At 60.8% G+C, this 57,671-nt stretch carries 50 protein-coding genes and 3 tRNA genes (1 of these 53 running past the window's edge); 22 read left to right on the top strand and 31 right to left on the bottom strand.

What is annotated here, in order from left to right; genetic code table 11:
- The 4 genes from bamC to GOQ28_RS12335 all read right to left on the bottom strand — a co-directional run.
- Nucleotides 1-1,051: the 5' portion of an outer membrane protein assembly factor BamC gene (gene bamC / locus GOQ28_RS12350; RefSeq protein WP_236844326.1), read on the bottom strand. 80 nt of this gene lie to the left of the window's left edge; 1,051 of the gene's 1,131 nt are visible here — the first part of the coding sequence; it begins with the start codon at nt 1,049-1,051; its stop codon lies beyond the left edge, outside the window.
- A 12-nt stretch (nt 1,052-1,063) separates the two neighbouring features.
- A complete protein-coding gene (dapA, locus tag GOQ28_RS12345; protein ID WP_160356663.1) occupies nt 1,064-1,966 on the bottom strand; it encodes a 4-hydroxy-tetrahydrodipicolinate synthase in 903 nt (300 codons plus the stop codon).
- Between the two features lie 84 nt (nt 1,967-2,050).
- A complete protein-coding gene (locus GOQ28_RS12340) occupies nt 2,051-2,698 on the bottom strand; it encodes a site-2 protease family protein (RefSeq protein ID WP_160350052.1) in 648 nt (215 codons plus the stop codon).
- 28 nt (nt 2,699-2,726) lie between these two features.
- The gene (locus GOQ28_RS12335) at nt 2,727-3,353 is read right to left on the bottom strand and encodes an L-threonylcarbamoyladenylate synthase (RefSeq protein WP_160356662.1); all 627 of its coding nucleotides are present in this window, start codon (nt 3,351-3,353) and stop codon (nt 2,727-2,729) included.
- A gap of 44 nt (nt 3,354-3,397) precedes the next feature.
- On the opposite strand from GOQ28_RS12335, the gene ypfJ reads away from it, so the two are divergent.
- The 3 genes from ypfJ (at nt 3,398) to GOQ28_RS12320 (ending at nt 5,670) form a co-directional block, all read left to right on the top strand.
- Nucleotides 3,398-4,267 carry a KPN_02809 family neutral zinc metallopeptidase gene (ypfJ, locus tag GOQ28_RS12330; RefSeq protein WP_160356661.1) on the top strand — a complete coding sequence of 290 codons (870 nt, stop codon included), beginning with the start codon at nt 3,398-3,400 and terminating at the stop codon, nt 4,265-4,267.
- 100 nt (nt 4,268-4,367) lie between these two features.
- Entirely contained in the window at nt 4,368-4,904 is a 537-nt protein-coding gene (locus GOQ28_RS12325; RefSeq protein ID WP_160356660.1) for a hypothetical protein, read from the top strand.
- A 1-nt stretch (nt 4,905) separates the two neighbouring features.
- Complete coding sequence (locus GOQ28_RS12320; RefSeq protein ID WP_160350056.1) at nt 4,906-5,670, top strand: DUF1828 domain-containing protein; 765 nt, start codon at nt 4,906-4,908, stop codon at nt 5,668-5,670.
- Nucleotides 5,671-5,674: 4 nt separating this feature from the next.
- Here the strand turns inward: GOQ28_RS12320 and GOQ28_RS12315 are convergent, their stop codons facing one another.
- Nucleotides 5,675-5,947 (bottom strand): hypothetical protein, encoded by a 273-nt coding sequence (locus tag GOQ28_RS12315; protein ID WP_160356659.1) that lies wholly within the window; start codon nt 5,945-5,947, stop codon nt 5,675-5,677.
- A gap of 209 nt (nt 5,948-6,156) precedes the next feature.
- On the opposite strand from GOQ28_RS12315, the gene GOQ28_RS12310 reads away from it, so the two are divergent.
- Nucleotides 6,157-6,232, top strand: a tRNA-His gene (locus GOQ28_RS12310).
- Nucleotides 6,233-6,357: 125 nt separating this feature from the next.
- On the opposite strand, the gene GOQ28_RS12305 is transcribed toward GOQ28_RS12310, so the two are convergent.
- Nucleotides 6,358-6,891 carry a lipocalin family protein gene (locus GOQ28_RS12305; protein WP_160356658.1) on the bottom strand — a complete coding sequence of 178 codons (534 nt, stop codon included), beginning with the start codon at nt 6,889-6,891 and terminating at the stop codon, nt 6,358-6,360.
- A 185-nt stretch (nt 6,892-7,076) separates the two neighbouring features.
- Between GOQ28_RS12305 and cls the strand changes: the two genes are divergently transcribed.
- On the top strand, nt 7,077-8,534 hold the full coding sequence (gene cls / locus GOQ28_RS12300; RefSeq protein WP_160350059.1) for a cardiolipin synthase: 1,458 nt from the start codon (nt 7,077-7,079) through the stop codon (nt 8,532-8,534).
- A 40-nt stretch (nt 8,535-8,574) separates the two neighbouring features.
- Here the strand turns inward: cls and GOQ28_RS12295 are convergent.
- Nucleotides 8,575-8,651 (bottom strand) — tRNA-Arg (locus GOQ28_RS12295).
- A gap of 198 nt (nt 8,652-8,849) precedes the next feature.
- Between GOQ28_RS12295 and GOQ28_RS12290 the strand changes: the two genes are divergently transcribed.
- On the top strand, nt 8,850-10,142 hold the full coding sequence (locus GOQ28_RS12290) for a phospholipase A (RefSeq protein ID WP_160350060.1): 1,293 nt from the start codon (nt 8,850-8,852) through the stop codon (nt 10,140-10,142).
- A gap of 117 nt (nt 10,143-10,259) precedes the next feature.
- Nucleotides 10,260-11,522, top strand: a complete 1,263-nt coding sequence (locus GOQ28_RS12285) for an MFS transporter (protein WP_236844325.1) — start codon at nt 10,260-10,262, stop codon at nt 11,520-11,522.
- 34 nt (nt 11,523-11,556) lie between these two features.
- Here GOQ28_RS12285 and prpR read toward each other — a convergent pair whose 3' ends face one another.
- Entirely contained in the window at nt 11,557-13,485 is a 1,929-nt protein-coding gene (gene prpR, locus GOQ28_RS12280) for a propionate catabolism operon regulatory protein PrpR (RefSeq protein ID WP_160356656.1), read from the bottom strand.
- A 170-nt stretch (nt 13,486-13,655) separates the two neighbouring features.
- Between prpR and GOQ28_RS12275 the strand changes: the two genes are divergently transcribed.
- Genes GOQ28_RS12275 through GOQ28_RS12265 form a run of 3 tightly spaced genes read left to right on the top strand, consistent with a single transcriptional unit; the run spans nt 13,656 to nt 16,819 of the window.
- Nucleotides 13,656-14,852 (top strand): CaiB/BaiF CoA transferase family protein, encoded by a 1,197-nt coding sequence (locus GOQ28_RS12275; protein ID WP_160356655.1) that lies wholly within the window; start codon nt 13,656-13,658, stop codon nt 14,850-14,852.
- Between the two features lie 10 nt (nt 14,853-14,862).
- Nucleotides 14,863-15,774 (top strand): hydroxymethylglutaryl-CoA lyase, encoded by a 912-nt coding sequence (locus tag GOQ28_RS12270; RefSeq protein ID WP_160350063.1) that lies wholly within the window; start codon nt 14,863-14,865, stop codon nt 15,772-15,774.
- A gap of 37 nt (nt 15,775-15,811) precedes the next feature.
- Nucleotides 15,812-16,819, top strand: coding sequence for a Bug family tripartite tricarboxylate transporter substrate binding protein (locus GOQ28_RS12265; protein WP_160350064.1), 1,008 nt, complete (start codon nt 15,812-15,814; stop codon nt 16,817-16,819).
- Between the two features lie 96 nt (nt 16,820-16,915).
- On the opposite strand, the gene lpdA is transcribed toward GOQ28_RS12265, so the two are convergent.
- From lpdA to GOQ28_RS12245, 4 genes are read right to left on the bottom strand one after another with little or no spacing between them, the layout of a single operon-like run.
- The gene (gene lpdA, locus GOQ28_RS12260; RefSeq protein ID WP_160356654.1) at nt 16,916-18,313 is read right to left on the bottom strand and encodes a dihydrolipoyl dehydrogenase; all 1,398 of its coding nucleotides are present in this window, start codon (nt 18,311-18,313) and stop codon (nt 16,916-16,918) included.
- Between the two features lie 3 nt (nt 18,314-18,316).
- A complete protein-coding gene (locus tag GOQ28_RS12255; RefSeq protein ID WP_160356653.1) occupies nt 18,317-19,654 on the bottom strand; it encodes a dihydrolipoamide acetyltransferase family protein in 1,338 nt (445 codons plus the stop codon).
- A gap of 1 nt (nt 19,655) precedes the next feature.
- Nucleotides 19,656-20,699, bottom strand: a complete 1,044-nt coding sequence (locus GOQ28_RS12250; RefSeq protein WP_236844323.1) for an alpha-ketoacid dehydrogenase subunit beta — start codon at nt 20,697-20,699, stop codon at nt 19,656-19,658.
- 2 nt (nt 20,700-20,701) lie between these two features.
- Nucleotides 20,702-21,934 (bottom strand): 3-methyl-2-oxobutanoate dehydrogenase (2-methylpropanoyl-transferring) subunit alpha, encoded by a 1,233-nt coding sequence (locus GOQ28_RS12245; RefSeq protein ID WP_160350067.1) that lies wholly within the window; start codon nt 21,932-21,934, stop codon nt 20,702-20,704.
- A 293-nt stretch (nt 21,935-22,227) separates the two neighbouring features.
- Between GOQ28_RS12245 and GOQ28_RS12240 the strand changes: the two genes are divergently transcribed.
- Nucleotides 22,228-23,733, top strand: coding sequence for a DASS family sodium-coupled anion symporter (locus GOQ28_RS12240; RefSeq protein ID WP_160356652.1), 1,506 nt, complete (start codon nt 22,228-22,230; stop codon nt 23,731-23,733).
- 93 nt (nt 23,734-23,826) lie between these two features.
- Here GOQ28_RS12240 and GOQ28_RS12235 read toward each other — a convergent pair whose 3' ends face one another.
- Complete coding sequence (locus GOQ28_RS12235) at nt 23,827-24,804, bottom strand: Bug family tripartite tricarboxylate transporter substrate binding protein (protein ID WP_160356651.1); 978 nt, start codon at nt 24,802-24,804, stop codon at nt 23,827-23,829.
- Nucleotides 24,805-24,878: 74 nt separating this feature from the next.
- Nucleotides 24,879-26,861: a bifunctional 5-dehydro-2-deoxygluconokinase/5-dehydro-2-deoxyphosphogluconate aldolase gene (locus GOQ28_RS12230; RefSeq protein ID WP_160356650.1), complete on the bottom strand. Its 1,983-nt coding sequence runs from the start codon at nt 26,859-26,861 to the stop codon at nt 24,879-24,881.
- A gap of 79 nt (nt 26,862-26,940) precedes the next feature.
- On the opposite strand from GOQ28_RS12230, the gene GOQ28_RS12225 reads away from it, so the two are divergent.
- Both GOQ28_RS12225 and GOQ28_RS12220 read left to right on the top strand, forming a co-directional pair.
- Nucleotides 26,941-27,837, top strand: a complete 897-nt coding sequence (locus GOQ28_RS12225; RefSeq protein ID WP_160356649.1) for an SIS domain-containing protein — start codon at nt 26,941-26,943, stop codon at nt 27,835-27,837.
- A gap of 180 nt (nt 27,838-28,017) precedes the next feature.
- On the top strand, nt 28,018-28,773 hold the full coding sequence (locus GOQ28_RS12220; protein ID WP_160350072.1) for an acid phosphatase: 756 nt from the start codon (nt 28,018-28,020) through the stop codon (nt 28,771-28,773).
- A 365-nt stretch (nt 28,774-29,138) separates the two neighbouring features.
- Here the strand turns inward: GOQ28_RS12220 and GOQ28_RS12215 are convergent.
- Nucleotides 29,139-29,215 (bottom strand) — tRNA-Pro (locus tag GOQ28_RS12215).
- A 120-nt stretch (nt 29,216-29,335) separates the two neighbouring features.
- Nucleotides 29,336-29,719 (bottom strand): RNA-binding S4 domain-containing protein, encoded by a 384-nt coding sequence (locus tag GOQ28_RS12210; protein ID WP_160350073.1) that lies wholly within the window; start codon nt 29,717-29,719, stop codon nt 29,336-29,338.
- A gap of 108 nt (nt 29,720-29,827) precedes the next feature.
- Between GOQ28_RS12210 and GOQ28_RS12205 the strand changes: the two genes are divergently transcribed.
- Nucleotides 29,828-30,427 (top strand): nitroreductase family protein, encoded by a 600-nt coding sequence (locus GOQ28_RS12205; protein WP_160356648.1) that lies wholly within the window; start codon nt 29,828-29,830, stop codon nt 30,425-30,427.
- Here the strand turns inward: GOQ28_RS12205 and GOQ28_RS12200 are convergent.
- A complete protein-coding gene (locus GOQ28_RS12200) occupies nt 30,424-31,335 on the bottom strand; it encodes a helix-turn-helix transcriptional regulator (protein WP_236844322.1) in 912 nt (303 codons plus the stop codon). The genes GOQ28_RS12205 and GOQ28_RS12200 overlap by 4 nt on opposite strands.
- 280 nt (nt 31,336-31,615) lie before the next feature.
- On the opposite strand from GOQ28_RS12200, the gene GOQ28_RS12195 reads away from it, so the two are divergent.
- Nucleotides 31,616-33,856 carry a TonB-dependent siderophore receptor gene (locus tag GOQ28_RS12195; RefSeq protein WP_160356646.1) on the top strand — a complete coding sequence of 747 codons (2,241 nt, stop codon included), beginning with the start codon at nt 31,616-31,618 and terminating at the stop codon, nt 33,854-33,856.
- Nucleotides 33,857-33,956: 100 nt separating this feature from the next.
- On the opposite strand, the gene pstB is transcribed toward GOQ28_RS12195, so the two are convergent.
- The 5 genes from pstB to ppk1 all read right to left on the bottom strand — a co-directional run bounded on the left by pstB (nt 33,957) and on the right by ppk1 (nt 39,897).
- A complete protein-coding gene (gene pstB / locus GOQ28_RS12190) occupies nt 33,957-34,757 on the bottom strand; it encodes a phosphate ABC transporter ATP-binding protein PstB (protein WP_160356645.1) in 801 nt (266 codons plus the stop codon).
- A 45-nt stretch (nt 34,758-34,802) separates the two neighbouring features.
- Complete coding sequence (gene pstA / locus GOQ28_RS12185) at nt 34,803-35,657, bottom strand: phosphate ABC transporter permease PstA (protein WP_160356644.1); 855 nt, start codon at nt 35,655-35,657, stop codon at nt 34,803-34,805.
- A gap of 18 nt (nt 35,658-35,675) precedes the next feature.
- Nucleotides 35,676-36,614, bottom strand: coding sequence for a phosphate ABC transporter permease subunit PstC (gene pstC / locus GOQ28_RS12180; protein WP_160356643.1), 939 nt, complete (start codon nt 36,612-36,614; stop codon nt 35,676-35,678).
- Nucleotides 36,615-36,656: 42 nt separating this feature from the next.
- Complete coding sequence (pstS, locus tag GOQ28_RS12175) at nt 36,657-37,697, bottom strand: phosphate ABC transporter substrate-binding protein PstS (protein ID WP_160356642.1); 1,041 nt, start codon at nt 37,695-37,697, stop codon at nt 36,657-36,659.
- 130 nt (nt 37,698-37,827) lie between these two features.
- The gene (gene ppk1 / locus GOQ28_RS12170) at nt 37,828-39,897 is read right to left on the bottom strand and encodes a polyphosphate kinase 1 (protein ID WP_160356641.1); all 2,070 of its coding nucleotides are present in this window, start codon (nt 39,895-39,897) and stop codon (nt 37,828-37,830) included.
- A 180-nt stretch (nt 39,898-40,077) separates the two neighbouring features.
- Here ppk1 and ppx point away from each other — a divergent pair, with 180 nt between their 5' ends.
- Nucleotides 40,078-41,565, top strand: coding sequence for an exopolyphosphatase (gene ppx, locus GOQ28_RS12165; protein ID WP_160356640.1), 1,488 nt, complete (start codon nt 40,078-40,080; stop codon nt 41,563-41,565).
- Between the two features lie 79 nt (nt 41,566-41,644).
- Here ppx and GOQ28_RS12160 read toward each other — a convergent pair whose 3' ends face one another.
- From GOQ28_RS12160 to GOQ28_RS12140, 5 genes are all read right to left on the bottom strand, one after another.
- On the bottom strand, nt 41,645-42,427 hold the full coding sequence (locus GOQ28_RS12160) for a GNAT family N-acetyltransferase (RefSeq protein ID WP_160350083.1): 783 nt from the start codon (nt 42,425-42,427) through the stop codon (nt 41,645-41,647).
- Nucleotides 42,428-42,628: 201 nt separating this feature from the next.
- Nucleotides 42,629-43,972, bottom strand: coding sequence for a phosphoglucosamine mutase (gene glmM, locus GOQ28_RS12155; protein ID WP_160350084.1), 1,344 nt, complete (start codon nt 43,970-43,972; stop codon nt 42,629-42,631).
- Nucleotides 43,969-44,811, bottom strand: coding sequence for a dihydropteroate synthase (gene folP / locus GOQ28_RS12150; protein WP_160350085.1), 843 nt, complete (start codon nt 44,809-44,811; stop codon nt 43,969-43,971). The genes glmM and folP overlap by 4 nt, the downstream gene beginning before the upstream one ends.
- A 24-nt stretch (nt 44,812-44,835) precedes the next feature.
- On the bottom strand, nt 44,836-46,728 hold the full coding sequence (ftsH, locus tag GOQ28_RS12145) for an ATP-dependent zinc metalloprotease FtsH (RefSeq protein WP_160350086.1): 1,893 nt from the start codon (nt 46,726-46,728) through the stop codon (nt 44,836-44,838).
- A 147-nt stretch (nt 46,729-46,875) separates the two neighbouring features.
- Complete coding sequence (locus GOQ28_RS12140; RefSeq protein WP_160350087.1) at nt 46,876-47,511, bottom strand: RlmE family RNA methyltransferase; 636 nt, start codon at nt 47,509-47,511, stop codon at nt 46,876-46,878.
- Nucleotides 47,512-47,529: 18 nt separating this feature from the next.
- Between GOQ28_RS12140 and GOQ28_RS12135 the strand changes: the two genes are divergently transcribed.
- Nucleotides 47,530-48,126 carry a YhbY family RNA-binding protein gene (locus GOQ28_RS12135; protein ID WP_160350088.1) on the top strand — a complete coding sequence of 199 codons (597 nt, stop codon included), beginning with the start codon at nt 47,530-47,532 and terminating at the stop codon, nt 48,124-48,126.
- Nucleotides 48,127-48,216: 90 nt separating this feature from the next.
- Here GOQ28_RS12135 and greA read toward each other — a convergent pair whose 3' ends face one another.
- Nucleotides 48,217-48,693 carry a transcription elongation factor GreA gene (gene greA, locus GOQ28_RS12130; RefSeq protein WP_160350089.1) on the bottom strand — a complete coding sequence of 159 codons (477 nt, stop codon included), beginning with the start codon at nt 48,691-48,693 and terminating at the stop codon, nt 48,217-48,219.
- A 344-nt stretch (nt 48,694-49,037) separates the two neighbouring features.
- A complete protein-coding gene (locus GOQ28_RS12125; RefSeq protein ID WP_160356639.1) occupies nt 49,038-50,360 on the bottom strand; it encodes a solute carrier family 23 protein in 1,323 nt (440 codons plus the stop codon).
- Nucleotides 50,361-50,557: 197 nt separating this feature from the next.
- Between GOQ28_RS12125 and GOQ28_RS12120 the strand changes: the two genes are divergently transcribed.
- The 5 genes from GOQ28_RS12120 (at nt 50,558) to GOQ28_RS12100 (ending at nt 56,415) form a co-directional block, all read left to right on the top strand.
- Entirely contained in the window at nt 50,558-51,880 is a 1,323-nt protein-coding gene (locus GOQ28_RS12120) for an ABC transporter substrate-binding protein (RefSeq protein WP_160350091.1), read from the top strand.
- 182 nt (nt 51,881-52,062) lie between these two features.
- On the top strand, nt 52,063-53,772 hold the full coding sequence (locus tag GOQ28_RS12115) for an ABC transporter permease (RefSeq protein WP_160356638.1): 1,710 nt from the start codon (nt 52,063-52,065) through the stop codon (nt 53,770-53,772).
- A complete protein-coding gene (locus tag GOQ28_RS12110) occupies nt 53,769-54,854 on the top strand; it encodes an ABC transporter ATP-binding protein (RefSeq protein WP_160356637.1) in 1,086 nt (361 codons plus the stop codon). Before GOQ28_RS12115 ends, GOQ28_RS12110 begins: the two co-directional genes overlap by 4 nt.
- Before the next feature lie 8 nt (nt 54,855-54,862).
- Entirely contained in the window at nt 54,863-55,780 is a 918-nt protein-coding gene (locus GOQ28_RS12105) for a LysR family transcriptional regulator (protein ID WP_160356636.1), read from the top strand.
- Complete coding sequence (locus tag GOQ28_RS12100; RefSeq protein WP_160356635.1) at nt 55,777-56,415, top strand: histidine phosphatase family protein; 639 nt, start codon at nt 55,777-55,779, stop codon at nt 56,413-56,415. The genes GOQ28_RS12105 and GOQ28_RS12100 overlap by 4 nt, the downstream gene beginning before the upstream one ends.
- A gap of 89 nt (nt 56,416-56,504) precedes the next feature.
- Here the strand turns inward: GOQ28_RS12100 and GOQ28_RS12095 are convergent, their stop codons facing one another.
- Both GOQ28_RS12095 and GOQ28_RS12090 read right to left on the bottom strand, forming a co-directional pair.
- The gene (locus tag GOQ28_RS12095) at nt 56,505-56,714 is read right to left on the bottom strand and encodes a type II toxin-antitoxin system VapB family antitoxin (protein ID WP_160356634.1); all 210 of its coding nucleotides are present in this window, start codon (nt 56,712-56,714) and stop codon (nt 56,505-56,507) included.
- Nucleotides 56,715-56,976: 262 nt separating this feature from the next.
- Nucleotides 56,977-57,671 (bottom strand): SDR family oxidoreductase (locus GOQ28_RS12090; RefSeq protein ID WP_160356633.1); only part of this gene is annotated, 695 nt, incomplete at its 5' end.

Here is a 57,671-nt window from a genome sequence, read left to right as displayed (position 1 = left end):
TCGTGACTTGCGTCTGACCACCGACTTCGGTCAGATGGACACGGTATTGAGCGGCCTGAGCGCGCTTGTCACCACCAAACAGACGGCTGAAGAAGCCCGGCTGATCTTGCTTGGCACCCGTGTCGGTATCCACATAGCGCACGAAATAATCGCCAGCAGAGCGATCGCGATCGTCGACGGTGAAGCCGCCCGAATCCAAAGCCACCCCGACGCGACGCCAGGCGCGGTCAAAGGATTCGTCCACGACCAGCATGGCACCGTCGGCACGCACATCCTGTTGGACGGTCGGCGACTGCGGTGCGGCCTCGGCCTGTGCAACCAGCCTGCGGGCGTTGTCGGTATCGGTGCCCAGATACACCATCAGGCGGGCCAGCATCGCGGCATTCAGACCCGGATCTTCTTTACCGTGCTCCCACGCAACCTGGCCTTCGTCCGTGCCAATGCGCTTTTCCAGCATTTGCTGGTGCGAGATATAGACCTCGGTGCGGCCGCCCACGCGTTCGACGCGGGTGCGGAATTTTTCGCGCTCGCCGCTATCCCAGGCGGAATCGAGAATCTTGCCCAAGGCCTGACGCAGCCAGCTCTCGGGGATTTTCGCGCGGTTTTCCGCCCAATTGGTTTCGATCAGCCCCGCTTGAGGATTGTTGACCGCCACGGTGAAACCCGTTTCTGTCCAGAAATCGACGATCTTCGGGAAGACCTGTTCCGGCGGCAGGTTGATCACCAGCCAGCGCAAATCGCCGTCACGCTCCACGCGCATATCGTCACGCTGTGGCAGCACATTGCTGGTCTGGACCGAAGTCGTCGCGACTTGGCGACCCTGCTCCTGGTATTCCGAGAACGTGGTGCTACCCGAGGTCGGCGCGCGATAACGTGGGTCACTGGACGCCTGGGTCAAATCAGGCGGAATGCTCAGTGGCTCGCCGCGCTTGGTGCTTTTGTAGTCGACCGACTCCTCGTTGCCGAGAAATTCATTAATTTCGCTGCAACCAGACAGCAAAGTCAGCACCATCAATGCCGACGCAGCGGCATGACGTTGATTCATACGCATCCTCACTTATGTTTAAAGCAGACCCGTTTCCTGGAGTGCGCGACGGACGGTCTCGTGATGCTGAGCGCCGAGCTCTACCAAGGGTAAGCGATAGCCCAGTGCCGTACGGCCCATCTGAGCCAGCGCCCATTTCACAGGAATGGGATTGGCCTCGATGAAGAGAGCCTTGTTAAGACGGGCCAGATACGCGTTTAGTTCACGTACCTTGGGCACATCACCTGCCAACGCGGCTGCACACAGCTCGCGCATGAGTCGGGGAGCGACATTGGCCGTCACCGAAATATTGCCGCGCGCGCCCAAGAGCATGAGCGCGGCGGCGGTCGGATCGTCACCGCTGAACACCTGGAAGCTTTCGGGGGCTTCGCGCAGCAGCAGCGCGCCACGGCCGATATCGCCCGTCGCGTCCTTGATACCGATAATACCCGGCACCTGGGCCAGGCGCAGCACGGTCTCGTTGCTCATATCGGCAACGGTGCGACCCGGCACGTTGTACAGAATGGTGGGCAGATCCACCGCTTCGGCGACCGTGCGGAAGTGCTGATAGAGGCCCTCCTGAGAAGGCTTGTTGTAGTAGGGCACCACCGAGAGACCGGCCTGCGCGCCCACGTTTTTGGCGTGGCGCGTCAGGTGGATGGCTTCGTCGGTCGAGTTCGCGCCAACCCCGGCGATCACCGGGATACGGCCAGCGGCGTGTTCGACCGCCACGCGGATCAACTCGGCGTGTTCCTCCATGGACACCGTCGGCGATTCGCCAGTCGTGCCCACCACCACCAGGGCGTCGGTGCCCTCGGCAATGTGCCAGTCGATCAGGGACCGATAGCTTGCGTAATCCAGGCTGCCATCCGGCTGCATGGGGGTCACCAAGGCCACCATGCTGCCTTGGAAAGTAATCATTGAGGAATCCGGGGATGCCATGAAAATGGGCTCCGAACCCGGAACAGGATGCCCCGGGCGAGAAACAAGTCAGTCGAACCGTTGAGTTTACCGGAATATTGAGATTTACAAGAACCAAGTCACGATGGCCGCGCCCACGTCCATGACCGGGCGCATCAGCGTCCACAGGACATCGGTCGCCAGCAACACGATCACGATCAACAGACCATAGGGCTCGATACGCGAATATTGCCAAGCCAGTCGGTGCGGCAGCAGGCTAAACAGCACGCGGCCGCCATCCAGCGGCAAAATCGGCAGCAGGTTCAGCGCCATCAACACGAGGTTCACATTGATGCCAGCCATGCCGACTTCGTACCAGTAGCCTTCCTCCACGCCTGTGGCCAAAAGCAGACGCATGGAAAGCACCCACAATATGGCCATCAGCAGATTCGCCGCCGGCCCGGCCAGGGCGACCCACAGCATGTCCTGCTTGGGCCGGCGCAGCCTGCCAAAGTCCACGGGCACGGGTTTGGCCCAGCCAAACAGCATGGCCGGCCCCCCGAGCAGTTTGGACATAAGCAAAATCGCGACAGGCACCGCAATGGTGCCCACCGGATCGATATGCCGTATCGGGTTTAGCGTGATGCGTCCCGCCTGTTCGGCGGTCCGATCACCGAACAAGCGTGCAACGTAACCGTGGGCGGCCTCGTGCAGTGTGATCGCGAAAATAACGGGAATCGCGTAGATCGCGATGGACTGAATAAGGTCGGACATGAGGCGCCGGAAGGTTTAGCGGGGGAGTTCAGGCCAGCCCGAGCGTGGCAGGGTCGCCCCGCCCGTGGCGCATGACGGCCGGCTCATCGCCGGTCAAATCGATGACGGTAGTAGGAAGTTGTGGGCACGCCCCCGCGTCGATCACGGCGGCGAGCTGATGCGCATAGCGCTCTTGAATGATTTCGGCGTCGTTAAGCGCTTCTTCTTCACCCTGAGGGATCAGCGTGGTCGATAACAGGGGAGCCCCGACCGCATCGAGCAAGCCGAGTGTCACCAGATGATCGGGCACGCGTATGCCTATCGTTTTGCGCGAAGGATGCGAGACCCGGCGCGGCACCTCGCGCGTGGCCTCGAGAATAAAGGTCCAAGGCCCCGGCGTGGCGGCTTTCAATAAGCGATATTGTTTATTGTCGACGCGCGCAAAATGGCCAATTTCCGCCAGGTCGCGACATATCAACGTCAAATGGTGGCGATCATCCAGCCCGCGTAGACGCCGCAATCCGTCGGCCGCAGCCTTGTCGTCCAAACGCGCAACCACCGCATAACTCGAGTCGGTCGGCACAGCGACCAAACCGCCATCATTGAGCCACTGCGCGGCCTGTTTAAGCAAACGCAGTTGCGGATTGTCGGGGTGAATAGAGAAAAAGATTGCCATACGTTTTATCCTAGCATCATTAGCGCCTGCTCAGGAGAATCAACATGCGCATGGGTAAGTCACGGGAAAGCCGCAACATCGAGGATCGTCGTTCTAGCGGACCATCATTTGGAGGCGGTGGGTTTGGCGGCCGTCGCGGGCCAATGGGAATCGGCGCCATCGTACTGGCACTAGTGGCAATTTATTTTGGTGTAGACCCCTCCGTGGTTCTACAAATGGCGGATGGAAATGCCCCAGTACAACAACAGACGTCGACGCAGCCTCCCGCCAATGATCCCCAAACCAAGTTCGTCGCGCAAGTGTTAGGCGAAACCGAAGACATCTGGAACGATATTTTTCGGCAAAATCTTAATCGGCAATATATCGCGCCCAAGATGGTGCTGTTTCGAGGCGCGACGCCCACCGCTTGCGGTACCGGCCAGTCGGCCATGGGGCCGTTTTACTGTCCCGGCGATAACAAGGTCTATATCGACCTGAGCTTCTTCGATGAAATGGAGCGCAAATTGAATGCGCCCGGCGATTTCGCGCAGGCCTATGTGATTGCGCATGAGGTCGGGCACCACGTACAGCATTTATTGGGCATTTCGGATCAGGTCGATCAACTACGTCGCCGACAGCCGTCCCAGGCCAATGCATTATCGGTGCGCATGGAGCTGCAGGCCGATTGCTTTGCCGGACTATGGGCGCGCCGCGCCGATCAGGCGCGCGATATTCTCGAAAGCGGCGATGTGGAGGAAGGCTTGAACGCTGCCGCCGCCATCGGCGACGACACCTTGCAAAAGAAAAGTCAGGGCTATGTCGTACCCGATGCGTTCACGCATGGCTCCTCGGCGCAGCGGGTCAAATGGTTCAAGCGCGGCCTCGATAGTGGCGACCTGCGCCAGTGCGATACGTTCTCGGCGGAAACACTTTAAGGCCGTATTGCCTGCCTGCCACGCGCCGATCTTGTAATATTACGGCCCTTTCGGGCACCCTTTTCGGGTGCCCGCTGAACTACAGCCCCCGTAACGGCGCATGGCCACTAAGCAAGCCCCCCTCATTACCCCGGCAGAAGTCCGCGAAATCCTGGCAGAGCCCAAGGAAACCGCCAAAGCGGTGACCTGGGTGCATCGCCCTGCCCCCGGCCAGATGCAATGGATGGAGTTCGTGTCCTCGTGCCGATTGCGCGGCGAGACACGCGACGACATTATTTTTCGCGCCATTTACCGACCGGCGCGCACGGCGGTATATGGACAGGCGGCCATCACGCTGCCGGCGGCCTGTTCGGCCAGTCTGTTTATCGGCCCGCATCGCGTGCTGGGCATCGATACCAACGATGCCTATCACACGAATGTCTCGGGTTCGGATTTGCCGCTGTATCGCAAGGTGCTGGAGCAACGGACTCATTTGCATATCTGGCATCATGAAGGCGAAGGGTATGCCGAGCCGATCGAGCCGGCGCTGAACGACATCGCGACCTTGATCCCTTATTTTCTGCAGCGCGCCAACCTCACCCTGCCGGGTGGCTTTGCCCATCCGCTCAAAGGCCGCCAGATTGAATTGCTCATCTGATATGACCGCATTTCTGCCCCCCGCCGGCTGGACCGTTGTCCCCGCCGGAGAACGCGCCGTACGCGCGATCACGCCCGTTGCCATGGGCTTGGACGGCCAGCATGCCAGTTTCTACATCGCGCGTCCGGACGACGAGACGTTTTTCCTGACCGATGCGGGCGAAGCCGCCATGCATGCCGCGACCTATGGCGTCGAACTGCATGCCAAGCGCCTGGAACAACTGAACCAGATTCCTGGCTTGAGCCTCGCGCGCTTTGATCACAACGGCGCGATCACCGCGTCTGGTCCTCAATCGCAGCTGCAAGACGCCTTGTGGGATGCGATCAAGCTGACGACGGCACTGACCTTTCAATGCAGTCAATGGATGCCTAAATTCAGCCGCCTGCGTTTTCGTGCGGAGGTTGGCCGCACGCTTGCCGAGGCGGTGGGGATGGACCGTCTGGTGCATGGTGCGCGCGCACGCGGCAGCAGCGGCCATACCGCCGAGTTCGCCTATGCCGTGCGCAGCGCCTCTGGTGAATCGCTCACGTTTATCGAACCCATCGCGCTCAAGGCAGGCAAGAAGATCGATTGGACGCAGGTCTATCAGACGCACGGCAAAATGTCGGATGTGAAAATGGCCGATGCGGACAACGGGCGCCTGGTGATCCTCGAAGACGGCGCCACGGCCGAGGAATTCAACAAGGCGGTTTCTATCCTGGAGCAGTCCGCCATTGTCCGACCGCTGGGCAAAGCGCGCAGCTGGTCAGAGATTTTCGCGCATTGATGCGCTATCCCGCGACGCCGGTCAGTGCATCAACGATGGCGCAGCCGTGGCTGATCGCCACATGCACGGCCTCGCGGGGGCTATAGACCACCTGCCCTTCGGCAAAGCCCGGAACGGCATATTCATCGCCTGTGTCTTGCACCGCCCCGGCAGGCACGATGACCACGGACGCGGTGAATACCGGTGACCCGGAGGCCGGCGCGTTATCGCCAGGTGCGCCGCGGCTGACTTTGGCCGTCAGGCGGTATCCCTTGTAAATCAGATTATTCTGGTGCACTCGTATGCCCTCTCTAGTGAGGCAGCATACCCGGCATTTCGTGACATGTCGGATAAGTTTTGTAACCAGCTTGCAGATTCGGCCGTCTATGCCTGTCGCATAGACGGCCCTCCCGAGACGTGCCTAGGCTCGGTCAAGCTAAAAATTCCACCCTCATTTGCCTACTTCAAATTTTTCATGCTAATATTCGGCCTCTTTGCAGTGCAGCGGTGGCTGTAGCTCAGTTGGTAGAGTCCCGGATTGTGATTCCGGTTGTCGTGGGTTCGAGCCCCATCAGCCACCCCAGTTTTTATTCCTCGCGAATGCCATGCCATTCGTTCGAGGATGCAAATAACCCGCCCAGTGAAAACTGCAGGCGGGTTTATTTTTTCTGCTGGCGCCGTAGCGCCAGCGCGCGGCCGGCGCTCTAGTTACTGGCGCACCATCTTATCCACGGCGAACCCTTGGGTGCGCGCATAGTCCAGCAGCTCATCCACGCGCGCCTGGTCGGCGTCTTTCTCCCGAGTCAGCACCCACAGGTATTCGCGATCTGGCGTACCCACCAGGGAATATTCATAGTCGCCGGCCAGCTTGATAATCCAATAATCCCCCCAGACCCAAGGCAGCCACGATGTCCACGCAGGCGCGAATCGCACTTGAAGCTTGGCGGGATCGGGCGGTTGTACAGAGGGGTTCAGCCGGCCTTGGGCCGTGGCAACCTTGGTTTCGCCGTTCGCTTTCTTGCACTGATTGGTCACGCCCAGCGTACCGTCTTCCCGCAGCACATAATCGGCCTGCACATCCGACGCACAGTCATCCTGGAACCGGTTGGGCAATCGCGCCTGTTCGTACCAGGTTCCGGCGTATTTACTTAGGTCCACGCTGCTCTGCGTGGGCAAGTCCGTTCGGGTGGTCGCGCAACCGGCAAGCGCCGCGACGAGTGATACCGCAATAATCGATCGCATTTCTACACCTCCGTAATGTTTGAAGTCAGGGTACCCGGAATTGGCCAAGCAGGTGATTCGAGGTGTCGTAAAGCGCAATCTGCTTTCAACATCTGTGTCAGGAATTGTCCGGACTTGGTATCCTCACGGCCTAATCGAGCCGGCATCGCGCTCGGCCGTACAGAGAGAATCATTCCGTGTTTCCTATGGATCGTATTGTCGAACTACTACAGGCGTACTGGCCGCATCTGGTTTTCGTGGTCAGCTTGCTGGCCGGAACGGGGGCTGCCGTGCATGCCGCCATGACCAAACAGGATGTGCGCGCCGCGATTGGCTGGGTGGCGGTCACGCTGTTCTCGCCGCTGTTTGGCGCGCTGCTGTATTTCGTGGCGGGCGTCAACCGTATCCGTCATACGCGCGTGTCGCAACAACGCGACGAAACGCCGCATAGCTATGCCACCTACCCTCAAGTGCCCATCAAAGACGTGGTGCCTGCATCGGACAGGCAGTTCGCCTCGTTAAGAATCCTGGGCGATACGATCAGCAATTTCCCCGTCGTGGGCGACAACAGCATCACGCCACTGGCCGGCGGCGACGAGGCTTATCCCGCCATGATGCAGGCGATCCGTGAGGCCCGGCACTGCATCGCGATGCAAAGCTATATCTTCGATAACGATCAGATCGGGCGGGAAATGGCGCAAGCCTTGATCGAAGCCCATGAGCGCGGTGTCAAGGTGCGCGTACTGATCGATGCCATCGGCAGCAAATATTCGCGCCCTCCGATCGTCCGATTGCTGCATCGCGCCGGCGTGCGCACGGCGCTGTTCATGACGAATCCGCTGGGCGTCTTGCGCATGCCCTACGCCAATCTACGCAGTCACCGCAAGATCATGGTGATCGATGGCACCATCGGCTTTACGGGCGGCATGAATGTGCGTGCTGCTTTCGTGACCGCGATCGCAGGCGATCAGACGAACCGCGATGTGCATTTCCGCATGGAAGGCCCGGTGGTGGCTCAACTGATGTCGGTCTTCGCCCATGACTGGAATTTCACCACTCATGAGCCACTGATCGGCGAACCCTGGTTCGTGCCGCCAGCGGCCACCGCGGCCGGCACGGTGCCGCTGCGCTGCGTGCCCTCGGGGCCCGACCGGGCGATGGTGAGCACGCGAAATATGCTGTTGGGCGCGCTGGCGGTAGCGCAACACCACATCCGCATTCAGTCGCCTTATTTCCTGCCTGATCAGCCGCTTATCCTCGCACTGGCCACGGCCGCGCGGCGCGGCGTGCGGGTCGATGTGGTGATTCCCGGCCGCAATAATCTGCGTTTAGTGAACTACGCCATGACGGCGCAACTGGATCAAATCATCCGCACCGGCTGCCGCGTATGGCGTTCGTCCGGGCCGTTCGATCATTCGAAGTTGCTGACGGTAGACGGCGCGTGGTCGTATGTAGGTTCGTCGAACCTCGATCCCCGTAGTCTGCGCCTGAACTTCGAGCTGGATACCGAGGTTTACGACCACGAGATCGCGCAATGGATTGCCAACCGCATTGATGCGCAAATCGCCAAGGCTCGCCAAGTGACGCTCAAGAGTCTCTATGACGAGCCTTTTATCAAGCGTTTGCGCAACAAGGTGATCTGGCTGGCGTCGCCCTATCTGTAGAGGGGCGAGCGGCCTGCTGATGAGCCAGCGAGAGGCATGCTGGCCCGCCCTACACGATTCGAACGTGTGACCGCTCGCTTAGAAGGCGAGTGCTCTATCCAACTGAGCTAAGGGCGGGGAGGCCGCGCGTATGATAACGCGCGGCAATTGTACCGTGGCGCGAGGCACCGCGCGAAATCGCTAAATAGCGTAAGAAAACCCACGCCACGTCCGCTTCTTGCCCCAATGATGCAATATTGCCGCACGCTTACAAGCGGTTGCCGACAAGAAGGTAGAGGATGTTACATTGCCTCGTCGCTATATCACCCTATGTGTATGTCTTCGGCCTCTCTTTATTCTATTGGCGCGGTGCGCCCCTTGCTGCTGGCGGCGATATTCGTCGCGGCCGCGCCGGCGGCAGCCGGAATTTCATATCAGCTTGAACGCCCCACCGCGGCGGCGGGCGAAACCGTGCAGATTCAGGCAGTGCTGTTCAACGATGGCACAGCGATGACCAACTGGCGTGCGCCCGAGAATCTGGTCGTTCAGTGGCGCAGCGCCGACGGGCGCGTGGTGCGCAGCCTCGCCAAGCTGGCCACCGCCAACACGCAATTCGATATCCCGGTCAATAATTTCGCCCGTATGACCTGGAGCACGGTCGTGCCTGCCACAGCTGACGGTCTGCAAGCCGTATCGATTGAGGGCCAGCCGGCGTTGATGGCATTGGAAGTGACGAACCGAGATAACGGCACGCTGGTCAGCACGCCTGCCACCGTGCCGGTGGTGGACCCGCATACCGGGCAACCTGTGCCACCCGCTGTCGTCGCCGCCGCTGGCGCGCATCCGGACGCGGGCCCTGCGCCGGCAGACACCGTGCAGGCAGATTGGCCGGCTCCAACCTCGGGATTCGACGCCTTTCGCAGCGCCTTGTCGGCGTATGAACCGATTTACTTCGATATCGGAACTCGCGGGGGCACGACGGCGCGTTTCCAGATCAGCGCGAAGTATCGACTGTTCCACCCCGCCGATGGGCGAGCGCCCACGTTTGGCGAGAACTTCTACCTTGGCTATACCCAACAGTCGCTCTGGGATCTGCAGGGTGACTCGATGCCGTTTATCGACACCAGCTTCAATCCCAGTATCTTCTGGCTCAACGAAAAAGTCTGGACCTCGGCGAGTGAGCGCTGGCGGCTGGGTCTGAACACGGGTGTGGAGCATCTTTCCAATGGCAAGGACGGGGACGATTCGCGCTCGCTGAACGACGTGTACATTCAGCCGGCCATCAACTATCGGTTTGACAGCGGTAGCACGCTGACGTTTTCCCCGCGAATCAAGGCTTATTTCGCCGTCGAGGACGACAACAAGGATTATTCCGATTATGCTGGTCATGTGGACTGGAAAGTCCGCTGGGCGCAAGACAACGGCGCGGTGGTGTCGGCGCTCTATCGGCAAGGTGCGAGCCGGCATCGCACGACGCAGCTCGATTTCGCATGGCCGCTCAAGCGCACCTGGCTCAATATGAACGGCTACGTGCATCTGCAGTATTTCAATGGCTATGGCGAGACATTGTTGGGATACAACCAGCGTGACCGCTCGCAATTCCGTATAGGGTTATCGCTGGTGCCCTGAGCACGCTGTCGCGCACCGTATAAAAAACGGGCGGCCCCCGATGCGCCGCCCCATAAAATCGTCGACAATATGGCCCGGGCGCAGGACGACAGAGCTTGCGTAAACAGGGAGACGGCGTTGACTAGCGGGTATCGCGGCAGTTGGTATTTTGGTTGGAACATCGTGGCAGCGGCCACGGTGCTGACGTTGTTGACGGTGGGCATGCGCATGGGCGTAGGCCCATTTTTTCTGCCCATGGCGCAAGACCTGGGGTTAAGCCGTAGCTTGCTATCGGGAATTATCGCGATAGGCATGTTGTGCTATGGCCTGGCAATGCCGATAGCCGGCATGCTGGTGGCGCGATGCAGCACGCGGTTTGTGCTGTTGCTCGGCACAGCAATCGTGGTCTTATCGTCAATCTGGGCCGTCAACGCTGAAACGACGTTCGGCTTTTTCATGTCGTTTGGCGTGTTGCTTTCGGTGGGATTGGGCTTTACCAGCCCGGTCGCGTTGACGCCGGTGCTGACGCGCTGGTTCACGCGGCGACGTGGCATGGCGCTCTTCTTTTTATCGACCGGTTCGATGGCTGGCATCGCAGTGATGACGCCAGTGCTGACCTTTGCCATCGAGGCAACGAACTGGCAGACCGCGCTCATGGGTTTCGCGGGAATCTTCACGGTCATCACCGTGCCGGTGGCCTGTTTTGTCATTCGCGATCAGGCACCAGAAAACGCCGATCTGACGGCTGAACAGATTGCGCGCAAGCCGGCTACGACTCGCACAGCCAATGCGCCGAGCCTGACTTTTCGCCAAGCCACCCGCAGCGCCCCCTTCTGGCAGATCACCGCGGGATTATTTGCCTGCGGGTTCAGCATGAATCTGCTGGGTACGCACGGCATTCCGATGCTGATGGACCATGGCTTCGATGCCAAGACGAGCTCGCTTGGCATCGGGCTCATCGGGCTGGTCGCGATCTTCAGCACGCTGGTGCTTGGGCGGATATCGGACACTTTGCCACGCCGCAAAATTCTCGCGGCAATTTATTTGATCCGGGGGCTGGGCTTTTTTGCGCTGTTGATTGTGGGCGCCCACTGGGAGCTTTACCTGACCGCCGCGATTGGAGGGATCGTGTGGGCCGGCAGCATCGCCATGTCTTCGGCGATTCTGGCCGATATTTATGGCGTGCGGCTTGTCGGCGTGCTGTATGGCTGTGCGTACCTGGGCCATCAGGTTGGCGCGATGATCAGTTCCTGGCTTGGCGGGTGGGGTTTTGAAGCGTTTGGGACGCACTGGGTGGCATTTGGCAGCGCGGGTGCGATTCTGTTGATTGCCGCCGCTGTCTCCATGCGTTTGCCCGCGCAAAACGCAATGCTGATGCCTGCGCCGAAGCCTGCATTGTGAGGAATCACGGTCTGTCGCCGAGACCTCGGGCGAATCATTGATCTGAATTCAGCCAACGCCACAACGTCGAACGGCTGATTCCCAGCCGCTGCGCCGCGCGCTGGCGGCTGCCTCCCGCAGCTTGTAGCGACTGCAGCGCGCGCTCGCGCAAACCCAGTCCGGGTTGCTCTGTTGGTTCGTCAGGGCGATCCGCATACAGCTCGGGGCAATCGTACCGGAGCGCCTCGTGATCGATGGGTTCGCCTTGCCCGTATTGGGACAGGAATACCGCGATGCGTTCGCTCATGTTTTCCAGTTCCCGCACGTTTCCAGGCCAAGCGTAGCGGCGCAGGCGCGGCAGCCACGGCGCGAGCCGCGCATCGATATCGTCGGGCACCGTGTCGCCCAGGCGGACTACGCAGCGCGTGACAAGAGCATGGAGCAGCGCACCGATATCGTCCGGCCGGTCGCGTAACGCCGGTACGGCCACACGCAGCGTATTAATGCGGTAGTACAGGTCTTGACGGAAACGGCGCTGGGCGATCAGCTCCTGCAGCGGTTGATGAGTGGCCGCGATAATGCGCACATCGACAGGGATGGCGGCTGTAGCGCCTACGCGCGTGATTTCACGTTCTTGCAGCACGCGCAGTAGACGGCTTTGCAATGGCAGAGGCATGTCGCCGATTTCGTCGAGAAACAGCGTGCCGGTGTGGGCGGCCTCAAACAATCCGCGCTTTCCGCCGCGGCGCGCCCCCGTAAAGGCACCCTCTTCGTGACCGAAGAGTTCGCTCTCGAGCAACGACTCGGCAAACGATGCGCAGTTGACCGCGATAAACGGTCGATCCGCGCGTCGGCTCTCGTTATGAATGGCTTGCGCGAACAGTTCTTTGCCTACGCCGCTCTCGCCGGCGATCAACACGGTCAGGTCAGTGCGTGCATAACGCCTCGCGGTTTGCACGGCACGCTGAAAAGTCGGGCTCTGCCCGATGAGCGCATCGAATCGGTATTTGGCTGTGTGTTGCCTGCGCCGTTGCTGCACGCGCAGACTGGTGTCGGCCTCGTGGATGCGGCCAGCGTCATACAGCGTCAACGCCGCCCCCACGATGGCGCCACGTTCGCGGATGGGCGTGCGATTGACGATCCAATCGCGCCCACCGAAGCGCTGCAGACCGGCGCTTTCCTGTTGGCCGGTCTCCAGTGTGGCGCGCAGCGTCAGTTCGGGGCGCAGCTGATCCAGCGGGCGGCCGGTGACATCCGCACCTCCCGGGGCCAGCAGGCGTTGCATGGGCGGATTGATGGCGATGACGCGATGATGGCGGTCCACGGCCAGCACGGCATCCTGCAAGCTGTGCAGCACCCCGTTCAATTGCTCTACCCGGCCGGCCTCCAGTCGGGCCACGCGCGCGAGCTCCAGAGCATCCTCGAATCCCTTGCGTATGCTGGTCAACGAATATGCCAGCAGTCCGTGCAGACCAGCCTGCTCGGCCAGCTCCACGACCAGACTCGAACCTACGATGACCTGGAATCGCTCACGCCGCAGTTGTTCGAATCGCTGCCTGGCATCATCCGGTGTTTGATACGCATGTTGAACAATCTCGATATTGAGCAGTTCCTTGACGGCGTCCAGCTCCGGAATCGTTTGCCCATACATCACCACGCCCACGCGATCCGCAATTCTGCGCGCTTGAATCAAGGCTTGTAAAAGGTCGAAGCCACTCAGTTGAATCGTGGCCACAGGCGCCTGCAGCCCGGCGCGCAGAATGCTCGCGTTCGACCCCGCACTGACAAATGCGTCAACCACGCCGCGATCAAGCCGGTCGCGCGCCATTGCCAGTGCCCCACCAAACGTGCCGTCCACGACTTCGATGTGAGCGCGTTTGGAGTACTCGGCCACGACGGGCATCGCGAACTCGCGGATCTGCCTATAGCTCATGAAACAGATCCTCGGCAGATCGGCCGGCCTGGAAAAATTGGGATAGCTCATCCTGATTCGTCGCGACATTAATGGCGTTTCAATTATGTCTCATGAGACGTTCGCGTGACGCCGAATTTTTCCAATTCTTTATTTATCAACGCCTTACGATCGCTGAAAAACTGGCATAAGGTTTGCGGTACCCACAGCACTCACAGTAACTGCTGCATTGGAGGTGCACTTTGGCGCTCGAACACATCACCGTCTTGGATCTGACTCATATGCTATCGGGCCCATATGGAACCATGCTGCTGGCGGACCTGGGCGCACGCACGATCAAGGTGGAGCCACCGGGCACTGGCGAGGGCACCCGGCGCTTGCTCGAACACGACCCGGATTATTCGCGCGACGGGATGGGGGCGTATTTCCTGACGCTCAACCGCAACAAGCAAAGCGTGTGCATCGATCTGAAGAGCGAAGCCGGCTTGGCGGTCTTCATGGACCTGGTGCGCCATGCAGATGTGGTTTTCGACAACTTTAGCGTGGGTGTGACCAAGCGTCTGGGCATCGACTACGAAGCACTATCGGCCGTCAATCCGCGCATTATCACTTGCTCGGTGACTGGCTTTGGCAGCACGGGTCCGGCAACACAGCGTCCGGCATTCGACCAAGTGGTCCAGGCGATGGGCGGCGGCATGTCGATCACCGGGACACCCGAGACAGGGCCGACCCGCAGTGGCATTCCTATCGGCGATCTGGGTGGCGGGGTATTCGGCGCGATGGGTGTACTCGCCGCTATCGCGCAACGCGAACGCACCGGCCGCGGACAGCATGTCGATGTGTCCATGCTCGATGCACAGATTTCGCTGCTGAACTACATGGCGACTATGCATCTGATGTCGGGCATTGTGCCCGAGGGAATCGGGAACGGCCATTTCGTACACGTGCCGTATAACAGTTACCCCACGGCGGATGGTCACATCATCGTCGCATGCATCGGCGACGCATTCTGGAAGCGCTTTCTCGAGTGCATCGATCTGCCCGCGCTACGCAGACCGGAATACGATCAGCAGCCCGGGCGGTTCGCCGCCAAGTCGGAGATCGACGCCATTGTCAGCAAAGAGTTCCGCACGCAACCGACGGCGCATTGGTTGGAAAAGCTGTCTGCGGCGCGCATACCTTGCGGGCCGGTCAACAATTTCCGTCAAGCGCTCAACGATACGCAGGTACGCGCGCGCGACATGGTGGTGGATGTGCCGCTCAAAACCGGCGAGACCATTCAGATGCCGGGCAATCCGATTAAGTTATCCGCGGACCCCGCGCGTGCCTACGGTAGTCCGCCCACTTTGGGCGAACATACCGAGGACGTCTTGCGCAGCTTGCCCGGCTACGACGAAGAGCGCCTGAGCGCGCTGCGGACTCAAAACGTCATTGCTTGAGGGGCCCGCCATGTCGCAAGATCGCTTGATCATTACCGATGTCGCGCCACGCGATGGACTACAGAATCAACAGGTGCCCTTTCCCACAGACGCGAAGGTGCAGCTAATCAAGCTGTTGCATGACGCTGGCGTCAGCAGTGTCGAAGCAACAAGCTTTGTTTCGCCTAAAGCCGTGCCGCAAATGGCCGACGCGGCGGAGGTGATCGCGCGGGTGCAGCGCGAGCTGCCCGAGCTGCGCGCATCAGCATTAATTCCAAACCAGAAAGGGTTGGAGCGCGCCCATGCCTCGGGTGCACGTGAAGTCGCGGTCGTGTTGTCGGCGACACAGACAATGAATCAGAAGAACATCAATATGGACCTCGGTACCGCCACGCGGGTGTCCGAGTCTGCCCTGCTGGCTGCGCGCGAGTTAGGGCTGCGACGCCGCGCGTATGTGGCCGTGGCGTTCGACTGTCCGTTCGAGGGGCCCACCAACCTCGATACCGTCGTGGCGTTGGCAATCCGGATGCACGAGGCCGGCGCAGAGGAGATCATCATTGCGGACACGATCGGCTCGGCGGCTCCCGGCATGGTCAAACATCATTTTGAGACGCTGGCGCAAGCGCTACCCGTAGAGAAGCTGGCCGCGCATTTTCATGACACGCGCGGCATGGCGACCGCAAACGCCTGGGCTGCGATTGAAGCGGGTGTGCGCCGTTTTGATGCGAGCGTAGGCGGTATCGGCGGCTGCCCTTTTGCTCCGGGTGCTGCGGGCAACGCCGCGACAGAAGACCTGGTGCTGATGGCCGAACGCAGTGGTCTGACGACCGGCATATCGTTGCCGGGGCTGCTGCACGCGATCGACTTTGCTGAATCACAACTCGGTAGAGCACTAGGAGGACGCAGCATCGCGTGGCTGCGACGACAGTATCCCCCGCAGTAACCACACAACAACAAACGCATAACTCTAGGAGACAACTATGAAAATCGATCGCGTCGTTTCACCCCGTCGCCGTTTCGTTGTGGCCGCGCTCGGCGCCACGCTCGCGTTGGGTACGGTACCCACGCTGGCAGCAGAGTCGGCGGACCAGTATCCTTCGCGGCCCATACGGTTGATCGTGCCGTTCGCGCCCGGCGGGGTATCCGACACTGGTGCTCGGTTGGTCGCAGAAAAGATGGGGCAACGTCTGGGCCAACAGGTGATCGTCGACAATAAGCCGGGCGCCTCGGGCAATATCGGCACACAAATGGCGGCACAGGCTGACCCGGATGGTTATACGCTGGTGCTGGGCTTTGACGGCACGCTGGTGATCAATCCGCATGTCCATAAAGACATTCCTTTTGACACACTGAAGGACTTCGCCCCGGTCAGCAAGATCGGCGATGCGGCGCTGATCATCGTGGCCAATCCCAAGGTGCCGGCCTCCAACTTGCAAGAGTTGATCGCGTATTCGAAAACCCAGCCACAAGGCATTTCTTACGGTAGCGCGGGCGTGGGCAGCACACCGCACTTAGCCGGTGAGTTGCTGCGTCAACGCACGGGCATTGCGCTTGAACACATTCCGTATAAAGGCGGTGGACAAGCCATGGCCGACGTGGTGGGCGGCACGCTGCCCTTGCTCTATACAGCGGTAGCGGGCGCTTATCCCTATGTCGATCGCAAACAACTCAAGGCGATTGCCGTCAGCACCGACGAACGGCTGGCATCGCTGCCCGACGTGCCCACGATCAAAGAGTCGGGTGTGAAGGACTTTGTGGTGAATTCCTGGATCGGCATACTCGCGCCGGCTAAGACGCCACCTGCCATCGTCGCCAAGCTGCAGAAAGCCGTAAACGATGTCGTGCACGATCCGGACACCAAGGCGCGGCTCGCCGGGCTGGGCATTACGGCCTCGGGCAATACGCCCGAGGAATTCCGCAAACAAATCGCGGAAGATCTGAAGACCTACGAAACGGTAGTCAAGAGCGCGAATATTCAGGCGAATTAAGCGCCTTCAAAGCAGCCCGCCGTGAATCAATTTAAGGCCGCAGATCTGTGGGGAAGCGTCAGTGCGCTTCCCCATTGACCCCCAGCACTTCGCCGTTCAAAGATGCAGGGCATGTCCCAGCGCGCGCAATGCGGCTTCCTGTATCGCTTCGCCCAAAGTCGGGTGCGCGTGGATCGTGCCCGCCACATCCTCCAGCCTCGCCCCCATCTCGAGCGACTGCGAAAATGCCGCGCTCAATTCCGACACGCCACGCCCGACGGCCTGCCAACCGACAATCAGATGGTTGTCGCGACGCGCCACGACACGCACAAACCCTTCGTTCGACTCCAAGGTCATCGCACGACCATTGGCGGAAAACGGAAACTGGCTGACGATGCAGTCTAGTCCCGCCTCTTTGGCGTGCGATGGCCCAAGCCCCGCAGTGACAATCTCTGGGTCAGTAAAACACACGGCAGGAATCGCCGCAGGCGTGAAACGGCGTTTGCGTCCTGCGACCAACTCGGCCACCATCTCTCCCTGCGCCATCGCGCGGTGTGCCAGCATCGGCTCGCCCGTGATATCACCAATCGCCCAGACATTGCGCATCGAGGTCCGGCACTGTTCGTCGATACGCAACGCATTACCGGAGCGACTCAGCTGCAGCGATTCGAGACCCCACCCCTGCGTGCGTGGACGTCGTCCGATGGCAAGCAGCACTTGATCCGCGGGCAGTAGCGTCTCCGTGCCAGTCTCACCCTGCACGCGCACCGCATCGCCCGCCGCATTCAGACCCAGGACCTTACTCTTCAGGTGCAGCGTAATGCCCATCCTGCCAAGCGCTTTACTGACCGGCTGCGTCAGGTCCGCATCATAGGTGGGCAGAATCCTGTCCTGCGCTTCAACGACGGAGACCTCTGCACCGAGTTTGCGATAGACCGTGCCGAGCTCCAGGCCAATGTAGCCGCCGCCCACCACCACCAGACGCTTTGGAATCTGGCGCGGGGATAAGGCTTCTGTTGAGGAAATCACACGATCGCCGAAAGGCATGGACGGCAAGGGCATCGGCTCCGAACCCGCTGCGAGTAGCAGATGTTCGCATTGAATGCGTTGTGCGCCCTCATCCGTTTTCACCTCCACCGTCTTGCCATCCAGCACGCGCGCCCAACCGCGAACCAACCGTACCCCGGCTTTCTTCAGCAGCGCTTCCACGCCTGCCGTTAGCCGGCTGACGATGCCGTCTTTCCACGCCAGGGTTTGTGCGATATCGATAGACGGGTGCTGCACCGAAATGCCGAGCGTCGAACCGTGAGCTTGCTGACACGCGCGCTCGTATTCGCCAGCCGCGTGGATCCAGGCTTTGGAGGGGATGCAGCCGATATTCAGGCACGTGCCGCCGGGTTGCGAGCCCTCGACTATTATCGTGGGCACGCCTAATTGACCGGCGCGGATCGCCGCAACGTAGCCGCCGGGGCCCCCACCGATGATGAGCAGCGTCGTAGAAAGAATCTCGCGCATCGTCTACGCCTCCACGAACAGCAGTGCTGGTTGCTCCAGCAACGATCGCACCGCCTGGATAAACTGCGCGGCGTCCATGCCGTCAACGACGCGGTGATCGAATGACGACGACAGGTTCATCAGCTGACGCGCCACCACAGTGCCGTGCTGAAACACGGGTCGCTCAACGATACGGTTAACCCCGACGATACCTACTTCGGGATAATTGATGACTGGCGTGCTGACGATGCCTCCGAGCGGTCCGAGGCTGCTCAACGTAATGGTCGAACCGCTTAACACGTCACGCGCGGCCTTGCCCACGCGTACATCTTGAGCCAGCTGCGCGATTTCCCGCGCGATACCCCACACATCGCGCGCTTCGGCGTGACGCACCACGGGCACGACTAAACCACTATCGGTCTGTGTCGCCACGCCCAGATGCACAGCGCCATAACGCGTGACCACACCGGCCTCGTCATCGTAGCGAGCATTGATCTGCGGAAAGTCTCTCAACGCCAGCACCATCGCCCGCGCTATGAAGGGCAACAAGGTGAGTTTGCCGCGCGAGGCGCTGAACTTGGTGTTGAGCTGCGCACGCAGTTGTTCGATCGCGGTAACGTCGATTTCTTCGACATAGCTGAAATGCGGGATGCGGCGCTTGGACTCCTGCATCTTCTGTGCGATCTTGCGGCGCAGGCCGACGACGGGGATCGCTTCTTCTTCGTGTCGCTCGCGATAACCGCCGGGTGCCACGGGCGCCGTGGCGCTCTGGCCTTGGAGATACGCGTCCAGGTCTTCGTGCTGAATGCGCCCAGCGGGACCCGATCCGGCGACGTAGCGCAGCTCGATCCCGAGATCCCACGCACGCTTGCGCACAGCGGGCGAGGCTAACGGACGTTCTCCCGCTTGGCGCGGCGCGGGGCGCGACACCGGCTCAGGCCTGGAGGGGAGAGACGGCTCGTCGGCGGACATCGTGCGGGGGACATCCGCGGCCGCTTCGGGCCGACGCGCGGGCTCGTCACCCTCTTTCTTCCGTTCAGCGCCGGCGCCATTTGCGCGCTGAACTTCTGACACCGTATCCGGTTTCGCCGTATCGGCCTCGGCCTTCACATTCCCCGCGCCCTCGACTTCCAGCCGGATCAGCTCCGCGCCCACCGCCATGGTGTCACCGACCTGACCGCCTAATGCGATCACCTTGCCCACTACGGGCGACGGAATTTCTACCGTGGCCTTATCGGTCATCACCTCGGCCAGCGCCTGATCTTCCGTGACGCTATCACCCACCTTTACCTGCCAGCCGACGAGCTCTACCTCTGCAATGCCTTCGCCGATGTCAGGCATCTTGATGATATGCACACCCATGTCATGCCTCCATCACACGTTGCATCGCCGCACCCACGCGGGCGGGGCCAGGGAAATACGCCCATTCCTGTGCATGGGGATAGGGAGTGTCCCAACCCGTCACACGTTCAACAGGTGACTCCAGGTGGTGAAAGCAATGCTCTTGCACGAGCGATACCAGTTCGGCGCCAAACCCGCAGGTGCGGGTGGCCTCATGCACGACAACGCATCGGCCGGTTTTGCGTACCGAGTCCACAATGGTGTCCAGATCCAGCGGCCAAAGCGATCGCAGGTCGATGATTTCCGCATCGAGACCGGTTTCTTCTGCAGCGGCCAGAGCCACGTGTACCGTGGTTCCGTAGGTCAATACGGTTAACGCTTCACCGGGACGAACGATCGCGGCGGACTCCAGCGGCACGGTGTAATACCCGGTCGGCACCTGGCTGGCGGGGTGCTTGCTCCAGGGCGTGACCGGGCGATCATGATGACCATCGAACGGGCCGTTATACAGGCGCTTTGGCTCTAAAAAAATGACGGGATCATTGCTCTCGATGGCAGCGATCAACAGGCCTTTCGCGTCATAGGGATTCGACGGCAATACGGTACGCAGCCCGCAAACCTGGGTGAACATGGCCTCCGGGCTCTGACTATGCGTCTGCCCACCATAAATCCCCCCGCCGCACGGCATGCGTATGGTCAGGGGCGCGATGAATTCACCGGCCGAGCGGTAGCGCAGCCGAGCCGCCTCCGACACGATCTGGTCAGAAGCGGGATAGAAATAGTCCGCGAATTGAATCTCGCACACCGGGCGCAAACCGTATGCGCCCATGCCGACCGCGACGCCGACGATGCCACCCTCGGAAATGGGCGTATCGAACACCCGCGAAGTGCCATACTTGGCTTGCAGCCCTTCGGTGCAGCGGAACACGCCGCCGAAATACCCTACGTCCTGGCCGAACACCACCACGTTCTCATCGCGCGCCAGCATCACGTCCATTGCGGAACGCAATGCCTGGACCATGGTCATCGACATGGTGGTCGGACCGCCATTCTTTTCGTGCGTCATGATCACACTCCCAGCGACTGGCGTTGCTGCCGCAGATGCGCCGGCATCTGCTCGTACACGTCCTCGAACATGCTGGCCGCGCTCGGCACATGGCCATCGAGCAGCGTGCCGTATTGTTCGGCCTCTTTCTGGGCGGCCATGATTTCGCTTTCGAGCTCTGCCCGGGCTTGCTCGTACTCAGGCTCGGACCAGATACCGCGCTGGATAAGGTGCTGTTTAAAGCGCGTGATGGGATCGCCCAACGGGAAATGGCTCCAGTCGTCACCAGGACGGTATTTAGAGGGATCGTCGGAAGTGGAATGCGGCCCCGCGCGATAGGTGACCCATTCGATCAGCGTCGGGCCGAGGTTGCGACGCGCGCGCTCGGCTGCCCACTGCGTTGCGGCATACACCGCCAGAAAGTCGTTGCCATCCACCCGCAAAGACGCGATGCCGCAGCCTACCCCTCGCCCGGCGAAGGTCGCGCCTTCGCCGCCAGCGATGGCCTGAAAGGTGGAGATCGCCCATTGATTGTTGACCACGTTCAAAATGACCGGCGCGCGATACACGTGCGCGAAAGTCAGCGCCGTATGAAAGTCTGCCTCGGCAGTGGCCCCGTCGCCGATCCAGGCGGAAGCAATGCGCGTATCCCCCTTGATCGCCGAGGCCATCGCCCAGCCCACGCCCTGAATAAACTGCGTGGCCAAGTTGCCCGAAATGGAAAAAAATCCGGCATCGCGTTTGGAATACATGACCGGCAGCTGACGCCCATGCAGCGGATCGCGTTCGTTGGACATCAGCTGACACATCATCTCCACCAAGGAGACATCGCGCGCCAGCAGAATGCTTTGCTGCCGATAGCTTGGAAAGCACATATCCGCGCGATCCAGCGCCAGGGCATGCGCCACGCCGATGGCTTCCTCGCCCAGGCTTTGCATATAGAAAGAGATCTTCTTCTGACGCTGGGCATTGAGCATGCGCGCATCGAAGAGCCGCGTCTTCATCATGACGCGCATGCCGTTTAGCAGCGTCTGGTCATCCAACTGCGGTGCCCAGGGGCCTTGCGCCACGCCGTCATCATCGATCACTCGCACCAACCGATACGCCAGATCCACCGTATCTTCGGCGGCGACATCGATCGGAGGTTTGGGAATTTCGCCCGCCGCAGACAGGCGCAGATAGGAAAAATCGGTGCGGCAACCCGGACGCCCGGTGGGCTCGGGGACATGCAGTCGTAGTGGGCCGTTTTGGCTCATGAAATGTCTCCACGCTTTGATTGTGTCACGCGCTCTTTTTCTGCCGTAGCCCGCCGCGCGGGGGTAACCGCACGCAAGGCCGTCGCTGGCGGCGTTACGGGGTGGTGTAACGCAACCTGCCATTGCAGATTAGCATAATGCATCTCGGCGGCGAAGAGGCGCTGATCGATGGGTCCGATATATGCTGTCCGCCCGCAGATGCGTTGTCAGTCGCGCGCAGGCTCGCTCATAATGCTGCGGCTGCTATGCCATCGGCGCGTCGCGCCACCCATTTCGCGTCACAAGGACCCTGCATGATTCGTCGATTGCAAGTCGCGCTGGCTGATATACAAAAACGAGTGTCCTTCCGGCTCATTCCCGCGCTTGTCTGCGCCGTGTTTCTGGCGGCCATGTTGCTGGCCCCCACGCCTGGCGGACTGACCGACAAGGCGTGGACGCTGCTGGCGCTGTTTCTCGCGACTATCCTGGCGATCATTCTGAAGGTGATGCCCATCGGCGTGCTGGCGATGATGGCGATCACCGCGGTAGCTGTCACGCAGGTCACCTCGACATCGTCCAAAGGCGCCATTTCGGACGCACTCTCCAGCCTGTCGAACCCCTTGATCTGGCTTATCGTGGTCGCCGTACTCGTGTCGCGCGGGTTGAAGAAAACCGGTCTGGGAAAGCGCATCGGCTTGCTGTTTATCTCGGCACTAGGGCGACGCACGCTAGGCATCGGGTATGGTCTGGCTGTCTGCGAGTTGGTGCTTGCCCCATTCACGCCCAGCAACACGGCACGCGGCGGCGGCATTGTGCATCCCATCATGCGCTCGATCGCGACGGCGTTCGACTCCGATCCGGGGAAAGGCACGGAACGCAAGATGGGTACGTATTTGTCGCTGGTCAATATGCACGCCAATACGATCACCTCGGGCATGTTCGTCACCGCGACCGCACCGAATCCGCTCGTCGTGGACTATGTAGCGCGCGTGACCGATCAGAGTTTCAAGCTTTCGTGGACGACTTGGGCGCTATGCATGTTGCTGCCCGGACTCGTATGCCTGATGCTGATGCCCTTGCTGATGATGTGGCTGTCCCCACCACAGGTCAAGGCCACCCCCGACGCCATCGGCTATGCAAAGACAGAACTCAAAAACATGGGGCCTATATCCGCCGGCGAGAAAGTCATGCTGGGGACCTTTGCCACACTGCTGATATTGTGGGCCGATGTGCCGGCCGCTATTTTTGGACCGGCCTTTACGCTGGACCCGACAGTGGTGGCGTTCATAGGGCTGTCCATTCTGATCATCACCGGCACCATCAATTGGGATGATGTGCTGTCCGAGAAAAGCGCCTGGGATACGCTGATCTGGTTTGGCGCGCTCGTGATGATGGCCGAGCAGTTGAACCGGGCCGGTGTGATTCAATGGTTCTCCACGGGCCTGCAAAACGGCATCGTGTCCTCCGGCATGGAGTGGTACTGGGCAGCGACGTTGCTGGTGCTGCTATTCGTGTTTTCCCACTATTTCTTTGCCAGTACGACGGCGCATATCAGTGCGATGATGCTGGCGTTCCTGGGCGTGGGCGCCGCGCTGGTCCCGCCCGAGTATCTGGTGCCGTTTCTGCTGATGATGGTGGCGGGCTCCACGATCATGATGACGCTCACACACTACGCCACCGGCACATCGCCCATTATCTTCGGCAGCGGCTACGTCCCGCTAGGCACATGGTGGCGTGTCGGCTTCACCATGTGCGTGATTGAACTCGTTATTTACGCAACCGTGGGTATGTTGTGGTGGCGGCTACTTGGTTTTTGGTAGGCCTGCACCGAAACCGCGGGTCATGGGGCTCAGCGCAAGTATCTTCGGCGGCGGGAACTACGACTTTCAGCGCGTATCCCCGCTTCGTCACTATCAGGCCTTGATACCGAGCTTGTCGACCAGCGCCTTGAACACGGCATTGTCGCGTTCGATCACGGCCTGAAAATCGGCCTGGTCGAGATAGCCTTCACCCATGTTGAGTTCGGCCATCGTTTTGCGCAGCGCGGGGGCTTGCAGAGTCGTCGCCATGGCTTCGCGCAGTTTCTGTACCACGGCGTCTGGCGTGCCACGCGGGACGGCCAGACCCCGCCAGCCGCCGATCAGCAGATCGATCCCGCGCTCTTGCAGCGTGGGGACATTTTCCCAGCCCGCGCCGATCCGTTTATCGGCCATGATGGCCAACGGACGAATCTTGCCCGCGGCCACGTAGTTGGCCACCTCCACAGGGGTCACTGCGACGGCTTGAATGTGCCCGCCCAACAAATCCAGCACGGCAGGATTGGCGCCACGGTAAGGAGCATGGTTGAACTGAACACCTGCTTTGTCTTGCAGCGCGGCGGCCGCCAGATGGCCTAGCGATCCGGGACCCGCGTTGCCAACAGTGATCGCGTCCGGTTCCTTGCGGGCGGCCTCGATCAAGTCTTCAATTGTCTGGAACGGCGAATCCGCGCGCACGGCAATCGTGGCCGGGTCGGCGTTCAAACGCGCCACCGGGATCACCGCATCCGAGTTGATCTTGGTCATGCCCATATGCGGAATCATGGTCAACTCGACGGTGATAATGCCGACCTTATAGCCGTCCGGCTTGGCATTGGCCAGTTCGGTCCAGCCGACAGCGCCACTGGCGCCCGCACGATTCAGCACGATCAGATCTTGGCCCACTTGAGGACGTGCCGCCTCGGCCAAGGCGCGTGCGAGCACATCCGTGCCACCGCCCGCGGCGAACGGCACGATCAATTCGATCGGCCGTTGTGGATAGGCGTCCGAGGCACGAGCCACGGCCGGCAACATGAAGGCGCCGGCCAGCGCGCCAAGGGAGCCGAGGAATTGACGGCGGGTAGTGACAGTCATGGAGATCTCCTTTTTACGTTGTTCTGCTCGCGGCCACGGCGGGCCGCTCAATATCATCAAAGACAGGGGCGGACTCAGGCCGTGGCGGATTGCGGTGCTACAGCCTCGTGCTCGGCGCGGCGACTACGACGCCAACCCGCGACAAGCGCGCGAAATGATTGGGCTACAGCCGCCTGGAACGTCCGATCATCCGTTTCGCCGCGCAGCCATGCCCGTGCGGGTGCGGCCCACACAGTGCGACCGATCATGAACCCTTTGACCACGGGCGCCTGAGCTTCGGCAAAGGCTTCGACCAACTGCTCCAGCGGTTGGGACAAACCCAAGATCACGGCCCCCCGGCACCACGGGTCGCGGTCGCGCACCAACGCGTCAAGCGCCTCCCAATTGGCCCGGCTCATGGCGCCAACTTTCCACCATTCCGGCTTGATCCCCATGTCGTAAAAATGCTGGATCGCGCGCACCACGGCTTGGCCGCGATCGTCTGGCCCCAGCGTGTCTTTGGGCGGAATGACTTCCAGCAGCAACTCGTGTCCGCTGGCGCGAGTGGCCGTCCAGACCTGGCGCAGCCAGGCATCTTGCTCATCACGCAGCGACTGGGCGTCATCGGGATGATAGAAAACCAGACACTTGACCGTATGCAACAGCGGCCAGTGCTGCAACTCGGTCGCCAGAGAATCCGTCCCGTCAAAACGCAGAGGACGCGAGCCCGGCAGTTCGATCGGCCGGCCTATCCACCAACCACGACCCGTGGCCTCGTGCAGCGCCTCGGCGCCCAGATCACGCCGACCATCGATCAGCACGCCCATGCGACCCGCATTGCCCTCGTCGCGCTCGACATCGGCCACGACCTCATTAATCAGGCGCTTGAGCGTGCGCAATCGTTCCAACGGCGCGCCAGTCTCGTGCGCGAGGTCCTCGAACTGACTGCGATGGTCGTAAGCCAGCACGCAGAGTTCGGGCCAGGCCGGGCGCGCCCGACTGACGCGATGCAGATGCGACAAGGCGGCATCATGATCGGGTCGCGTATGGCGATGCCCCGAGAACCAGTGATCCAATTCCGCTCGGGTCGGCATGGCCGGCGCGCAACCGTGCCGCGACACCACAATCGCGCCGCAAGCATTGGCAATGGCGGCGGATTCCGCGAGGCTTTTACCGCGCAACAAGCCGGCCAGAAGACCCGAGGCGAACGCATCGCCCGCGCCCAATACGTTCAACACCTCGACGCGCTCGCCCATTACGGTGGGCGCATCGTCGATACGATCCGGCACCGGACCCTCGATCAGCGAGCAGCCCAAGGGGCCGCGTTTGACCACAAATACCGCTTGACTGCACGCGCGCACGCGACGCAGGCTCTCGATCAGGTCACCCTCGACGCCCCCTGCGATCAACCATTCTTCTTCAGTGCCGATAATCAAATCGAACTGATGCAGTTCAGCTTGCAGACGTGCGCTGACCTCTGCGCTGGCCACATAACGCGTTTCGCCATCGCCGCGCGTGGTCAGGCCCCACAACACCGGCCGGTAATCGATATCCAGCATCCGCACCACGCCATGTCGCGCCGCGATGTCCAACGCGCGGCGGCTCGCCGCCAGGACACCCGGCGCGCTCAAATGGGTGCCGGTGATAATCAGGCTACGGCAGCGCGCCAGGAAATTTTCATCGATGGCATCGGCGTCCAAGGCCATGTCCGCGCAGTTTTCGCGCGCGAATAAAAGGGGGAACGTGTCCTTATCCTTGATCCCCAACAACACCATGCCGGTCAGACGTTGCGGGTCTATCTGAATCTGACTCGTGTCGCATCCTTCAAGGCGCAAGGTGTCGATCAAGAACCGCCCATTCTGTTCGTCGCCCACGCGCGAGATCATCGCCGAGCGCAATCCCAGACGCGCCGTGCCGAAGGCCATATTCCCAGACGAACCGCCCAGGTACTTGGCAAAACTGTGCGCTTCCTCAAGACTGCAGCCGATCTGCTGTGCATAGAGATCGACCGCCAGCCGACCCAGGCAAGCCACATCGATCGGGCGATTAGCAGGAAAATTCAGCGGTGAAGTCGTCATGTGCTAGCGTGGGGATATCCCCGTGGTGGATGCTACTGGGCTGCTATCATAGTTCAAATAGAAAATATTTTCCAAAACAGTGAAAAATAGAAAATTCCAGCCAATCCAGCCGGAAAATGAGTCGCCCTACGCCGACGCGGGCGCATTTCTGGTGGCGCTGCGCGAACAATTCGATGCGCTCAGCCGACAGCTCAAGCGCATCGGCCAGTATGTCGAAATGCAGGGAGAGCGCGTCGCGTTCGACGGCATCCAGGCCACGGCTGACAGCTGCGGCGTGCCGGCTTCGGCCGTGGTGCGGTTTGCCAAGCACTTCGGGTTTTCAGGCTACACGCAGATGCAGCTCTTGTTCCGCGCGGATGCCGCGAGGCAGCTCGCGGTTCAGCATGATTACCAGGATCGGATTCGAGGACTGATCGCCAGCGGCGAGGCCACCGGACAAGCGGACGTGGGCGGCGCGCGGCTCGCGCATGCAGTCATCGAAGGCAGCATCGCCAGTCTGCAAGCCCTGCAGCGCGGGCTGCCCACGGATCAATTCGAAGCTGCCGTTGAGTTGATGCTGGAAGCGCCCGCAATCTGGCTCGCCGCGTCGCGGCGCGCGTTTCCGGTGGGGTCCTATTTGGCCTATGCCTTGCAACATACCGCTAAGCCCGTGCATTGGCTGCATGGCCTCGGCGCGATGCAAAAGGGCGAGCTACGCGCATTGGCGCCGGGCGATGTGATGCTCGCGGTGTCGTTCGAGCCATATGCCCCGGAAACATTGGAGGTCGTCGATCTGGCCTTGGCGCGCGGTGCCCGCGTGCTGGCGCTGACCGACAGCCAGTTAAGTCCGTTGGCGGCACGGGCGACGGTCACGCTGTTGGCTCAGGACAGTGCGACGTTCGGATTTCGTTCGCTGACCAGCACGCTATGTCTGGCGCAGTCATTATTTTTGGCGTTGGCGTATCGGATGGAATTGGCTTACGAGCCAACAAAGTAAAACTCGCTTCACCATCGCCAGAGCGATTCACCGGCCGCGAAAAAATGAGACAAGTCTTAGCTCGTATTAATTGCATAGAGCAATAATGACGTAAGGCCGGTACGGAGCCAGATCGCCACGCATGCGCCATGTTGGTAAACCTGTTAACCAGCTGACGCCGCTCCAAAACATTGAACAACGATGCTCAGACATTTTCTTTTGATTTCGACATTTTGCGGGTTGGCGCAGCTTACCGCCGTACATGCAACGGAAAATCCGGGTTTTCTTACTGCGAAGACGGCCCCTGACAGCCTGGCCATATTGCCCCCGCCTCCTGCGGAAACTTCCGTGGCATTCCTCGCGGATGAGGCCGAATACAAAGCCGGCCATGTATTAAGGGACCCGGAAAGAACAGCCCTCGCGGCTCAAGATGCCGACTACAAGAATTTCGGAAGCGCTTTCTCGGAAGCGTTTGGAATGGAAATTTCGGCCAGTCACACGCCGGTGCTGTTTGCACTCATGAATCGAATCTTGCACGACAGCCACGACTACGCGATGCGAAGCGCCAAAAACCATTACATGCGGGTGCGCCCGTTTGTTATCTATAAAGATGCGACATGTACGCCGGAGCGAGACAGCAAAATGGCGAAAACGGGCTCTTATCCGTCTGGACATGCGTCTTTTGGATGGGCAGCTGCCCTGGTATTGGCCGAAATTAATCCCGAGCGTGAAACGCAGATTTTGCGCCGGGGCCTGTCATTCGGTGACAGCCGGGTAGTGTGTGGTGCTCACTGGCGCAGCGACGTAGACAATGGGCGGATCATGGGCGCGGCAGTCGTGGCCGCACTACATGCCAACCCGCAATTCATGCAGGCATTAAACGCGGCAAAAAAGGAGTTTATTGAACTCGATGACCGCGGATCTCAAGCCATAGTTCAACGCCGTTCAGGAAACTAGATCAGCTCCACCGCTGACCGAAAAGCGGCTTAACCCGTCACGGTGGGTACAAGCCAACGCCCACCTGTACTCGGCGTTCAAAGACCACGGGTACGCACCGCACGAGGTTCGGCGCTATATCCGCACGGATTGTCGGGGCGCGAGCGTCAATCGTGGGAGTTCGGATATTTAGCGCTGTCGTCCGGGTCAAGCCCGATCTGCGCAACGCCGAGCGGGAACTGGTACGCCATGCGAGTCAAAACGCAAGCCTCGCTATACCATTGGTTTATTTGTCGAATTTAGCTGACTAGTCGGGCCTTTGTTTAAGCCTCAATCAGCAAATAAAAAAGGCCTACAGACGAAAATCTGTAAGCCTTTGATTTTATTGGTCGGGGCGGCGGGATTCGAACTCGCGACCCTCTGCTCCCAAAGCAGATGCGCTACCAGGCTGCGCTACGCCCCGACGGGTACTGCCATCTGTTAGACGCTGCGTGAGGCGACATCGAACAGGGAACGGAATGCTACCACATTCCGCACCGCGCTGGGATAGCCCAAACGTTGCCCCTCTCAAGCCGCGACGCCCTTATTTCCCGCGAACTTGATCGATCAGGCGACGATCGCGCTTGGTGGGGCGACCCGCGGTTAACGCCTGCGCGGGTTCCGGGGCAAGACGCCGCAACTCGGCGGCGCGTTCGCGCGCGACGATACTCTCGGCCGTTTCCTCATATAGCTGCCGCGCCACGGGCGCCGGGCCGCGCACCGCGCTGATGGCGCGGACCTCGACATGAATGGGCGGATCTTCTTTACGCACCGTAACCAGATCGCCAACGGCGACTTCGCGCGCGGGTTTGGCCGGCTGATGATTGACCAGCACCCGGCCTTTGCCGATTTCCTGGGAAGCCAGGCTGCGGGTCTTATAGAAACGGGCTGCCCACAGCCACTTATCGAGTCGCAGTTTTTCCGTCATAAGGTGCATTCTAGCGGCAAAGCCCCGACGGTCCGCAGGGCAATCGCGGGGACGATACAGGGCTGGCAGATAGAATGCAGGTACGTAGACAACGCAGGACTTTTCTTAATGAGCAATACCTTTCTCGACAAACTCAAGCAACGCCGCAGCCAATATGCCCTGGGCCGCGACGTATCCCTGTCCAAGGAAGACCTCGCTTCGCTGATTCAGGAAGCCGTCAAGCACAGCCCCTCGTCGTTTAACTCGCAAAGTTCGCGTGCCGTGATTCTGTTTGGCGACCAGAGCGAAAAGCTTTGGCAAATTGCCATCGAAGAAGTACGCAAGGTCGCGCCGCCGGAAAATTTTGACAAAACCGTCACCCGTCTGACGAGTTTTGCGGCAGGCGTGGGCACGGTACTGTTCTATGAAGACCAGGACGTCGTCCGGGGACTGCAAGAGAAATTCGCGCTGTATGCAGACAATTTCCCGATCTGGTCAGAGCAATCGAGCGGCATGGCGCAACTGGCCGTGTGGGCCGCGCTGGCTGACGCCGGCGTGGGCGCGAGTCTGCAGCATTACAACCCACTCATTGACGCGGCGGTCGCGGCTGAATGGAACATCCCGGCCAGCTGGAAATTGCGCGCGCAAATGCCGTTTGGGGCCAATGCCGGCGGATTCGGCGAGAAAACCTTTATGGATGACGCGGAGCGCTTCCGCGTGATCGGTTAATCGCCACGCCGGCCCGCCTGGCCGGGGGCAATGCCGTATCGTTGCCGAAAGGCGGTCGCGAAATTCGCCGGGCTGGAATAGCCCGCGATCAGCGCCGCTTCGGTCACGCTCACGGCATCGCGCTCCAACGCCATGCGCGCCCGCGCCAGGCGTGCGTCGCGTAAATACGCGAACACCGTTTTTCCCCAGGCCGCGCGAAACTGTCGTTGCAAGGTATTGACGCTGACGCAGGCCTGGCGGGCAATTTCGACCAGACTCATCTCATCGGCCGCGCCGCTGTCGAGCAGGTCGCGCACCTGTTCCATCCGGACGCGTTCGCGCGGACGCAGCGTTACCCCCACAGGCGCCATCGCGGCGCCATCCAGATCCGAAAGCGCATCGACGACCAACGCCATACAGCGCGACTCCTGATATAGCCGCCAAAGTGGTCCTTCGAGGGCCGATGGGGCCAACATCTGCGTGACCAACGCCACGGTCTGCGACGAAGCCATCCACGGATGAACGGAGAGATGGCGCCGGGCAAACTCCAGGCAAAACGGCATCGTGTCGCCCAGACGTTCCCTCAGCCAAGCCTCGCTTAGCGTCAGACTGACGCTGCGCTCGATGTCGCCACGCCGGGATTGCCTCACGAAACGGGCTGGCTCGGTCAGCGCCACCATCGCGCCGGCCGCGCCGCCGTCGCGATGCGGCCCGAGCAACAGACGATAGCCGTCGTAGCTGACATCCGCCCTGCCCGCGACCGTAACAGCAATGCGCAGACCTGGCTGCAGATCGGCACGGACGGCCGCTCCCTGCAGGTCCCGCGCATCGACCCGATGTTGGATGAGGCCCTCGCTTAGCTTCGTCGTGTCGATCAGGCCCTCGAAAACAGGCTGCTGCGCGCTGGGCGCCTCGACAGCGTATCGCAAGGCACTATGGGCCGCCTGGCTATGTAACGCGGCTTTATCGATTAACCCGGCTGGCTGAGTTATCCGCGCAGCGCTCCCCGTAGAAACCGTGTCCATGTAACTTCAGATGACCAAATGAGGATTTAGCAAAGCAATTTGGTGTGCATTCAAAGTCGTGATCCGCCCTCGCCTGACATAATCGCCTCTGTGAATGATAGTGTAAATCATTCCTAATAATACTAATCAGCGCACCCCTGCGCGGGGATGCGCACAATGTTTTGCGCATTCGGAGAAGCCGGCCATGTCAACGCCACCTTTCAAGCGCCATTATCTCGGCGCCCTAGTCACTCTCGCTCTGTCAGGCGCTACCCTGCCCAGCGTCGTTCAGGCTCAGATGAGCGAGGCCAACGCTCCCCTGCCGACGGACCCGGCCGTGGTGCAGGAGCTGTCCGCTGTCGAGGTGCTTGGCACCGCGGAAGAGGAAGTCAAAGAATCGCTGGGCGTTTCGGTGATCACGGCCGAAGAAATCCAACGTCGCCCGCCGACCAACGATCTGTCCGACATCATCCGCCGCGAACCCGGCGTGAACTTGACGGGAAACAGTGCTAGTGGCGCGCGTGGCAATAGCCGTCAGATCGACATCCGCGGCATGGGTCCGGAAAACACCCTGATCCTGATCGACGGCAAGCCGGTCGAATCGCGCAACGCCGTGCGCTATGGCTGGAACGGCGATCGCGACACGCGTGGCGACACCAACTGGGTGCCGGCCGAGGAAGTCGAACGTATCGAAGTCATCCGCGGCCCGGCCGCTGCCCGCTATGGTTCGGGCGCGATGGGGGGTGTGGTCAACATCATCACCAAGCAGCCCACGGACAAGACGACGGCATCGGCGACGTACTACATCAATCAGCCTGAAAACAGCAAGGAAGGCAACACCAACCGGGTCAACGCACGTTTGTCCACGCCAATCACCGATACGGTGAGCATGCGCGTGTACGCAAACTACAACAAGACGAATCCTGACGATCGCAACATTAACGCCGATCACGCGACAGTCGATGCGAATGGCGTGGCCAACACGTCCGGCCGCGAAGGTGTCATCAACCAAGACTTGAACGCGCTGTTCGCCTGGCGTCCGACGACCCGCGACACGTTCGAGTTCGAGGCAGGCTTTAGCCGTCAAGGCAACCTGTACGCCGGCGACACGATGAACAACGTAAACAGTGCGTTCTCGGATAGCCTCTACGGCAAAGAAACCAACGCGATGTATCGCGAGAGCTTTGGCGTCACGCACCGCGGTAACTACGATTGGGGTACGTCGCGCACGGAACTGTCGTACGACTACACGCGCAACTCGCGTCAGGCAGAGGGTCTCGCCGGCGGCCCGGAAGGCGCCCCGACCGATCTCGGCCGCGATACCGCGCGCCTGCGCACGCTGCGTGGCGCAAGCGAAGTCAGCGTGCCGTTCACGCTGGGCCTGCAGCAAGTGGCCACCGTGGGTATCGAATACCTGCATGAGTCGCTGGACGATCCGTCGTCGCTGCGTCAAACCTATACGGGTGGCACGATTCCCGGCACCGCGACGGGCGACCGTCCGACCAAGACCTCACAAGACAGCTACGCGCTCTTTGTCGAGGACAATATCCAAGCCGGCATGCGCACCATCGTGACGCCGGGGCTGCGTTATGACCACAACAGCGAATTTGGCGGCAACTTCAGCCCGAGCCTGAACACCTCGTATAAAGTCACCGACACGCTGCGCCTGAAAGGCGGTATCGCGCGCGCCTACAAGGCGCCCAACCTGTATCAATCGAACCCGAACTATCTGCTGTATAGCCGCGGTAATGGTTGCTCGGTCGCCGAAGCGAACTCCAACGGCTGCTACCTGGTGGGTAGTTCGGATCTGAAGCCCGAAATCAGCGTCAATAAGGAAATCGGCTTCGAGTATGACCCGGGTACGTGGAAAACCAGCGTCGCGTATTTCCGCAACGATTACAAAAACAAAATCGTCGCGGATACCGAGTATCTGTACCGTTTGAACAATGGCGCTCGCGTGCTGCAATGGTCCAACAGCGGCAAGGCCGTGGTCGAAGGCTTGGAAGGCAACCTCTTCGTGCCTCTGACCCCGACGTTGGACTGGAACACCAACTTCACTTACATGCTGCAAAGCAAGAGTAAGGATACGGGCGAGCCGCTGAGCGTGATTCCTCAGTACACGATCAACAGCACGCTTGATTGGTTCTACACGCCCGAATGGTCGTTCCAAGCCAACCTGACCTACTACGGCAAGCAGAAAGGGCCGAAGACCAATATGCGTACCGGTGAAACGCTGGAAGGCAACGGCCGTCAAACCGTCAGCCCCTATGCATTGGTGGGTCTGAGCGTGGGCTACGAGCCCAACAACAACCTGCGTTTCCGCGTGGGCGTGAGCAACCTGTTCGACAAGAAGCTCTATCGTGAAGGCAACGCCAGCAGCGCAGGCGCGGCGACCTACAACGAACCGGGTCGCGCTTACTATGCCACGATGACTGTGACGTACTAAGCCGTACTCAGCATGGAAAATCGCCAGGGCCGTGATTGACGGGTCCTGGCGATTCTTTTTGCGAGGCCCCGAAGGGCGTTATCTTTGGTTCGTTGGCGCCTTAGCCAAAACGGCCCGTGATGTAGTCCTCGGTCTCTTTACGCGCGGGTTTGACAAAGATCTGGTCGGTCTCGCCAAACTCCATCAACTCGCCCAAGTACATATACGCGGTGTAGTCGGAACAGCGCGCCGCCTGCTGCATGTTGTGGGTCACGATGACGACCGTGTAGTCATTCTTTAACTCGGCGATCAGCTCCTCGATCTTCGCGGTCGATATCGGATCGAGCGCCGAGCAGGGTTCATCCAGCAGCAGCACCTCCGGCTTGATCGCCACGCCGCGCGCGATACACAAGCGTTGCTGTTGCCCGCCCGACAAGCTGTTGCCGTTCTGGTGTAGCTTGTCCTTGACCTCGTTCCACAATGCGGCCTTGGTCAAGGCCCATTCCACGCGTTCTTCCATCTCGCCTTTAGAGAGGCGCTCGAACAGCTTCACACCGAAGGCGATGTTGTCATAGATGCTCATCGGAAAGGGCGTGGGCTTCTGGAACACCATGCCGACCTTGGCGCGGATGAGCGAAATATCCATCTTCGAGGTCAACAGATCTTCACCGTCGAGCAAGATCTCGCCCTCTGCGCGCTGACCGGGATAGAGTTCGAACATGCGATTAAAGGTGCGCAGCAGCGTCGACTTGCCGCAGCCGGACGGGCCGATGAACGCGGTGACCTTATTCTTGCGAATGGAGAGGTCCACGTTGCGTAACGCATGGAACTTGCCATAGTAGAAGTTGAGATTCTTGACCTCCAGCTTAGGCCGGGCGTCGGGGGTCGTTGTTTTAGCATCGACCAGTACCGTATTTTGCATAGCGTTTTTTCCTGATGCCGCGCGCTCAGACGCGCCGCAGGGCGATCACGATTTCCGAAACAGGCTGCGCGCGAGGATATTGATCCCCAGCACCAGCAAGGTAATAAGCGTCGCGCCAGCCCAAGCCAAGTTGTTCCAGTCTTTGAAAGGACTGGCGGCATATTGATAGATGACGACGGGCAGATTCGACATAGGGGCGTTCATGTCCCATGACATGAATTGATTCGATAGCGCGGTGAATAGCAGCGGCGCGGTCTCGCCGGAAATGCGCGCGATCGCCAGCAGGATGCCGGTGATGATGCCGCTCTTGGCCGCGCGATAACACACCATGGTGATCATGCGCCACTTCGGGCATCCGAGGGCAGCTGCCGCTTCGCGCAAGCTGTTGGGTACCAGCAAGAGCATATTGTCGGTGGTGCGCACCACCACCGGCACCACCAGGATGGACAAAGCCAGCGCGCCCGCCCATCCGGAAAAGTGCCCGACCTGCGCCACATACACGGCATAGATGAACAGCCCGATGATGATGGATGGCGCGGAGAGCAACACGTCGTTCAGGAACCGCGTCGCGGGCGCTAGCCAGCCACGCTGGCCGTATTCCGCCAGATAGGTCCCCGCCAACACCCCGATCGGCGTACCAATCAAGGTCCCCACGCCGGCCATCAACAGACTGCCCACGATGGCGTTAATCAAGCCACCATCCTGACCGGGTGGCGGCGTGATCTCGGTAAAGAGGCTCCACGACAAGGCGGGCGCGCCTTTCAACAACAGGGTCAGGATGATCCAGCACAGCCAGAACAAACCGAACACCAGCGTGGCCAGTGAAAGCGTCAACATAACTTTGTTGACCAGGCGCCGTCGCCGATAGATGCCGTTATTTGTGTTGATATTGTCGAACATGTGTTGTCCCCGGGGCTATCAGGTCTTTTTGCCTTCGTTAGCTGTCGCTCTGGAAAGCAGCACCTTTGAGAGCGCGAGCACAACCGTGGTGATGAGGAACAGAATCAGGCCGAGTTCCAATAGCGCGGATTTTTGGATTCCGCCCGCCTCGTTGAATTCGTTGGCGAGCGCGGAAGCAATCGAATTGCCCGGTGAGAACAAAGAGCCCGGGAACTGAAACGCATTGCCGATCACGAAAGTCACCGCCATGGTTTCGCCCAGTGCGCGCCCAAGGCCCAGCATGATGCCGCCGATCACGCCCGTCTTCGTATAGGGCAACACCACGCGCCACATCACTTCCCAGGTCGTGCTGCCCAAGCCGTAGGCAGACTCTTTGAGTAGCGTAGGCACCAGTTCGAACACATCGCGCATCACCGCAGCGATGAAGGGGATGATCATGATCGACAAAATAAGCCCGGCCGTGAAAATCCCGATCCCAAACGGCGGGCCGGCAAACAGCTCGCCCACGACAGGCAGACTCCCCAACACCGAAATCAATGACGGTTGCACGTACTGCTGGAAGATCGGCACAAAGACAAACAGGCCCCACATCCCGTAAATAATCGATGGAATCGCGGCCAGCATCTCAATCGCGGTGCCGAGCGGCCGGCGCAACCACGCGGGTGCCAACTCAGTCAGGAAAATCGCGATGCCAAACGACACAGGCACCGCGATGATGAGCGCGATGGCCGAGGTCAATAACGTGCCCACGATGGGCACCACCGCACCATAGCTTTGCTGTACTGGATCCCAATCGTTATGCCACAGAAACGCCAGGCCGTATTTCGACAAGGTCTCTCGGCTGCCATAGACCAGCGACAACATAATGGCCGCCAGCAACAGGAACACCAGGAACGCAAACAGCCGCGTAGCGTGCTTGAACAGCGCATCCAGGAGCGCGTGATTATTTGACTTCATAGGCGAACGCTAGGGGGTGGCGGCTGCTTGATGACCTTAGGTTTACTTCCAGACGGGCTTGCCATCGGCGGACTTAATTTCGCCCCATGCGTCCCGGATCTGCGCCGTCACGTTATCGGGCAGCGGCACGTAGTCCAAGGCTTGGGCGGCCGGCGCGCCATTCTTGAAGGCCCAGTCAAAGAACTCGAGCACCGCGCGAGCCTGTTCAGGTTTGTCCTGCACCTTGTGCATGAGGATAAAGGTGGCTGCGGTCACGGGCCAGGATTTGGCACCCGGCTCGTTGGTCAGCACCACACCCATGCCAGGCGCGGCCTTCCAGTCGGCGTTTGCTGCCGCAGCGGCAAAAGCGCCCTGCTCCGGCTGCACGAATTGCCCGTCCTGGTTTTGCAACTGCGTCCATGCCAGCTTGTTCTGCTTGGCGTAGGCGTATTCGACGTAGCCAATCGAGTTTTTCAGCTGGCCCACGTAAGCGGCGACACCCTCGTTGCCCTTGCCGCCGTGGCCCGTCGGCCATTTAACGGCTTTGCCTTCACCGACCTTTTCTTTCCACTCTGGCGAGACCTTGGAGAGATAGTTCGTCCAGCCGAATGTGGTGCCCGATCCATCCGAGCGATGCACCACGATGATGTCGGTCGAAGGCAGCTTCAGACCGGAGTTGAGAGCCTTGATGGCATCGTCGTCCCACTTCTTGATTTTGCCGAGGAAAATATCGGCGAGCACGGGGCCCGACAGCTTCAGTTGGCCCGGTTCGATGCCATCGACGTTAATGACGGGCACCGTGCCGCCTATCACGGCGGGGAATTGCAACAGGCCGCTCTTTTCGAGGTCGTCGGCCTTGAGGGGGTCGTCAGAGGCGCCGAAATCGACGGTTTTGGCCTTGATCTGCTGCTGGCCGCCGCCAGAGCCGATGGACTGATAATTGACGGCCACACCGGTGGCGGCTTTGTAATCGGACGCCCACTTGGCGTAGACAGGGTACGGGAACGAAGCGCCCGCGCCAGTGACATTGGCAGCCTGCGCCGCGAATACGGCGCCGCCCAGGGCCACGCCGACGGTAATCTGCTTCAGTACACGCTTGAACATGGAGTTCCTTCTGTGCTTGTTGAGGAGGTCGCGGCGGGCGTTTTGGGCTCGCTCCGCTCATCGACAGCACGCATCTTAAAAGGCCAACATGACAAGTCTGTGACAGTTGCTGATCACGCGTCAGGCCACGCTATTTCAAACGCTCCATGAGATGTTCGTGCAGATTGAACGGCGCACGGTGATTACGCGCGGGCGCATAGGTGCCATCGGGCCGCTGATCCCAGGCGAGCTGGTTGTCGCGCCAGGCAAAGGTAAAGGCCTCTTCGATCACGCGTTTCTTGGCGTGCTTATCGCGTATGGGAAATGCGATTTCCACGCGGCGAAAGAAATTTCGGTCCATCCAATCGGCCGATGACAAATAAACGGTTTCCGCGCCATCCGCATAGAAATAAAAGACGCGCGAATGCTCGAGAAAACGCCCGACGATAGAGCGCACGCGGATGTTTTCTGATAGCCCTGGCACCCCTGCCCGCAGCGCACAGACGCCACGCACAACCAGGTCGATCTTCACGCCAGCCTGGCTGGCGTGGTAGAGCTCGGTGATGATGCGCTCCTCGAGCAAGGCGTTCATCTTGGCCATGATCTTTGTGGGGCGCCCTTCCTGAGCCGCGCGTGTCTCGGCCTGGATCAACGCCATCATGGTTTCGTGCATGGTGAAGGGCGACTGCACCAGCGTCTTCAGCTTGCGGCGCGCGCCGAGCCCGGTGAGCTGGCCAAATACCTTGTCCATGTCCTCGCACAGATCCGGGTCGGCGGTCAGCAGGCCAAAGTCCGTATATAGACGCGCGGTGCGGGGGTGATAGTTGCCTGTACCCAGATGCGCGTAGCGCCGTAGCTTGCCTTTTTCCCGGCGCAGGACCACGGCCATTTTGGCGTGCGTTTTATGCGCGACCACGCCGTACACGACGTGCGCGCCCACCTCCTCCAGACGCGCCGCCCAATTGATGTTGGTCTGTTCGTCAAAGCGCGCCATCAGTTCAACCACGACGGTGACCTCCTTGCCAGCGCGCGCGGCCGCCAGCAGGATTTTCATGAGTTCCGAATCCTCGCCGGTGCGATAGATCGTCTGCTTGATCGCCATCACGTCCGGATCCAGTGCGGCGGCAGTCAGAAAATCGATAACGGGCTGGAAGGACTGGTACGGGTGATGCAGCAGCCGGTCGGCTTTGGCGATGGCGGCAAACAGGTCAGCCGGCTTGTCCGCCACGCGATCCAGCGGCGGCGGAACCGAGCCGTGATGGGGGGTGTAGAGCAGGTCGGGCCGGCTACCCACCTCGCACAGCTGTATCAGGCGCGACAAATTCACCGGCCCATGTACGCGATAAGTGTCGTTGGCCGTGAGCGAGAACTCGTCCTGTAAGTAGGCCTCGAGTTCGGGCGGGGTGAGGCGATCGATTTCCAGCCGCACCGATGCGCCAAAATTGCGCTGCGAGAGTTCGCCCTGCAAGGCCAGCCGCAGGTTGGTGACTTCTTCTTCATCGACAAAGAGATCGCTGTTGCGCGTGACGCGCCATTGATAACAGCCCAGCATTTCCAAGCCGGGAAACAGCTCGCCCACGAAGGCGCGCAGCAGCGAGGTCAGCAGGATGTAGCCATCGGGCTTGCCCGAAATCTCGGGCGGCATCTTGATCAGCCGTGGCAACGCGCGCGGTGCTTGCACGATGGCGATAGACGCTTGACGCCCGAACGCATCGGCCCCGGACAGCGCGACGATAAAGTTCAGGCTCTTGTTATATACCCGGGGAAACGGATGCGCCGGATCCAGCCCGATGGGAGTCAGCAGCGGCATCACATCGTTGGTGAAGAGCTCGTAGGCCCACTGCTGCTGCGCCGCGTTCCATTCCGAAGCATGCAGCAGCGCGATGCCCTCGGCATCAAGGCGCGGCAGGATGTCGTCATTGAGCAGCTGATACTGGCGCTCCACCAGTGCGTGCACCTTTTCCTGCACCCGTACAAACACCTCGGCCGGCGTACGGCCGTCGGGGCCGACCATGCCAGGATTCTGGCGGATCTTTTCCTTCAAGCTGGAGACGCGGATCTCGAAAAACTCGTCGAGGTTGGAGCTGACGATACAGACATAGCGCAGGCGCTCTAGGAGCGGGACTTCGGGATTTTCCGCCATCGCCAGCACCCGTTCATTGAATTTCAACAGCGACAGCTCACGATTCAAAAATGGGGAATCGACCTTCGATGCGGACATACCGAGTTCCATTACTAGGGCGCAGAGGCTGCGGTTTTACTGGGTTGACGTGACTGTTCCGTGACAGTGTGGCGAAACCCCATAGCCTACGCCAATTCCGCACACTCTGGCGCGATCGGTGGTGCGGCGCCACAAGGGTTCCCTATAATTGACGCTCTACTAGCCCTCCTCTTTTCCCGCATGGATCACCTTCTGGCCGCCGTGGACATCGGCTCCAACAGCTTTCGCCTATCCGTCGCACGGGTGGTTCAACATGAAGGCGAGCCGCAGCTGTACCCCGTCGACCGTCTAAAGGAGACCGTCCGCCTGGCGGCTGGTCTGGACGAGAATAACGTCCTGAGCCAGGACGCGATCGATCGCGCCATCGCGGTGTTGGGACGATTCGGCGAGCGCTTGCATAGCTTTATTCCTAGCCGTGTGCGGGCGGTGGCGACCAATACGTTCCGCGTGGCGCGCAATACGCCCGAGTTCTTGCCGCGGGCCGAGGCGGCCCTGGGGTTTCCGATTGAGGTAATCGCCGGGCGCGAGGAAGCGCGGCTGATTTATCTGGGTGTGGTGCATTCGCTGCCGGCCTCCGACAACAAGCGTCTGGTCATCGACATCGGCGGCGGCTCGACCGAAGTTGTCATCGGCAAGGGTCTGGAGCCCGGTCTGATGACCTCGTTGCACATGGGCTGCTTGACCTACAGCCGCCAGTTTTTCGCAGACGGGGTAATCACGGCCGAACGCATGCGGCAGGCCGAGATGATGGCGCGCCGCGAAGCCGAGGTGATCTCGAAAACCTACCGCCGAACCGGTTGGAAGGAAGCCTTCGGCTCCTCGGGCACGGCCAAAGCGCTCTACGCGATCCTGACCGAATGCGGCTTCTCGGATCGCGGCATCACGCGCGCGGGGATGAACAAGCTCAAGGAACGCATCATCCGTTCGGGCCGTGTGATTCCCTCGGAACTGCCCGGGATCAAGCTGGAACGCGCGGCGGTGTTGCCGGGCGGATTGGCGATCATGGGTGCGCTATTCGACGAGCTGGGCATCGAGCAGATGGACACCGGTGATGGCGCGCTACGCGTGGGCGTACTGCATGACTTGCTTGGGCGCGACGTCGCGAAAGACACCCGCGATCAATCGGTGCGCCAGTTCATGAAACGCTACCACGTGGACATGAATCAGGCGCAGCGCGTGCGGCAGGCGGCGCTGAAGTTCTTCGACACCATCTACGAGCCGGGCGATAAGCACGCCGAACTGCGCAATGCCCTGGCCTGGACCGCCGATCTGCACGAAGTCGGACTGTCGATCGCGCATGGCGCCTATCACAAGCACACGGCGTATGTGCTGGCGAACGCGGACATGCCCGGTTTCTCGCAAGCGGATCAGGAGTTGCTTGCGCTTTTGGCCCTGGGCCACCAAGGCAAGCTGACCAAATTGGAATCGATGGTGCGCCACCGCAGTCAATGGGTGGCGATTCTCTGCCTGCGCCTGTCGGTACTACTGATGCGTCGTCGCGCCGACATTGCGCAATTACCGTTGAGCGTGACGGTGGATGGAAAGCGCTTCGTCGTTCACGTCAACCAGATGTGGCTGGCCAAACATCCGCTTAGCGAATACACCCTACGCAGCGAAGAAGCCGAATGGCGCAAGGTCGGCTTTACCTTTGAAGTGCGGGAGCTTTAAGCCAGGCCGGCGGACGTGCCTGGCTCGCGGCCTCTCACGCCGATGCAGGAGCCACGACAGGACGTTCAGCGTGGATGGCTCACGCGACATCCAGCCCGAAATGACGCCGGTATCGGCGGTTCATCTGCGTCATATCCAGCAATACCGGAAAATCGGCGGCGTTGAAATCCGGATCCCAGGCGGGCTCGCCGCAGATACGGGCGCCCAGATTGAGATAGCCCTTGATAAGCGGGGGGACGCGCCCGGGCAAGGTGCTATTGAGCCGTTCCACGGGATAACGGAATAGCGGCTGGATACGCGGCAACGTCGGGTCCTGCAGGTGGCTCGCCACATTACGCCAGACCTCGGCGACCGTCACGCCATCGTCTCGCAAACTGACGCTCGCGCAGCCCAGCATATAGCGATAGCCGCCGCGCCGCATGAATTCGGACAGCCCGGACCACAACAACATGATGACCGCGCCATTGCGAAAATCCGCATGCGTGCAGGAACGGCCGACTTCCACCAGATCATGGCGCAACGCCGCGAGCCCGGACAGATCGAACTCGGATTCGGAATAATAGCCACCGGCCTCGCGTGCCTTTTCCGGCGTCAGGATGCGATATCCCCCCACTACCCGGCCGGTATCCAGCTCACGCACCATCAAGTGTTCACACCAGGGATCGTAGCGGTCCTGGTCCAAGCCCTCGTTTTCCTCGGGGAACACGACGCCCATGTCTTCGGTGAACACGGTAAAACGCAGGCGCTGAATCTCTTCGATTTCTTCGGCCGTGCGGGCGAGGCCAACCACATAAACCGGCGCGGACGATCCAGCCCACTGTGCTGCGCCCTTGCGGGCGTCCACACGTCCTAACTCAAGCATCGCACAAGACTCCTTACCATCGAGACAGTGTGCAGGCGGGATATGTCAGGCTTCTGACGCAAATATGGCATGACTGTGAGTGTACGCCCGCCCAGCGGTCGCTATCCGGGCGGAAATATGGAATGACGTTGAAGGTGTTTGCATAAACGAGGGGCCGGTCCTGTTGCAGGAACCAGCCCCTGACTGCACAAGCCGGTCCGCTCAGCCCAGGCTGGCCGCCAGCTTCTCGGCGCATGACGTCGCCAATGCGGCGTCCTCGGCCTCGACCATCAAACGCAACTTCGGCTCGGTACCGGACGCGCGAATGAGTACCCGGCCACGTCCCGCGAGTTCCTTTTCGACCTCGCGTTGCGCCGTCACGAGCCCATCATGAGAGGACCAGTCCTTGCCCGGCGTCCAGGGCACGTTGATCATTTTCTGCGGGTACATGCGCAGCTCGCGCACCCATGCAGCGAGGCTCTCGCCGCTGCGACGCATGGCGGTCAACACCTGCAGCGCGGCAATGATGCCGTCGCCGGTGGTGTGACGATCCAGGCAAAGCAAATGGCCCGAGCTCTCACCGCCAAACAACCAGCCGCGCGCCTGCATACGCTCCATCACGTAGCGGTCGCCGACCTTGGCACGCTCGAAACCCACGCCCAGGCGCTGCATTTCCAATTCAAAGCCGTAGTTGGTCATCAGCGTGCCCACCACGCCTTCGACCGGTCCTTGCGTCATGCGGTCGCGCACGATGGCGTACAAGAGTTCGTCACCGTTGTAGATCCGGCCGTCGCCGTCGACCATCTGCAGACGGTCGGCGTCGCCGTCGAGCGCAATACCGAGGTCGGCGCCGCGTTCCTTGACGACTTTGGCCAAGGACTCGGGGTGTAGCGCGCCCACGCCCTCGTTGATATTGAAACCATCGGGCGACACGCCAATGGCATGCACATCGGCCCCGAGTTCACGGAACACATGCGGCGCGACGTTGTACGCCGCGCCATGGGCGGCATCGACAACGATCTTCAGACCGTTCAAATCCAATTCGTGGGGGAACGTGCTCTTGCAGAACTCGATATAACGCCCTTGCACATCCTGCATGCGGCGCGCGCGTCCCAGGGCTTCGGAAGTCACGCAGCCCAGCGGTTCATCAAGGGCGGCTTCGATTTCAGATTCGATCTCGTCGGGCAGTTTCATACCCTGAGACGAGAAGAACTTGATGCCGTTGTCCTGATAGGGATTATGCGAGGCGCTGATGACGATACCCGCCACCAGGCGCAGCGCGCGTGTCAGATACGCGATGGCGGGCGTGGGCAGCGGCCCAGCCAGCAATACGTCAACGCCCGCGGCGGACAAGCCGGCTTCCAGCGCCGATTCCAGCATATAGCCCGAGATCCGCGTGTCTTTGCCGATGACCACCTGGGGCCGGCCTGTGCCGCGCGCACCATAGTGACGCATCAGCACGCGCCCTGCCGCAAAACCCAGATGCAGCGCGAAGGCGGCATTGATGACTTCGCCACCGACTTCCCCACGGACGCCGTCCGTTCCAAAATACTTGCGCTGACTCATGCTCGAATAGCTCCTTGATCGGCTGCTTCCCAGACTTTTAACGCATCGACGGTAGGCGCGACGTCATGCACGCGCACAATCGCTGCCCCGCGCGCGACGCACGCCAACGCCCCGGCGACGCTGCCGGCAAGCCGGTCGCCGACGGGTTTGCCCGTCGCATCGCCAATCATGCGTTTGCGTGAAAGTCCTGTCAGGAGGGGGTAACCGGTAAGACACAGGTCGGAAAGACCGTGCAGTAATTGATAGTTGTGGTCGGCGGTCTTGCCAAAGCCGAAGCCAGGATCCAGAACGATGCGCCGCGCATCGACCGAGGCGGCTTGCAACTGCGCCACGCGCGCGACCAGAAAATCGTGGATCTCGCCCATCAGGTCGTCATATTCCGGCGCGAGCTGCATCGTGCCCGGCTCGCCTTTCATGTGCATCACACATAATCCGCAACGCGAATCGGCGACGGCCTCGATCGCGCCCGGCTGGCGGAACCCGTAGATGTCGTTGATCATGTCGGCGCCCGCATCCAGCACCGCGCGCATGACCTCAGGCTTGAAGGTATCGACCGACAGAGGAACGCCACAGTCGCGCAGCGCCTCGATCACGGGCAACAAACGCGCCAATTCGGCTTGCGCGGGAACCGGCTCGGCCCCGGGCCGGGTGGACTCGCCACCCAGATCCAGTATGTGCGCGCCCTCTTCGATCAGCCTATGCGCGTGACGCACGGCCGCGTCGGTGTCGGCATGCTGCCCGCCATCAGAGAACGAGTCGGGCGTGATGTTCACGATACCCATGACGAGCGGGCGCTCGAGACTCAGCTCAAAGCGCCCGCACAGAAGAGTGTCAACCATAGGAAAACACGCAGGGAACAGAACTTACACGGCAGCCGGCGAGCTGCTGCCCGTCGCCACACCAGCCGAGGGCGGCGGGGTGTCGGTACCGTCGGCGGGCCCTTGCGGGACCTTCGGCGGACGCGGCGGCCGACCGGAGGTGATGTCTTCGATCTGATCCGCGTCGATGGTTTCCCATTCGAGCAGAGCGGCTGTCATCGCTTCGACCATATCGCGATGGTCTTCGAGGATCTTGCGCGCGACGCCATACTGCTCGTCAATAATGCGACGGATTTCGTTGTCGACCTTCTGCATCGTGGCTTCGGACATATGCGTGGTTTTCGTCACGCTACGTCCGAGGAACACCTCGCCTTCGTTTTCCGCATAAACCATGGGCCCAAGCTCATCGGTCATCCCGTAACGGGTCACGATGTCGCGGGCGATGGCGGTAGCGCGTTCGAAGTCGTTCGAGGCGCCGGTCGTCATCTGGTTCATGAAGATTTCTTCGGCGATGCGGCCACCGAACAACACGGCGATGGTGTTCAGCAGGCGTTCCTTATCCATGCTGTAGCGATCGCTTTCGGGCAGTTGCATCGTCACGCCCAGCGCACGGCCACGCGGGATGATGGTGACTTTGTGCACGGGGTCCGTCTTGGGCAGCATGCGCGCGACGATGGCATGACCGGATTCGTGGTACGCGGTGTTCTTGCGTTCCTCTTCGGGCATGACGATCGAGCGACGCTCGGCGCCCATGATGATCTTGTCCTTGGCTTTCTCGAAGTCCGTCATATCGACGGTGCGGCCATTGCGGCGCGCGGCAAAGAGCGCGGCCTCGTTAACCAGGTTAGCCAAATCCGCACCCGAGAAACCCGGCGTACCACGCGCCAGGATGCTGGCATCGACGTTGGTCGCCAGAGGCACCTTGCGCATATGCACGCGCAAAATCTGCTCGCGGCCACGGATGTCCGGCAGCGGCACCACGACTTGACGGTCGAAACGGCCCGGACGCAACAGCGCCGGATCCAGCACGTCGGGACGGTTGGTGGCGGCGATCACGATCACGCCCTGGCCGGACTCAAAGCCGTCCATTTCCACCAGCATCTGGTTCAAGGTCTGTTCGCGTTCGTCGTTACCACCGCCCAGACCCGCGCCACGTTGGCGGCCCACGGCGTCGATTTCGTCGATAAAGATGATGCAAGGCGCATGCTTTTTCGCATTCTCGAACATGTCGCGAACACGGGCGGCGCCCACCCCGACGAACATTTCCACGAAGTCGGAACCGGAGATACTGAAAAACGGCACCTTGGCTTCGCCGGCGATGGCTTTGGCCAGCAGCGTCTTACCGGTACCGGGCGAACCGACCATCAGCACGCCACGAGGAATGCGGCCACCCAGCTTTTGGAATTTGCTGGGATCACGCAGGAAATCGACCAGTTCCTGGACGTCTTCCTTGGCCTCGTCGCAACCGGCGACGTCGGCAAAGGTGATCTGGTTGGTGTTCTCGTCCAGCATGCGCGCGCGGGATTTGCCGAAGCTGAATGCGCCGCCCTTGCCGCCTCCCTGCATCTGTCGCATGAAGAACACCCAGACGCCGATTAACAGCAGCATGGGGAACCAGGAGACGAAAATGCTCATCAACAGCGACGGTTCTTCGCGCGCCTTGCCCGAGACGTCCACGCCGTACTTCAGCAGATCGGAAACCATCCAGATGTCGCCCGGCGACGTCAGGCTATAGGACCGCCCTGTATCCGGCGTGACATACAAGACGTCGCCCTGCACGTCGACTTTGCGAATACGGCCTGCCTTGGCATCATCCATGAACTGGGTGTAGCTCACGCCGTCTTGCGATTGCGTACGCCCATCGAACTGTTTGAATACCGTGAACAGGACCAGTGCGATCACCATCCAGACCGCGACTTTAGAAAAAGAGTTGTTCAAAGGTCGATCTCCCGCTTTTGATTCCGACCGGCAACCGCGCCCCCGCGTATATGGCACAGTCACAAGTATGTCAATAGTTCATTCTACCCTGTCGGGACCAATTACGCCTGGCGATCCGAAACGCGCTGGGTGAATCACCGCTAATAATTACAACTTCAGATCACGCGCGACCAAAAAGGTTTCGGAGGACTTATCCCGCGAGGCTTTAGGTTTACGCTCGACCACCCGTTTGAAGCGCTGTTTGAAGCTTTGCACAATTTGCGAAAATCCGCTGCCGTGAAAGGCTTTGACAATCAACGCCCCATCGGGCTTGAGATGGTTGCACGCAAATTCCATCGCCAGCTCGCATACGTGTTGAATGCGGGCTGAATCGGCGCTACCCACGCCTGATAGATTGGGGGCCATGTCGGAAATCACAAGGTCGACAGGCTTGCCGCCCACCAACTGTTGCAATTGTTCCAAGACCTCGTCTTCACGAAAATCGCCCTGGATAAATTCCACCCCGGCGATGGGTTCCATGGGAAGCAGATCCAGCGCGATAATACGACCATCGACCACACCCCCGGGGCCGGCCAGACGCTCGCGTGCGACTTGCGACCAACTGCCCGGCGCCGAGCCCAGATCCACCACGATATCCCCGCGGCGCAATAGTTTCTCGGTATCGACGATCTCGATGAGTTTAAAGGCGGCGCGCGCCCGGTAACCCTTTTGTTGCGCCATCTTCACATAAGGGTCGTTGATGTGCTGGTGAATCCAGTCTTTAGAGAATTTCTTTTTGGCCATTACCGTACAATTCCACGCATGCCTATATTAGAACTCACCTCACGCGAGCGCAGCGAGTTGCGCTCGGCCGCCCACCCGCTCCACCCGGTCGTCCTGATCGGCGACAACGGGCTGACCGACGCGGTCCTGAAAGAAATCGACCGTGCCCTGACGTCGCATGGGCTGATCAAGGTACGCGCCGGCGGTAGCGACCGCGACGAGCGCGAGGCCATGCTGGCGACGATCTGCGACACGCTGTCGTGCGCGGCCGTCCACCACCTGGGTAAGATCCTGATTTTGTTCCGCCCGCTGCCCGGTAATGTAACAGCCTCCGAGCCGACCGAGAGCACACCGTTGCGCCGCAAGCCTTCCGAGCCGCATACGCCCAAGAAGCTCGCGGCCGAAGGCAAGACCTTGTCCAAGCGACGCGCCCCGGCTCGCAAGCCTGCCGCCGCCGAGCCGCCGGCCAAATCGTTCAGCCGCCGTGACCTCAACGACGCCGGCCGTCCCGCGCGCCCGACGACCAAGAAAACCCCGGCCCACGGCATCCCGCGCCGTTCCGGCAGTGCCTTGAGCCTGCGTGCCGGCGCGCGCGGCCTGCGTGCCTCGGCGGGTCGCAAGACCACCAAGCGTTAACAACAAAAATAAAGCTGACCTGGCATCAGGTCAGCTTGCGCCGTAGCTTCGCGCCCCTGGCGGGGCGCGTTTTGCTTTCAGGCGTATCAATTAAGCGTAGCGTACGCTCAGGATTTCGTATTCGCGAATGCCCGAGGGCGCCTTGACCTCGACCACATCGGCCTCGGACTTGCCGATCAGGGCGCGTGCGACGGGGCTGGAGACCGAAATCAGATTGGCCTTGATGTCGGCTTCCAGGTCGCCCACGATCTGATAGGTCAGGCGCTCGCCCGATTCCAGGTCCTCGATATCGACCGTTGCGCCAAACACGACGCGCCCTTCGGCATCGAGCTCGGCGGGATTGATGATGTGCGCGTTGGAAAGCGTGCCTTCGAGTTCGGCGATGCGGCCTTCGATAAAGCCCTGGCGTTCACGGGCGGCGTCGTACTCGGCGTTTTCCGACAGATCACCCTGGGCGCGTGCCTCGGCAATGGCGTTGATCACGGCGGGGCGTTCAATGGTTTTCAGCCTGTGCAATTCGGCTTGCAGACGCTCGGCGCCGCGCGCGGTCAGAGGAATGGCAGACATGTCGTTTCCCAAACAAAAAGTGAAAAACGCCCCGAACGGGACGTTTCGGTAAAAAATTGCAATCAGGCATCAGTCAGCGCCGCGCGGGCGGGACGAGCCTATGACAACCACTAAAGATCGATCAGGCGAAAGCGGAATCGAACCCAATGACAACTGGGGGCTTTCGACCTGAGGTTTTGGCTATCCCCTACGCGCAGGTCGGTAGGGCGAAGACCAAAACAAAACCCCGGCTCGGGTTGGAACCGGGGCAAGCAAGGCCTCATTGTGGGGAAATTCCGGCGGAATTGCAAGCCGTTCAGGCACCTGTCATGCGCAGCCCGATCCCCCACCGCCTGGAGTCACGCTTAGATGATGCGACGTGCATTGCGACGCAACAATGCGTACAGAATGATGGCGCCGAAGGTAGCGGTTCCGATGCCCCCCAAGGTGAAGTCGCCCAGCTTCACGGTGAAATCGCCCGCGCCCAGTACGAGCGTGACGGCAGCCACGATGAGATTACGGTTATCGCTGAAATCGACCTGGTTGACGACCCAGATACGCGCGCCGGCCACGGCGATCAGGCCAAACACCACCACCGACATGCCGCCCAGCACCGGGCTCGGAATGGTCTGAATCAGCGCGCCGAACTTGGGCGAGAAACCGAGCAGAATGGCAATAAACGCCGCCACCAGGAAAACCAAGGTCGAGTAAATCCGCGTGACTGCCATGACACCGATGTTTTCGGCGTAAGTCGTCACTCCCGTCCCCCCGACGGCGCCCGAGACCATGGTCGCCACACCGTCGCCGATGAACGCGCGCCCCATATAACGGTCGAGGTTCTGGCCGGTCATGGCGCTGACAGCCTTGATATGGCCCAAGTTCTCGGCCACCAGAATAATGGCGACCGGCACGATCAGGCCCATGGCGTCGGCGCGGAATACCGGCGCGGCGAAATGGGGCAAGCCCAGCCAATCCGCGGCGGCAACACCGGAGAAATCGATGGGCTTGCCCATGCCGAGTCCGTTGGCGCAAATCCCGTAGATCACACATGCCAGCAAGAGGCCAATCAGGATCAAAAGACGCTGAATCGTGCCGCGGGTGTAGACCGCGATCGCGCCCACGCACAACACGGTCACTATCGCCATGGCGGTTTCAAAGCCCGATCCGCCCATCGCGCCTTTGACAGCGATAGGCGCGAGATTCAGTCCGATAACGGCCACGACCGCCCCCGTCACCACGGGAGGCATCAGGGCTTCAATCCACGCCGCGCCGCCGCCACCGCGCGAGCTGGCGCCCGCCACGATCAAGCCAATGAGCGCATAAACCAGCCCGCAGGCAATGATCGCGCCCAATGCCACGCCAATGTTTGGATTCGGCCCCGATCCCGCATAGCCAGTAACCGCCACCACGCCGCCAATGAAGGCAAAGCTCGATCCCAGATAACTCGGCACGCGCCCGCCGACAAATAGGAAGAAGATCAGCGTGCCTACACCGGACATCAAGATCGCGACGTTCGGATCAAAGCCCATGAGCAAGGGTGCCAACACGGTGGAGCCGAACATGGCCACCACGTGCTGCACGCCCATCGCGACGTTTTTGGGTCCGGACAATCGGTCTTCCGGGCCTACTACTATGCCTGGCACGGAGTCATCGACCCGTTTCCAACGCGGAAAATAAGAATTCGACATGAAATCGCCTGTGACGAAACAGGATTAATTAATCGGCGGGCGAAGTGTAGGGGCGGGCGCCGGTCTCGGCAATCCGGTGATGCCCGCGGCAACAGGTCTAGGGCTCCTTTTGATGACCCACATCAAAATTTATGATTGGACGAGCAACGATCGCGTGGCTACTTTGTGCGGACACTCAAAACACAACGGAGACTGACATGTCCAAGATGCGCACTGCCCTCGCGGGGGCTTTGTTGGCGGTGTGTGGCCCGGCGCTGGCTGGCACCGTGACCGTGATTACCTCGTTCCCAAAAGATCTGACCCAGGCGTATAAGTCCGCCTTCGAGAAAGCCAATCCCGGCATTACGCTGGAAATCTTGAACAAGAACACGGTATCGGGCATCGCCTTCGTCAAAGAAACCCCAGAGGGCCAGCGCCCAGAGGTATTCTGGGCAAGCGCACCAGACGCGTTCGAGGTCCTGGGCCGCGACAAGCTGCTGGCCTCGGCCGCCGATGTCGCCAATCCGGAAGTCCCGGACAAGATCGGGAGCTATCCGATCAACGCCCCCGGCGGGATGTACTTGGGACAAGCGCTGGCGGGGTACGGCATCATGTACAACACCCGCTATATCAAGGCGCATAAATTGCCGCCGCCCGCGGAATGGAAAAACCTGCTCGCTCCGGAATGGTTTGGTCATGTCGGGATGACCTCGCCTTCCCGCTCGGGAACCATGCACCTGACCGTCGAGACCATTTTGCAGGGCGAAGGCTGGGACGAGGGTTGGCGCACGTTGATCCGCATGTCCGGCAACGCCAGCCAAATGACGGAACGCTCGTTTGGCGTACCCGATGGCGTCAACAACGGTCAATTCGGCGCCGGGCCGGTGATCGATTTCTTTGGCCTGTCGAGCAAATACTCGAAATTCCCCGTCGAATTCGTCTACCCAACCGAAACGGCCATCGTGCCGGCCAACATCGCATTGATTGCCGGCGCCAAGAACACCGAAGAAGGCAAGAAGTTCATCGCCTTCACGCTGAGCAAGCGCGGCCAGGAACTGTTGCTCGAACCCAAGATCTCGCGCTTGCCGGTACTCCCGTATAAGGACCTGGGCGACAAGATCCCCGACGGCTACCCCGACCCCACCGTTCTGGCCGAGCGCAGCAAGGTGCATTTCGATGCCGAACTGTCGCAGAAGCGTTACTACGTTGTGCAAACGCTTTTCGATCAAACCATCACCTTCCGGCTGAAGGAACTGCAGGCCGCGACCAAGGCGATCTACGACGCCGAACAAAAACTCGGAGACAAAGCGCAATCCGGCAAAGCCGCCGAGTTGCTCGATCAGGCCCGCAAACTGGCATGGTCGCCGTTAATCGACGCCAAGGCCGTTAATGATCCCGAGTTCCTGGCGATCTTCCTACGCGACAAGAAAGACGCTTCCGCGAGCCAGCAAATCTCGCAACTCGAAGGCGAATGGAGCGGTAAAGCGCGCGCCAACTACGAAGAGGCGGTCAAGCTAGCGCGCGAAGCGGCTGCCCTGTAGCACCGCTGTTGCTGTAGAGACGTCACGCGCACACCGCAGCTACGACAGCCGATTAACGGTCACGCCCACGGGCATTGCCCCGTGGGCGCGGACGCATGTCATCGCGGCCACGGACCTCGTGCGCAATACTTTCTGAATTCCTCGTTCCGCGTCGTGACGCCGCGGGGCCTCTGGAGCATTTAATGACCTTTGCGAGCCGCTCGCGCCTGCCGGCGGGACCGCTATTGACCGCGCTATTGGTGCTGGCCTTTCTTGGACTCTTCTTAATCGTCCCGGTTGGCACCGTTTTCTATAGCGCCTTTGTCAATGCGGACGGGAGTTTTACCTTAGGCCACTTTGGGGCGTTTTTCGCCCAGCCTCTGATGCAGGAGGCCTTTTTCAATAGTCTTTATGTCGCGGGATGGTCAGCACTGATTGCTTCGCTGATCGCCATTCCGCTGGCTTATTTCACCGTGCGCTTCGAATTCCGAGGCGCGCTCATTATTCAGACCTTAGGGGTACTGCCACTGATCATGCCGCCCTTCGTGGGTGCGGTGGCCATGCAATTGATATTCGGCCGCTCCGGCAGCGTGAACCTCTTATTGTCTGACTGGTTCGATTTCACACTGCCGTTCATGGAAGGCCTCAATGGTGTGATTTTCGTCGAATCGATTCACTACTTCCCGTTCATCCTGATGAACCTGGTGGTGGCGCTGAGGAATATCGACGGCTCCATGGAAGAGGCGGCGTTTAACCTGGGCTCACGGGGTTTCAGGCTATTTCGCCGCATTATTTTCCCACTGGCCCTGCCAGGCTACGTCGCGGGCACATCGTTGGTCTTCGTCAAAGTCTTCGATGACCTCGGCACGCCGCTAGTACTGGGCACGACCAACATGCTGGCGCCGCAAGCGTATCTGCGCATCACCCAAGTGGGCCTGGAAGATCCTCTGGGATATGTGATCAGCGTCATCATGATTGGCTTCTCGATACTCGCGTTATGGTTATCGGCACGGGTGCTCAAGGGCAAGGACTACTCCACGCTGCAAAAAGGCGGCAGCTCCATTCAAAAACGGCGGCTCAAGCCGGCCGAAAGCGTGCTCGCCTATGGCTGGATCACGCTGGTGCTGTTGTTGGTGTTGTCGCCCCACATCGGCGTGCTGTTGCTGTCGCTGGCCACCGTATGGAGTTACGCGCCGCTGCCCGATGGCTTTACGCTGGAACATTACGCTGCCGTGTTCAGCGATTCGCACGGCATGATCACCAATACGCTGTTGTATTGCGGATTGGCGGCTGGCGTGGACGTGATCTTGGGTACGGCGATCGCGTATCTGATGCTGCGCACGCGGCTACCGGCGCGGCAATGGCTGGATTTTCTCGCATCGGCCGCGCTCGCCATCCCCGGCATCGTGTTGGCCATAGGCATGCTGCGTACCTTCCGCGGCTGGGAATTCCCGCTGACGGGCACGCTGATCACCTCGTCGTGGCTATTGATCATGATCGCGTACTCCGTGCGGCGACTGCCGTATGCGTTGCGCTCGTGCGTGGCCGCCTTGCAGCAGATCAATGTGTCGTTGGAGGAAGCCGCCGAATCGCTGGGCGCGAACCGCCTGCGCACTATCCGGCGCGTCGTGGTGCCGCTGATGGCTGGAGGCATGCTGGCGGGATTCGTCACGAGCTTTGTCACCGCAGCCGTGGAGCTCTCGGCCACCATCATGCTGGTCACGCGTGACAGTCAGGCGCCCATGAGCTACGGCATTTATCTCTACATGCAAAGCGCGGCCGGACGCGGCCCGGGCGCGGCCCTGGGGGTACTCGCCGTGGTCGCTGTCGGTATCGGTACATACATTTCGCACCTGCTGGTCGAACGCGCCTCTGCGCGCCAGCGACCCGCACGCAACGAGGGAACAGAATGAAAAAAGTCAGCGTCGAATGCCGCAACGTCCGGCTCTCCTATGGCAAGACCGAGGTGCTGAAAGACATCAACATCTACATCGAACCCGGCGAATTTTTTGCGCTGCTGGGCCCCTCGGGCTCGGGCAAATCGACCTTGCTACGCCTGATTGCCGGCTTCAATCAGCACAGCCACGGGCAACTGCTGGTGGACGGCAAAGACATCAGCGGCACGCCGCCTTGGGGTCGCAATATCGGCATGGTGTTTCAGAACTACGCGCTGTGGCCGCACATGACTGTGTGGGACAACGTCGCCTTCGGTCTGGTTGAACGCCGGCTGCCCCGCGCTGAGATCCGCGACAAGGTCGAAGCCGCGCTCGACCTGGTAGGCCTGTCCCAGTATGCCAACCGCCGGCCCAATCAATTGTCGGGCGGCCAGCAGCAACGCGTTGCGCTGGCACGCACCATCGTCATCGAGCCGCAAGTGCTGCTGCTCGATGAGCCCTTGTCCAACCTCGATAAAAAGCTGCGCGTGCAAATGCGCCAGGACCTGCTTAGCCTGCAACGTCGCCTGGGCATCACCACGATTTTCGTCACGCACGACCAGGAAGAAGCAATGACCACGGCCGATCGCATGGCGGTCATGGACCACGGCGTAGTCCAGCAGATAGGCGCGCCCACCACCCTGTTCGATTACCCGGTCAACCGTTTCGTCGCGAACTTCGTCGGCACGATGAATGTACTGGAAGGCACCGTGCGCGAGCGCAGCAGCAGCAACGTCGTGCTCAATGTCGCCGGTGTCGGCGATCTGCAATTACCGCTGGTCAGCGAGCCCCCTGCGGGCGAACGGCTCGCCGCCAGTTTCCGGCCGCATACCGTCCATATCGACATGGCCGACGGCCTGGGCGACGCGCGTTACGTTTGGCTGCCCGGCGTGGTTGAAGCCAGCGAATTCCTGGGTGAATTCACGCGTTACCAAGTCCAGGTCGGCGAGCATCGGGTGACCGCGGATCAGTCCCATTTAGCAGGACTGTCCCCGTTCCCCGTGGGCGCCCCTGTATCCATCGGTTTGGAGCCATCGCAGATACGTTTGCTGCCGGCATAATTGCCGACATGGAAATTTATCAAATTCGCGCCTTCGTCACGGTTGCCCGGTTGGGCAACCTGACCAAGGCCGCGGACGCACTATCCATCACCCAGCCTGCCGTCACCGCGCAAATCAAGGCGCTAGAACAAAGCCTGGGCGTCGCGCTCTTTGATCGCACGGGCGGCCGGCTGGCCTTGGCCAAGGCCGGCGAAGCCCTGCTACCGACCGCCGAATCGCTGCTCTTGCTCGGTGCGCAGCTCAAAGCCGAGGCCCAACACTTGCAAGGTAGCTTGCACGGCATCGTGGAGCTGGGCATTCCCAGCGAGCAACCCGATTTCCTCAGGCTCGGCGAACTCGCCGCCGCGGTACGGGACCAACTGCCACTGATCGAGCTGAAAACCGTCACCCTATCGGCCCTACAACTGCACGAAACCGTCAGCACCGGCCGCCTGCACGCCGCGCTGACCATCGTGGTCAATCCGCCGCGCGGCACACACTGGCTGCCCTTGCGCAGCGTCCGCTACCGCATCGCCATGCCCGCGGGCCTGGCCACCGCGCTAAAACGCGGGGGCTGGCGCGACGTCGCTCAACTCCCCTGGCTCGACGGCCCCGCCGGGTGCCATACGCACCTGCTGCTACGCGACATGTTCGAACGCCACGGCCTCGCACCCCGCGTCGTCATGCAACACGACGACCAAGCGAACCTGAACGCCCTTGTCCGAGCCGGCGCGGGCTGCGCCCTTATCCGCGAAGAAATCGCGATGGCCGGTGCGGCCGCTGGCGATTTCATCGTCTGGGGCCAGGCACGCGCGGACGCCATCCTTGGATTCATGATTTCCAACGAACGCGCCAGCGAACCCGTGCTAGTCGCGTTAAGCTCTCTCATGCAAAACATCTGGAAAGCGCGCCGCGCCGACCCCCACCCTCACCAAGCATTGGCATGACAGAAATCTGGTTTATCCGCCACGGCGAAACCGCCTGGAACCGCGAAGGCCGCCTGCAAGGCTGGAAAGACATCGCACTGAACGACGCCGGCGTCGACCAAGCCGCCCAACTCGCCGCCCGCATCGCGACCCTGGACACGAAGTTCGACGCACTCTATAGCAGCGATCTCCAACGCGCTCATACCACCGCCGAACCCATTTCTACGGCTCTCGAGCTGCGCATCCGCACCGAGCCCGGCCTGCGCGAACGCTGCTACGGCATCCTCGAAGGCCTGGATCTCGGCCGCATCGACGAACTCGCCCCCGAAGCCGCCGCCGCCCGCCGCAGCCGCGACCCCAATCGCCCGATCGAAGGCGGCGAATCCCTAGGCCAGTTTCAATCCCGCGTGCTGGCTACCGTCAACGACCTCGCCCAACGTCACGAAAACGAACGCGTCCTGGCCGTCACCCACGGCGGCGTGCTCGACATCATCTGGCGCCACGCCAATGGCGTCGCGCTAGACGCCCATCGCCCCGTGCCGTTACTGAACGCCAGCATCAACCGAATCGCCGTCGAGGGTCGTAAATGGCAGGTTCTGGATTGGGGCGACGTGTCGCACCTGGAGGCCGAATCGACCAGCGATATCGTGCCCTGAAGGCGAATACCAAGGGTGCCTGCTTACGCGGAAGCGATGCGCGCTCGCAGTAACGCTGTGTGAAAACGGCACCTCAAGGTGCCGTTTGCTTAACCAATATCATCGCCGGGCACGGCCTGACGCCGTCTAGTGTGAGTGAGGTCAGGGCACGCTGCGCCCATCCGCGCCAACCGACGCGACGCTTCCATCTCGACCATTCGCTTTAATGCCTGCTGAAGCAAAGCCGACACATCCTGAATGCCGGAAAAGTCGCGCGCCTTTGCGATCAGCTCGCTGTCCAAATTCACCGTGACCCGCATACCACCCTCCTATCGCTGCATTCTCCAACACCAAATTCAACAATTGATGCCAAACAACAAGCCCACCAGCCCCCGCCTGCCACCACCGCAGTCCCGGCCGTTGGCCTGAGGGGCACACTGGCCCGTTGAGCGGCGGGAAGTCGCCGCAGGCGACCGAGGCCCCTGCTCGTGGGCCGAGCCGCTGCAACAGGGCCGGTGTGCCCCTCAGGCCAACGGCCGGGACGTCAATAGCACGACACCCACGGCTCCAACACCGCCCTAATCACCTCTGCCCCACCCGAGGCTTACGCGGCGCCCCTCGAGCCGCCAAGTCATACACCCAGTTAGGCAACAACCGCATCAACCGCGCCACCACCCCCATCTGCCACGGGATCACCGTATAAGACGTCCCCCGTTCAATCGCCACCTGAGCCCGCGCCGCAAACGCATCGGCATCCATCAAGAACGGCATCGAATACGGATTCTTCTCCGTCATCGCCGTCCGTATATACCCCGGCGCAATCGTCACCACTCGGACCCCGGCCGTGGCCATCTCCAACCGCAAGCTCTCGCAATACGCGATCACCGCCGCCTTGGACGAGCTATAAGCCCCCGCCCCCGGCAGCCCTCGGATTCCCGCCACGCTCGCAATCCCCACCAATCGCCCACTACGCGCCTGCTTCATCGCCCCAATGAACGGCTCGAACGTCGCCACCGTCGCCAGCAGATTCGTATCCACGATCGCTTTGAACACCTCGAAATCTTCGACATGTTCCGTCAACGTGCCCGCACTGATCCCCGCACTGGCGATCACCACATCCACCCGGCCGCCATTCGCCGCCAGAAAATCCTCCGCCGCCGCGTGCAATGCCGCGCGGTCACGCACATCCAGCGCATAACACCGATGCTCGCCTGGCAAGGAATCCGCCAATTCACGCAAAGCCTCCCCCCGCCGCGCTACCAAGCCCAGCGTAGCCC

Source organism: Bordetella sp. 02P26C-1 (assembly GCF_009763255.1).
GTDB lineage: Bacteria > Pseudomonadota > Gammaproteobacteria > Burkholderiales > Burkholderiaceae_B > Bordetella_A.
This window is presented reverse-complemented; position numbering and strand designations above follow the sequence as displayed.

Excerpts from the sequence above, each read along its gene's own strand:
- GOQ28_RS12235 (WP_160356651.1), bottom strand. The coding sequence starts at position 24,804 with ATGACTGTCACTACCCGCCGTCAATTCCTCGGCTCCCTTGGCGCGCTG.
- GOQ28_RS12320 (WP_160350056.1), top strand. The coding sequence starts at position 4,906 with ATGACCGCATTTCTGCCCCCCGCCGGCTGGACCGTTGTCCCCGCCGGA.
- lpdA (WP_160356654.1), bottom strand. The coding sequence starts at position 18,313 with ATGCGCGAGATTCTTTCTACGACGCTGCTCATCATCGGTGGGGGCCCC.
- GOQ28_RS12230 (WP_160356650.1), bottom strand. The coding sequence starts at position 26,861 with ATGACGACTTCACCGCTGAATTTTCCTGCTAATCGCCCGATCGATGTG.
- pstS (WP_160356642.1), bottom strand. The coding sequence starts at position 37,697 with ATGTTCAAGCGTGTACTGAAGCAGATTACCGTCGGCGTGGCCCTGGGC.
- GOQ28_RS12205 (WP_160356648.1), top strand. The coding sequence starts at position 29,828 with ATGAGCAATACCTTTCTCGACAAACTCAAGCAACGCCGCAGCCAATAT.
- GOQ28_RS12265 (WP_160350064.1), top strand. The coding sequence starts at position 15,812 with ATGAAAATCGATCGCGTCGTTTCACCCCGTCGCCGTTTCGTTGTGGCC.
- GOQ28_RS12245 (WP_160350067.1), bottom strand. The coding sequence starts at position 21,934 with ATGAGCCAAAACGGCCCACTACGACTGCATGTCCCCGAGCCCACCGGG.
- GOQ28_RS12100 (WP_160356635.1), top strand. The coding sequence starts at position 55,777 with ATGACAGAAATCTGGTTTATCCGCCACGGCGAAACCGCCTGGAACCGC.
- glmM (WP_160350084.1), bottom strand. The coding sequence starts at position 43,972 with ATGAGTCAGCGCAAGTATTTTGGAACGGACGGCGTCCGTGGGGAAGTC.
- pstB (WP_160356645.1), bottom strand. The coding sequence starts at position 34,757 with ATGCAAAATACGGTACTGGTCGATGCTAAAACAACGACCCCCGACGCC.
- GOQ28_RS12195 (WP_160356646.1), top strand. The coding sequence starts at position 31,616 with ATGTCAACGCCACCTTTCAAGCGCCATTATCTCGGCGCCCTAGTCACT.
- greA (WP_160350089.1), bottom strand. The coding sequence starts at position 48,693 with ATGTCTGCCATTCCTCTGACCGCGCGCGGCGCCGAGCGTCTGCAAGCC.
- ypfJ (WP_160356661.1), top strand. The coding sequence starts at position 3,398 with ATGCGCATGGGTAAGTCACGGGAAAGCCGCAACATCGAGGATCGTCGT.
- GOQ28_RS12095 (WP_160356634.1), bottom strand. The coding sequence starts at position 56,714 with ATGCGGGTCACGGTGAATTTGGACAGCGAGCTGATCGCAAAGGCGCGC.
- GOQ28_RS12335 (WP_160356662.1), bottom strand. The coding sequence starts at position 3,353 with ATGGCAATCTTTTTCTCTATTCACCCCGACAATCCGCAACTGCGTTTG.
- GOQ28_RS12135 (WP_160350088.1), top strand. The coding sequence starts at position 47,530 with ATGCCTATATTAGAACTCACCTCACGCGAGCGCAGCGAGTTGCGCTCG.
- GOQ28_RS12270 (WP_160350063.1), top strand. The coding sequence starts at position 14,863 with ATGTCGCAAGATCGCTTGATCATTACCGATGTCGCGCCACGCGATGGA.
- ppx (WP_160356640.1), top strand. The coding sequence starts at position 40,078 with ATGGATCACCTTCTGGCCGCCGTGGACATCGGCTCCAACAGCTTTCGC.
- GOQ28_RS12105 (WP_160356636.1), top strand. The coding sequence starts at position 54,863 with ATGGAAATTTATCAAATTCGCGCCTTCGTCACGGTTGCCCGGTTGGGC.
- GOQ28_RS12140 (WP_160350087.1), bottom strand. The coding sequence starts at position 47,511 with ATGGCCAAAAAGAAATTCTCTAAAGACTGGATTCACCAGCACATCAAC.
- GOQ28_RS12115 (WP_160356638.1), top strand. The coding sequence starts at position 52,063 with ATGACCTTTGCGAGCCGCTCGCGCCTGCCGGCGGGACCGCTATTGACC.
- pstA (WP_160356644.1), bottom strand. The coding sequence starts at position 35,657 with ATGTTCGACAATATCAACACAAATAACGGCATCTATCGGCGACGGCGC.
- GOQ28_RS12305 (WP_160356658.1), bottom strand. The coding sequence starts at position 6,891 with ATGCGATCGATTATTGCGGTATCACTCGTCGCGGCGCTTGCCGGTTGC.
- cls (WP_160350059.1), top strand. The coding sequence starts at position 7,077 with ATGGATCGTATTGTCGAACTACTACAGGCGTACTGGCCGCATCTGGTT.
- pstC (WP_160356643.1), bottom strand. The coding sequence starts at position 36,614 with ATGAAGTCAAATAATCACGCGCTCCTGGATGCGCTGTTCAAGCACGCT.
- ppk1 (WP_160356641.1), bottom strand. The coding sequence starts at position 39,897 with ATGTCCGCATCGAAGGTCGATTCCCCATTTTTGAATCGTGAGCTGTCG.
- GOQ28_RS12290 (WP_160350060.1), top strand. The coding sequence starts at position 8,850 with ATGTCTTCGGCCTCTCTTTATTCTATTGGCGCGGTGCGCCCCTTGCTG.
- GOQ28_RS12255 (WP_160356653.1), bottom strand. The coding sequence starts at position 19,654 with ATGGGTGTGCATATCATCAAGATGCCTGACATCGGCGAAGGCATTGCA.
- GOQ28_RS12325 (WP_160356660.1), top strand. The coding sequence starts at position 4,368 with ATGGCCACTAAGCAAGCCCCCCTCATTACCCCGGCAGAAGTCCGCGAA.
- GOQ28_RS12210 (WP_160350073.1), bottom strand. The coding sequence starts at position 29,719 with ATGACGGAAAAACTGCGACTCGATAAGTGGCTGTGGGCAGCCCGTTTC.
- GOQ28_RS12340 (WP_160350052.1), bottom strand. The coding sequence starts at position 2,698 with ATGTCCGACCTTATTCAGTCCATCGCGATCTACGCGATTCCCGTTATT.
- GOQ28_RS12125 (WP_160356639.1), bottom strand. The coding sequence starts at position 50,360 with ATGTCGAATTCTTATTTTCCGCGTTGGAAACGGGTCGATGACTCCGTG.
- GOQ28_RS12220 (WP_160350072.1), top strand. The coding sequence starts at position 28,018 with ATGCTCAGACATTTTCTTTTGATTTCGACATTTTGCGGGTTGGCGCAG.
- GOQ28_RS12250 (WP_236844323.1), bottom strand. The coding sequence starts at position 20,699 with ATGACGCACGAAAAGAATGGCGGTCCGACCACCATGTCGATGACCATG.
- GOQ28_RS12120 (WP_160350091.1), top strand. The coding sequence starts at position 50,558 with ATGTCCAAGATGCGCACTGCCCTCGCGGGGGCTTTGTTGGCGGTGTGT.
- GOQ28_RS12160 (WP_160350083.1), bottom strand. The coding sequence starts at position 42,427 with ATGCTTGAGTTAGGACGTGTGGACGCCCGCAAGGGCGCAGCACAGTGG.
- dapA (WP_160356663.1), bottom strand. The coding sequence starts at position 1,966 with ATGGCATCCCCGGATTCCTCAATGATTACTTTCCAAGGCAGCATGGTG.
- GOQ28_RS12110 (WP_160356637.1), top strand. The coding sequence starts at position 53,769 with ATGAAAAAAGTCAGCGTCGAATGCCGCAACGTCCGGCTCTCCTATGGC.
- prpR (WP_160356656.1), bottom strand. The coding sequence starts at position 13,485 with ATGAGCTATCCCAATTTTTCCAGGCCGGCCGATCTGCCGAGGATCTGT.
- folP (WP_160350085.1), bottom strand. The coding sequence starts at position 44,811 with ATGGTTGACACTCTTCTGTGCGGGCGCTTTGAGCTGAGTCTCGAGCGC.
- GOQ28_RS12240 (WP_160356652.1), top strand. The coding sequence starts at position 22,228 with ATGATTCGTCGATTGCAAGTCGCGCTGGCTGATATACAAAAACGAGTG.